Raw genomic sequence first — 50,403 nt, forward strand, 5'->3', positions numbered from 1 at the left:
TAGGGGGTACTCTTGCCGGTAACCCAGCGGGTGTAGTTATTTAGACGCTTACATAACTGCGATGCGCACCTTTATCCAATTGTTGTAACTGCCCTTAACAGCGGTATGAGAAATGGTGAGGTGCTATCTCTAAAATGGAAGAACATCGACTTGAAGCATGGATTCATCTTGTTAGATACCACAAAAAATGGCGAACGCAGAGAAATTCCTATTAATAGCACACTAATGTCTGTTTTTCAGAGGGTTCAGCGTAGGTTGGATGTTCCCTATGTATTCTTTGACAATGCCGGAAACCCCTACAAAGATGTTAGAAAGAGTTTTGATACAGCTTGTAGAAAGGCAGGGATAAAAGATTTCCATTTTCACGATCTAAGACACACGTTTGCTTCGCATTTGGTTATGGCTGGTGTGGACCTTGTTGCTGTCAAAGAACTTTTAGGACATAAGACGCTGACTATGACATTGCGGTATGCTCATTTAGCGCCAAGCCATAAAGTTAAGGCGGTTGATACGTTAGACAAATCCATGAACCCAGAATCAACTATACAAAAACTATACAATCGGGAGGAAAAGTAACTATGATAAAACCCCGTAACCCCTTGATTTTAAAGGAAGCCACCGAGAGGATTTGAACCCCCGACCAGCTGATTACAAATTATATCCAATTCAACGGGCTTACCTTTCATATCTTTATAAATCCTTGCCAGTTCTTACTTTACACCGCTTAAAAAGTAAATCCTAACATGCCTTTTGTCATATCTTTTCAAGTATGCACTGCATAGTTACTGCATAGTCTCTTATCTGCGGGATTTCTCAAATAATCCTCAGTAAATGCCAGCCCCAAAGACAGCCAACATGCCCCAAACGCTCTACAATAAACGTAGGCACTATTCCTCCGCAAAAGCAATACGTTCCTATGTCTTCACCAGAAAAAAGCAATTCTCGGCGATTCTACAAGGCCGGTTGCGATTGTGTGCCGTTAAACTGCCCGTATTTGCCGGTACTGGTGATGGTATAGGGGTATCGCCCGCCGTCTGTGATATATGCCATTTAAACCTCCCTCCCGTGAACTGTCGATTTTTGAAATACTGTCGGACCCTGCCCGTGCATAATCTTCAAATAGAAAATTCTTGTTTTGATTATTCCTGCAACACTTCATGTATAGTTGTTGCGTCTTTGAAGTTGACGCCCAATGTCTTAAAGTGCGCCTTCCCGCAGTCGAATTTCTTGTTCTCAGATTCCCGCCGCTTATCGCGGTCAAGCGTACTCTTTGTCTCGCGAACAAGGTAAAGTTTCGGGTCGGCTTCGACAACCACCGCCCAATCGGGGTTATAGTCTCCAAGTGGAGTTGCAACCTTAAACCAGCGCGGCAGTTTGCAGAAAAGCTTTACCTTGTCGTCAGTATCTAAAAGCTCTGCAACCTGTTTCTCTGTCTCTGATTCATAGGCGATGTAATCATAGGGGGTTCTGTCGTCTTTACTTGTAACTGTATATAGCCTGTCTAAATATTCTTCAACCTCAGCCTGCTCAAAAAGGCGCATTTCATAGCATTGTCCCTCTATTGGCTCGTATTTAATCCCGTCTATAATCAGCTCATGCAACGCCCTGTTTATGAGTTTAGCGGCTTCAGACATAAACATCATCGGATTTACAGTAAAATCTTTTAGCCGTCCAGATTGTCTGATGATTTCCACCAGCGTACCCCGCGTCAGTTCCGTTTCCCGTTGGAGAAACTCCAGAATGTCGGGCAGGGGCTGTTCATTGGTAACAGGATTTATGCAATTGCTGGTTATCCTGCCGCCTTCGATACCCGATTCTTTGATTTCAATGTCTCGTTTTGTAATCAAAATCTGCACTTCCTTTACTTCCGCCATTCTCTTGATTTTATCAACAGCACGTCTTATCAACTCTTCAGTCTTAAACTCCACGCAATAGCGGGTTTTTTGTTTGATTTTATCCCATAGAATCTTAAAATCAGGGTTAAGGTCAATCCGCTTGTTGTAAGAAACCTTTTGACGCTTGCGGGCGTCTTTGACAATATCTCGCGGCATGAATTTCTTCATTCGGCTAATTATTGCTTCGTCCATTCCCGCAAATTCAGCAGTAAGATTAAGAGAAAATCCGGTGCTGTCCGGCCTGAAATCAGGTGTGAAATCACCATTACTATCAATCAAACCCTGCCGTTGTATATGTTCCCATAGTGATTTTGACTCATCCTGTGAAAGTTTGTCTGTCCCCGCGGCGTTGAGCAGAGGGATAAAGGCAATCTGCGAAATACGTCCGAATTTGAAACCGCCGTTTGGGTCAATCGCAAGTTCAATATCAGATTGCAAGCCCCGCGCAAAGTTTTCAAATGACTCATTAGCGATAACCGTAAGCCTGTTCACCTGCTCGTCATATATTCTGTCGCCGTCCTGATTTACCGGCAGACGCAGCCCCCGGCCTATGGTCTGGCGGCGCTGTGTGTCTGTTCCCATTTCACGTAAAGTACAAATCTGAAATACGTTAGGATTGTCCCACCCTTCTCTGAGGGCGGAATGGCTGAAAATAAACCGCAGAGGCTCTTCAATGTTCAACAGGCGTTCCTTGTCTTTCATAATCAGCTCGTATGTTTCGTCGTCCTTTGCAGTGCCGCCCTTTGTGTCCAGCTCCTCAACAACCTTGCCTTTCTTTTTGTCCGCCGAAAAATAGCCGTCATGCACCGCGTCCGCGCAATTGGGTATCAATCCCTTATACATAGGCTTATCGCCGATTTGAGCATAGATTTCTTCGAACCATAGGGCAAGTTTACCTTTATGCCGGTTGCCCTCATCGTCATAATAGCGGTAGCTTTTTACATGGTCTATAAAAAAGAGCGAAAGGACTTTTATGCCCTTGCCCTTCAGTATTTTCTCTTTTTCAAAGTGCTGTTCTATCGTTTGGCGGAGCTGGCTTTTTAGCCGCTCGTCATTCATGCCGCCTAGCTCCTGAAAGAGTTCAACTACTTTGCCGTTCTGAAACTCGACGTATTTGTCGTTGCCCTGTTTGGCGTTGATATTGACGATTATATACCCTTCGTAATCCGGCCTGTTGGTCTGCTGCGCTAAATCTGTGCCGTGCTTTACTTTAATCTGCTTTTCACGCGGGCCGTTTGGCGTATCCTCAAATATGGTAACTTTTGCCTGTGGCGTCTTTGCCGTTTTCGGCCAGTAGCCTACCTCGTCCAGCCTCACCATTGTCTGATTAAAATCCTTCCCACCAGTGGCGTCCACCACCTCTATCTGTTTCACAATCCTCATATCATAGGCGCGAATCGGGTCAAGCTGATACAAGAGATTATACGGGTTTGTATGTGTGGCCGAATAACGCAGGGCAAATAGCGGGTTTAAGTTGCTGATTGCCTTTTGGGACTTGGGCGTGTTGTCAACGCTCTGCGGTTCGTCAATAATCAGTATCGGGTTTGTAGCCTGTATGAATTCAATGGGGCGGCGGCCAGACATCCTGTCCTGCTCCTGATGAATGACATTGCCGGTCTTCTCAGCATCTTTCTGAAAAGCCTGAATGTTGATAACCATAATCTGTACTTCGTTATTCACAGCGAACTGCCGGACTCGGCTTAAATCTTTTGACTTATAGACAAAATCATCAAACGCCACATTGTCATAAAGCCCCTTGAAATGCTCCTTCATCAGTTTTATAGAGCTGGTAACGCCCTCGCGCACTGCCACAGACGGCACAACGATAATGAATTTCTTAAAGCCGTAGAGCTTGTTCAGCTCAAATATAGTACGCAGATAGACATAGGTCTTTCCTGTGCCGGTTTCCATCTCTACTGAGAAGTTAGGGAATGTGTAATTCTCCGTTTCAAACAAGCTTCGTGATTTCGGCACATGATTGCCGGATTGAACGACATGCAGGTTTTTCAAAAGCTGTTCGTGAGAGAGAATCAGATTGTTGCCAATGCCCAGCTCGTTATATTCGGTATCAAGTATTTTTGTGCTCAATTGTATTGATAGCCCGCCCTGCTGCCGCGGCAGTCCTTCAAACAGGCCGGTTACGCTTTTTATAGCCTCAAGCTGGTATTCAAGGCCGGAATCAAATTTCAGTTTCAATCTTCCTTCCTGCCCTTTTTTCTGCCCTTCTTTGCTGTCTTTTCAATGTGTTTTACCTCTCGTATCGCATCGTTGAAATGCCTCTCTACAGGGGAAGGTTCATTTAAATGCGCTTGCCGGAACTTTTCATATTCGGTAATTGCCTTTGCGGCGGCGTCATCGCGGCTTATTTTCCCTGCATGAGTCAACAATGCCCTTCCACTGAGTTTAAGAAAGTCATCGAGTTTGGCTATCCAGTCTTTCATATACATGGGCTTCTGGTCTATCGCCTGAATCTCGGCAAATTCAAGATAGGCGGTAACAATACGATTGAGCAGATTCAACTCTTTTTCGTTTAGGTAGTTCTTGGCTATAACAACGTCGTCTTTTCTTGGTCTATCGCCATGCCATGAGGTAAGCCCCATGTTAGGCAGGGCCGCGTTGGCGCGATTTTCAATAACTTCCGCGGCAGTGTGGCCGTGTGCCGCCCAGTGCATTTTATTCTGAATGACCTTGAAAAACTCTTTTGATAATTCAGTGTTTGGCGAATAATCAATGCTGGTTGCGTAAATATCCATAACCTTGCGATAAAAAATCTTTTCTGATGAGCGAATGTCGCGGATACGGGCAAGCAGTTCGTCAAAATAGTTACCGCCGCCCGCCTGTTTCAGCCGCTCATCGTCCATAGTAAAGCCCTTTATGATATACTCGCGCAGCCGCTGTGTAGCCCAAATGCGAAATTGAGTACCGCGCAGGCTGTTGACACGGTATCCAACTGAAATAATCATATCGAGATTGTAATAATTTGTCGGCTTGGTAGATAATTCGGAAATTCCGAATTTTCTCATCGTCTGTTCTTCTGACAGTTCATTCTCAGCATAGATATTTTTAATATGTTCGTTGATGGTGGATTTTGACTTATCAAAGAGCTGTGCCATTTGCTCCTGTGTCAACCAAACTGTCTCATCCTGCATTTTCACTTCAATGCGGACTTTTCCTCCTTCCGTTACATACAAGAGAAAACTATTCGATGAAACAACTGGCAAGTTTTTATCTTTCATATTCGCCTCCTTACACTGTCCTGAATATTATCTGGTTATGTTCCTCTTTATCCATGTTGCGGGCATTGAAGGTCTGCACGGCGTTGGCCTTTAGCTGGTCATTGCCGCCAAAGGCTTTATCTAAACAGATAAACTGCTGAACGTGTTTGTCCTCTGCAACGGCGTTAATCAGTTCCTTTGTTACGGTATCAGCAAGGCAGATAAGCAGGCCGCCCTCAGCAATGGAGAACACCGGTATGTCTGCAAGCGTGATGGTTTGCACTTTTTCAGTAGGCATAAACCCTGCCTTGATGAGAATTTCAAAGAGTAAATCTTCCGGCGATGCCTTGTGTTCAATATTTTTGATATGGTCAAAAAGCTGTTTGTTTATTTGCTCAGGCGTGGCGTCCGGGGGGAGTGGTTGCCACTGCTTGAAATTGGATTTATCGAGTTTGAGGACTTTAAAACCGCGGTCTTGCGCCGACGCGCCGTCTAAATCGAGTTTGCCTTCTTGTTCTTCATTGAGTTTCTTTATTACCCGCCGAATACGTTCTTTGCCGATGTCGGCGATGGTTTTATATCCGGCCTTGAAGGCTTCGCTGTCTTCGGCGCAGGGTTCGGGAAGCTGCACCATGATAAACTTGCGGTTGCCGTTGTCTTGTTTATTCAGGTCAAGGACAGCGTGGGCGGCAGTGGCGGAGCCGGAGAAGAAATCGAGAATAATATCAGAATCTTTGGTGTCGGCAATTGTTAATACACGTGAAATCAGTTTTGTTGGCTTAGGTGTATCAAAGATGTTTTCTGGAAAAATATCTTTGATTTCATAACGTGCAGTTTTATTGTCCCCAGCTATTTCCCTGTCCCACCAGGTTTCAGGGGTAATCCCAGCTTTTACTTCACTTAGGAATTTTTTTTGCATCGGCCTTCCTTGACCATCAGCCCCAAATATAATCCTATTATCATTCAGTAGTTCAAAAAATCTTTTCTCATTAACAATCCATGACCGCGAAGGTGGTGGTAAAAATTCTTTCCCTGTTGGCCCTTTTATCATATAATAACCGCTTTCACTAAAAGTTCTTGCCGATAAGTCACTTGCTCTCCATTCTCCTCTTGAATCATTGTCTGGATTTTTAAATGCGGACAATTGTTCTTCGTTTCTTTCTAACAAACCAGGTTTCCAGCTTATTATATTCTTTCCATAGCACAGAATAAACTCATGTGTAGGGGACATTCCCTTAGCATCATTAGCGGGGCCATATTTTTTTTGCCAAACAGGACATCCAATAAAATTCTCCTCTCCAAAAATCTCATCACAAATTTTCTTTAAATTACTCACTTCATTATCATCAATACTGATAAAAATCACCCCATCATCGCGCAACAGATTCCTTGCCAGATACAATCTCGGATACATCATATTAAGCCACTTTGTATGAAATCGGCCTTCGTTAGCGGTGTTGGTGGAGAACTTCCTGCCCTCGCCGTCTATCAGCCCGGCGTATTCAAGATATGTCTCAAGCGATTCGCTGTAATTGTCAGGGTAGATGAATTCCTTGCCGGTGTTATATGGCGGGTCTATGTAAATCATCTTCACCTTGCCGTAGTAACTTTTCTGTAAGAGCTTTAGGACTTCAAGGTTATCGCCTTCGATAAACAGGTTTTCTGTGGCGTCGAAATTAACGGATTCCTCACGGCAGGGTTTGAGTGTGGCGGCGCTTGTGGTCTGTATAAGCCGCATAGCCTCTTTCTTGCCCGGCCAGTCCATGCCGTATCGTTCACGGCGGGATTCAAAGAGTTCGGTAAATGTGCCGAGTTCAGTCTTTAATTTTTCAAAGTCAACCGATTCCACCAGCTCGCCCTTGTCGTTTAATGTTTCGGTAAAGACCGTGGGAAACATCGCCTTTAGCCGGGCGCGGTTGTCGGCGGCTATGTCCAATGACGTGCCATCGATTTTCTCAGGGGCGTCGCTCATGTAAGCCTCCATTGTATTGTAAATATCGTTTTCTCTTCAATGGTATGTTTCAGCCGCTGTTCAACCGTGTCGAGAAGGCCGTCTTTTTGCTGTTCGATTAACTTAGCGGCTTCGTCGTAGTCTTTCCAGGCGGCGCCGCGTTTGGCGTCAATGTCCCGCATTTTCCTCTGTAACGCCATCTTTTCAGGCATGCTGGGCGCAAGGCGTGCCTCTCTTTTGAGATTTTTTATCTGATCGTTATAGTCTTTCAACTCCGCCTTCAGCCCGCGCCGTTTGTCTTCAGCCCAGTTATTGAGCTTGTAAATCTCATCATCAAACCAACGTGAGTGTTTTGCGGCAATATCGGAAATGGCTGCGTTCTTTCTTCGTCTGACCTCATCTTCTAAATTTTTCGTGTCTGTTATGTTTATTTTGGATGGGATTTCCTTACACGGCAGCTCAAACAGCCGCTTTGCCGCCTGATCAGGCACAAACACCCCGTCGTCTGTCATAGCACACAGAATCAAGTGGTCATGCGCGTCCGCTCCAGTGATTGCCAGATGAGATAAAGTCAACAAGCCTTTTTGGCCGACAAATACTTCAAGCGCGGCGGCCTTTAACTGCCATCCGGTGTAATCAAACTCCAGCATGGCTGCGGGAAGCGGCCTGCCCCTGGCGCTGGCAATCAGAGACTGCGCAAGCGGGTGACCTATGCGATAACGGTGGGCGCTGTCCACCTGACGGGCTAGAGTGTAAGTGCCTGACGGTATGTTTTTGCCAGGATTGGCGGTTGTTTTCAGGGTAAAGGACAAGGTCTCATCATCAAATTGCGCAGAGTCTTTCAGCTCGTTTCTGGTAAGCCGCCAAAGCATTGTGTCGTATTTATTGAGATATTCGCGGCTTTCGGCAAGAGTTAACCGCAGACGGTCGTGGACTTCGGCGTCAAAGTTCTCAATCAATTTCTTGCGGGTATCGGCCATAGTTGCGGTTATATTGGTCTCCATTTCAGACTGTAAACTCAGGAACTCGGCCTCTATCTCTTCGCTTGTGCGACAGTTCTGATAAATAGCGGCAACCCGTTTCTCAAAATCAATGCCGGAGTCAATCGCGCCAAGCACTTCGTCGCTTGCCCCGAACAAGCCCGAAAATAACTTGAACTTTTCGGCCAGTATTTTATATACCCGCTGGTCGGCGGCATTCTTGCGGTTGATAAAATTAATAACGACAACGTCATATTGTTGCCCGTATCGGTGGCAGCGGCCAATGCGCTGTTCAATCCGCTGGGGATTCCACGGCAGGTCGAAATTCACTACCATTGAGCAGAATTGCAGGTTTATACCCTCCGCGCCCGCCTCTGTGGCAATCATAATCTGGGCGTGGTCTTTAAAATAGTCAACCAGAGCCGCCCGCATATCTGCGCTTTTTGAGGCTGAGATTCGGTCAGTGTTCTTATTGGCAATCCGCCATTCTTTATATATTGTCCGCGACTGCTGGTCGTTGTTTGTTCCATTAAACAATACAATCTTACCGGCATAACCGTTTTCTGAAAGAAGCCGCACAAGATAGCTTTGCGTTCGTCTGGACTCCGTAAAGATTATAGTCTTCTCCGCCGCTCCAAGCTCTTTTGCCTTAATAAAACCGTGCGTCAAGGCATTCAAGAGGGCGTGGCCTTTGGCGTTTTCAGTAATGCTGACGGCAATATCTCTAAATGTTTCAAGCCCTTCTATCTCTTTTTCAATAGAGGCAATATCCGCGGGTGAAAGCCCTTCTTTCACTTGTCCCTCATCCCATTCCTCTGCGTCATTGGAGTATTCCTCATAGTCCTGCGCTATGTCATCTACTGCGGGTTCGACTTTTACGCCTTTCAATTCCCTTCTCAACCGTTGTGCCAACGAATCCAACGCCCCGGCTATTGCAAAAGTGGACGACGCCAGCAGCTTGCGCATTATAAGCGTAATAAGCTGACGCTGTGAATTCGGCAGGGCATGAATCAGGGGTTTTCGCAGATATTCAGATACCATTTCATACAGCGCCGTCTCATCATCAGAGGGGAAAAAGTCTTCTGTTATGGGGATGCGGTTCGTATAACGAATGTACTCAAGCACCTGTCGGCGCAGTGTCCTATGGCAGAGGGGAGCAAGCCTTGATTTCAGCTCATCAAATACGGCGTCGCCGATAAGGCGGGCATACATGGTCTTGTAACTCCTGAGGTCGCCAAAGGCATAATCGTCAATGACGCTGACCAGCCCGTACAGCTCCAAGAGTGTATTCTGTAAAGGTGTCGCGGTGAGTAATATTTTAGGGGTGTTGACAAGTGCGTTTTTTATGGCTTTGGCAATTTTATTGTCTGTTTTATAGACGTTACGCAGCCGGTGTGCCTCATCTATAACTGCCATATCCCACTGCATGGCAACAATAACATCCGCGTATTTTGCCGCAAACTGGTAGGAACATATAACGAGGGAGTCTTGTATAAAGGGGTTAGATATACCATCAAGTTTGATTTGCCGGTAGTTCTTAGCTTCCATAATGGCCGCAGGCAGATAAAATTTATCCGCCATTTCCTGTGCCCATTGTTTACGGAGGTTTGCAGGTGTGATAATAATAATCCGCCGCTTGCCCTCTGACCATTTCTGTGCGATTACAAGACCTGCCTCAATTGTTTTACCAAGCCCCACCTCATCGGCAAGGATAGAGCCTTTTGACAATGGCGACTTAAACGCAAAAAGAGCGGCGTCAAGCTGGTGTGGATTTAAATCAACCTGAGCGTCGGCAAGCACTGTGGCCAGCTTTTCAGAATCATTAACAGAGTGGCGTTTCGTTAATTCATATGCGAAATATGCTGAGTGAAAAGCCGTCATGCCTTAAATCATACTTTTGCCGGACTGGTTAAGTCAATATTGACTTTGATTATGAGCTTGATTAGATTCTTACTTCAGAAACGGCTCAGGATAAATTCAGGACGAAGGTTAAACAGCCAGCCTCAATTAATGCCGACACGCGGCCTTGCCTCATGGTTTCACCGGATATTTGCTTGGACACCGGCATGATGGTACAGGTGACGCCCCGTCTTGCCCGCCGATAAACTAAGCAAAGTTACCCCATTAAGCGGTCGATTTCCTGAAAAACCGGCCTATTCCCCTATATAACGCCCTATTTTATTTTGTATTTTCGCCTTGAGTAGTTTCAAAAACTCTTACCAGATAATAATAATGCCGATACAGCAAGTTACAGGTTAGTTATTATTAAAATCATGGTGTTTTTGGATTTTATCACGTTATGAAATCCTCGTATCTTGGTTCGCGTTTAGCCGTTTGATTCGTGTATTTTGCGTCTGGTTCTATCTTGTCAAGCAGGCAAAGCAAAATAGTAGACCGAATTCTTATATCCTCGGTTGTGCGAAGCAAATTAACTATTTCCTGTAAAACGTTAACACCCAAGTCGGCCAATACTCCGCGGACTACCGCTCTGCTAAGCATTCGCAATACAGTCTTGAGGACAGCTTTCAATTCCCTTTGCTTGTTCCCGGGGCGACTTTTTTTCTTAGGTTTTGGCAGCCGGTGATAACCGTCCGATTCTCTGACGGCAAGCAATTGTTTTTTTAATAGAGCCTTCATAGTTTAAGTATGCCATAAATCTAATAGTATTATCAAGATGGCCTATCGTTATGCTTTCATAATCAGATAGTAAAAATGTATAATATACAAGTATCGCGGGATAGCGTAACGACACGAACAACGGTTGAGAAGGAAGGTAAATGAAAATGGCAAAAGGAAAAGAGAAAGAGATACGCTTCGACCCTACTATATACGACTATCTTGACAAGGTTTCAACTGATGGTTGGATTTCAGCTTTCTTATCAAGGAATAGTGATTTTATACTTCTCTATGACAAGATAATGTCATTAAGAAAGTTAAATTCTGAAAAAAATGATTTTTTACTTGAAACCATGCGTAGATATACGACACCAGAGCGTGCCTCTTGGAGTTCTATTATATTTGATACAATTAATGCGGCAACGTCATTGACAGAAGGTCAAGCCATAGATAGTAAGGCAATTGAAAAACTTAAATCTAAAGGAAACGAAAAGTGGAGAGAGCGTATAAGTGATTTATATGACTTAGAAAATAAACTAAAAGATAATGATGAACAACAAAGTCAAATCGCAGCAGAATGTAAAAATGCACAAAATGAAATGTACAATAAATATGGCGTTATCATTACCAGTTCTTATTTTATTTTAGCTAATGGTATGCGAATAATAAATGTCCTAAGTCCTAACCGTATAAGCGCTTACCGTGTTATCAGTAATGATATAACTAATGACGAGTTACACAGTGCTTATGAAAAAGAAGGCGCAGCTCTAAGAGAGAAACCATACGCATATTTGAAACTTTTACACAACAGCGATAAGGACGGCAATATAAGGGACATTTCACCGTCAATAATTTTTAAATACCTTTTCCCTGAATTTTATTATGACATGCCAGGAGAGCAAATATTAAGCACCATAAGTGATATGAAAATAGGTGATTCAGAGCCGGTAAGGAATTTTCCACCACAAAAGGATTCTCTTGTAGTAAGAATTGACTTGAGACTTGGCAGGGATGAGATAATGAGGCAAATAGGTCAATATTTAGATATTCATGTCATTGGAAGAAAAACAAAAAACAGAGACGATAAATGGAAATACTATCTCATGGTCTATGATTTATATAGAGAAGGTCATATCTATGCCGAAATATGTGAAATATTAACACGTTCGATTAGATTGTCAAAAAAGGAACTCGGCAAGTTATTTGACGAAAGAAATATTGAAAACTATTATAAAAATGCTCTTGCATTAATAAATGGTGAATACAAGAAATATATTTAATGCTACTTTAAAAAGTATAGAAGCATATAATGTATTATTATCAGTTACTTATATCAATGTAAATAGCAATAAGCCCTAACAAAATAAGCCTTACCCTCTTTTTGTTTAAGCCACACCCTTATTCTTCGTTACATCCGATATGTATTCCGGTGATAATGGAGACAGCTTTTTAAAAGCGGCAAATTGACTGAGAAAAGGGGTTTGAATGGCAAAAGGCAAAGGAATTCAGAAAGTACCAATCAATGATGTTAACCTCTCAAGTTTTTTATCACTGAAAGGAATCGTGCCGGAATTATCCATTAGCGGCTCACACGTAGTTTTCTTGTTTCCCTCAGACGACGAAACTTACCGTCTTGCGCAGGAGTACAACAACAATGTCGAAATTCCTGTTCTGGATTTTGTCGCGGCACTCAGGCGGCTACGGGCGCAGATGATGGCACTCAGGGGTCAGAAATAATGACTTTAAACAAGCCAGACATTTTGGAGATTATCGAACGGCACGTCATTCTAAAACAGAAAGGGATTCGCCATTGGGGGCTGTGCCCGTTTCACGATGAGAAAACGCCTTCTATGATGGTTGATGTTCAAAGGCAAACGTTCACATGTTTTGGATGTTGGGCCGGAGGGGACGTCGTAACCTTCATTCAGAAGTTGCACGGTGTTGACTTCCGGGTGGCGCTGAAGCTCTTAGATATTCATGGAAAGCCTTACAGCCCGAACCCTGTCCTACAAAAGCAAAAAGAACTTGTCAAGAATTACCGGCAGCAGCTACGGGCATATGAGGATAGGCTTTGCGAATTCTTGAGGACATTAACCGAATGCAAACTACAAATACGAACAGAGGCCGACATAGATGCCATAGCGCCATTCTTCCATGATGAGGCTTACGTGGCGCACATGCTTGACCTCTTGCAGTTCGGTTCTGAGCAGGATAGGCTTGAAATCTATAAACAGGGAGGTATTTTTGAATAAAACATTACCGGATGCGGAGTTGGCCGAAAAGCTCGTTGAATTGAAAAAACAAAGGGAAGGATTGAAGACTGCGCCGATTGAAGCTCACGTTACAAATGAATCGTTGCGCGATAGAATCAATGCCTCAACGATTGAGACTATTCCTGAAATAATAAAGGAAATGGCCGCAATCAAGAGTGAGGCCGAGAGAGACCTATATATTAACCTCTTATCAAAAAAGCACGGCATGGGCAAGCGGGCAATTAGTAAGGATATTCAGGCTTTAAGAAAAGATAAACATGCTGAATCACAGCCGGTTGTCTATAGCATGAATTTTCCCGGACTGGTTGACGTTGTTTCAGATGATGGTAGTAACACCTATTTGTTGAAGGACGGAGATGACTTATCTATATCCAATACCTATGAAATAGACGGCACTGTATATTCACCGCCCACTAAAGACAATATTCCATTTGTAATGGCTCGATATGAAGACGTTGCGGAGTGGTACTATAAAGATGATTATTCAATCTTCAATGACCTCTTAATCTATCTGAAGCGGTTTTCATTCTTACAGGTTAAACAGTGGATAATCGTGGCGTGCTTTATTTTTTTGACATATATTCAAGACCATCCAGACATACGCTATATCCCTATGCTGCTTTTTTACGCCGTTGCGGAGAGGGGTAAATCACGGACTGGCAAAGCCATTGCCTACGTCTCGTATAGAGGGGTACATCTTGTCGATTTGCGTGAGGCCAATATATTCCGATTTTCTGAGAACTTTAAAGCGACATTGTTTTTTGACCTCATGGATTTATGGAAAAAGGCTGAAAGAGGCGGGTGCGAAGACATTTTACTGCTTCGTTTCGAAAAAGGGGCAAAGGCGGTGAGAGTCATTTATCCAGATAGGGGCGCATTTGAAGACACACGTTACTATGACATATTCGGCCCCACAATAATGGCTACGAATCAAAACATAAACAGCATACTTGACACCAGATGTCTTAATATCTCAATGACTAATAAGCTTGGTGAGTACGAAAACCCTACACCTGAAAAAGCACTATCACAAAAAGCACATTTAATCGCATGGCGAGCAAAGGTTATGGATAAACACCTGCCGCTGATAGAACATATACCTGAATTGACAGGGCGGATATGGGATATTTCTAAACCTCTTTTGCAGGTGTGTATGATGGTCTATCCTGAGGGGCTTGATGACCTGAAGGAAGCCTTAATTGAAATCTCGGGGCAGAGAATTGAAGATAAGAAGGGAGGCATACATGAGCAAATTGTTGCCGCGATTGAGGAGTTATCACCGGAGGACGTGCCTGAATGGAGAATAAAAACCGGCGATATAGCGAGTATAATCAACTCACATAGACCCGCAGACAAACCAGTTACAGAGAGATACATAGGAGGGCAGGTACGCGCTTTAGGGTTAAAAACTAAAATGATAAATGGACGCTCTCATATATTTTTATATAGAAGCGATTTTGACATCCTTTTGAGGCAATATAAAACTATTTCCTCTGATATATCGTCAGAACATCTACATACATCTACCAACGTCAAAGAACTAGATAATGCGCCACTTGCCGCCGGTAGATGTTCAAATATTGAGGAATCAACATCTACTCATCATCTACCTGATAAAAACCGCATGGACAGTGCATCTTTGACTTCGGTAGATGTTGGTAGATGTTTAGTCGAGCCTCAAGAGGATAATATTTTAACTTTAGAAACGGACTGTGAGGTCGAAATATGAGATATGTAGCATTGATGCCTCTAAAGATTAAGACTCCCAAAGGCGAAGTCTCAATAAATGCCGGTCAACCTTTTAAAGTAGCGAACAATGAGTTTTTGCTTGGGCTTATAAGTGCTGGCAAGGTTAAATTAGCCGACACACTACATCAACAGCCGGAGACCGCGCCGATAACGCCCACTACCGAGGCCATCGTTCCTGTACTGATAACTCGAGCAATGCGGGCGGAGCTTAGGAATAGAGGTTATGCAGATGATGATTTAGCAAAGATGACACCTCAAGCGGCTCACGATATATTATCTAAGCCAACGGCAACCAAACAATCGGATGCCGCCACGTCGCCCACGCCTGCTATCGAACCACGACCTGAGGCAGCAAAGCAAAGTGCCGTCAGTGTTTACGTCCTGCCAAAGGAACTAAATCAGCATGAGTTTCTGTTAAAGAAAAACTTGAATTACAGGCCGGACGCAGACGGCGGCGGGACGTTGGATTGCTATTTCTGTAAAGGCATGGCTGTTATCGACAAGGCGGGGAATATCTCTTGTGGCAATAGCCGGTGTACGGAAAAGAATTACCATGTGAATGGGCTGAGGTGGAGGCTGGGGAATGAATACAACAGGTAAATCAAATATCGTAACAAGTACGGCCATGAGGCCGGAAATCAATAGAGAGAGGTTGAAATGTCTGAAACGATGTTAAATAGACAGGAATCTATAAACGTTATGAAAATTGCAATTAAGGATATTGTGTTCAGAAAAGACTTGTATCCACGACTTGAACCGGATAATGAGTTGATTGAAAAATACACGCAATGTATTGACGAGTTGCCGCCTATTGAATTAAATCAAGACAATAAATTGATAGACGGGAATCATCTATGATTGGCACATATACGAGTGGGTAAGGAAGCAATAGCGTGTTTTGTTACTTATACCAACACTGATATAGAGCTTAAAATGATAGCTGCTGAAAGAAATGCCAAGCATGGCTATCAGATGAGCAACAAAGACAAAAAGAACCTTGCTATTGAAGTATGCGGCTCATACTCAAATGAGGAGATTGCAAAGATACTCTCCGTGTCTGTGCGTACTGTTAGTGATTGGACGCAGAATAAAAGGCAATCTGATGAGGAAAAACGTAACGAGGATATATTTAGTGAATACCTCAAAGGCTGGAATACTCAGGAGGCCATTGCTGAGAGGTACGGCATTACCAAGCAAGCGGTATCTAAGATAATTGAGAAATTGTCAACAAACAGCAATATTGCCAAAAGTTTACAAAACTTCAAACCAATCATTTACTCAATCTGGAATACGGAAAAAGGTGATGGCGTATCTCATTTCGGCGCGTTTCCTATCGTGTTTATGGAGAATCTGATTTACTATCACACAGAGCCAATGGACATAGTCTATGACCCGTTCGCTGGCAATGGCACGACTGTTGACGTGTGTAAGGCATGGCAACGCCGGTATTACTGCTCAGACAGGATAGTTAAGGCTGGACGTGAAGACGATATAAAGCTGTGGGACATAGCTAATGGCCTTCCTAATGATTTACAGAAGCCGGACTTTGTATTTCTTGACCCGCCTTATTGGAAACAGGCTGAGAAAATGTATTCAGAAGATAAGGAGTGTCTTGGAAATATGAGCCTCGATGATTTCTACGCAACACTTGAGAAGTTTCTCAAGGAGCTTATCGGACGAAAGGTAAAGCGTATCGCTATAGTCATCATGCCTACGCAATGGAAAAACGATAAGAAGTATGAAGACCATATCTTTAAATTAGCCAAAGTGTTTAATGGTAAATATGAGATAGAAATGAGGCGGATACTTCCATATTCGACACAGCAATATAACGCGCAGATGGTAGAGAAGGCCAAAGAAGAGAAGATATGCTTAGTAACTCATCGTGATTTAGTTGTGTGGAGGCTTTTGTAATACCAATGAAAAGCAATAGGAAGTCTATGTACGATACTGGTGTGCTGAACGTGAGCCTGGCGGGTGGTATTTCTCAATCTTGTTATACCATTGAGGTTAAGGTTTGAAAACATTGCTTGAACCGGATGATATACAGGCGATAGCAGACGCGGTTATGGAACGTCTGAAGCCCTCTATTGCCGGTAATGGCAAGCGTGAGCATGAAGACGTTATCTTCGACAAGAAATCCCTTGCCGCATATCTCAAAGTATCTGAAAGCACGATTAGCAAACTGGTAAGTAATAAGCAAATACCGCATTTCAAGATACAGGCTGGTCAATCCGGCGGTGTGCGTTTCAGACAACGGGATATAGATAAGTGGATTCAACGGCAGACAATACCAGAATCTAACACCTTCACCGGCAAATTTAGGTAAAGCGGTAACATGACTGTATATCAAACACGCTTAGTAAATTATCACGTAATATCGGCATGTTATAAACCACTATGCACTAAACTATGCAGTACAAAAATAACCCTTGACATAAACATAGTTTAAGTGTATCATATCTATATGAAAGAGTGGACACCGACAGAAATTAAGGCTTTCAGGCAGCGGCTTAACCTTTACCAGAAGGATTTTGCCGCAGTATTACGTGTAACGGAACAGTACATCTGCAATCTTGAAAAGGGGGTGAAGACACCGGGCGATACTTTGAGAGCATTACTTGATTGTCTTGAGCAAAAGGAAAACGAAAAAGGAAAGGAGGTTACAAAGAGACATGGCAAAACACAAAGGACTCTATAAACAAAAAGGTTCAGATTTTTACTGGCTACGATATGTCGGTCACGATGGTAAGGTTATTCGTGAATCTGCAAAGACCACGAACTTTAAAGAGGCACAGGCAAAACTCGAAAACCAGAGACGGGCTATCCGTGAGGGCAAAGCACCAGAGCCTATCAAGCGAATCTCGAATTTCACGTTCAGACAGCTTTCGGAGCAGTATTTAACCTGGGCTGAACGGCAACGCTCCTTTCGCAGTAAGAGAGGGTTTATCTTACAATTGGTAGATGTTTTTGGAAATCTACCATTGAGGAGCTTCAATACTATGCAAGTCGAGCAATTTCAAACACGCAGGATAGAAAAGGGTAATAAACCTGCAACGGTTAACCGCCTACTGGCAACTATGAAGCACATGTTCACAAAGGCCGTTCAGTGGGAAATGGCAGATGACAGCACGTTTAAAAAGATAAGGCAGGTAAGGTTACTTGAGGAAAATAACCGGCGTTTGAGGTATTTATCAAAAGAAGAGTGTAAGGAGCTTCTTAGAAACTGCAATGGCTACCTGAACGCTATCGTTACCTTTGCACTTAACACAGGGTGTCGTAGGGGTGAAGTTTTATCGGTAAAGTGGGATAATATAGACCTGACGCATGGTTTTATCAGGCTTGACCGCACAAAGAACGGGGAGTGTCGGGACATACCTATCAATGACGACTTGAAGGCCGTATTGCAAAGTATAACAAGGCGGCTTGATATTCCCTATGTATTTTTTGATGAGACCACGGGTAAGCCTTTCAATGATGTTAAGAGAAGTTTTCAAACAGCTTGCAGAAGGGCAGGAATAACGGACTTTCACTTCCACGACCTACGTCATACCTTCGCCAGTCATCTTGTAATGGGCGGCGTGGACATTACCACAGTATCAAAACTTTTGGGACATAAGAGCTTGACCATGACATTGAGGTATAGCCATTTATCACCGAACCACTTACAGAATGCCGTCAACGTGCTGGACATAACAGGGAATGCAGACGAAAAACGAACTGCATATTTACTGCATAGTCAGGCAGTGAACTAAGATTGAAAATGAAAGGTAACCCCTTGAAAAGAAAGGAAGCCACCGAGAGGATTTGAACCCCCGACCAGCTGATTACAAATCAGCTGCTCTACCAACTGAGCTACGGTGGCAATAGCCTTCTATGAAAAATAACATTTTTTAAAATTTTCTGTCAACTGCCTGACTTGCCAATAAATCAATGCCGCCACTGAAAACATTCCCTATCCAGTGCTTCCCCTCAAAGACATATAAGAGTGGCATGATATTTGCTTCCTAATAGTTTTATGATAATATGCCGATTAAATAACAGTGGGGATATACTAATGAAACTCAACGATGTCAGACAAAAGACCTTGGCAAGTATTACCAGACTGTGTCAAATTATTGACGAATCAATGACGTTTTTAGACAGTTGGATATTCTTAACGCCTCAGGCTATGAACGGCTTGCCCATGTCGAAAAAACAAAGGAGAAGAGGTATGAAAAGGTGTGATTCTTGCAACGCAAACCTCGTTTTGAAGGTTCAGTATGAAAGTGGAAACATGTTTACCTGCCCGAGCTGCGAATCAATATTTTTCTTCCCGGTCTACGAAGACCGCTATACCAGACAGTTCGCAGACGCCTTTGCAGAGGTTAAATAAGATAGTCTGTCAGGTAACGCCTATAGCCTTCTCGTAAGCTATAGGCACCGGAGCCGGGTGTTAATCACAGCGAGGCGCTTAATTACACCGGTGCACTGATTTACTTGCTGAACAGTAGCACGAAACTCTTGAATATGTCCGCCTGAAAGTGATTGAGCATTTGTTCTTTCATAAGACTGAGGGCTTCATACGGCGTTAGGGCCTGCTTGTACGAGCGTTCAGCGGTTAAGGCGTCAAATACATCCGAGATGCAGCCAATTTTCCCGTATGGGTGGATTTCATCTTTTTTCAACCTGCGTGGATAACCCGTTCCATCCTCTCTCTCATGGTGCTGCATTACGATTATCTTGCTCTCTTCGCTTAACGCCCCGGCCTTATCCAATATCTTGTACCCCTGATACGGGTGTGTGCGCATCTTAAACATCTCATCGTCGTTAAGGCGGCCAGGTTTGTTGATTATCTCCTGCGGGACTTTTGTCTTGCCCATGTCATGAAGAAAATATCCAGCCCCAAGTTCGTGCATGTCATGGGCGTCGGAATTGCCGAATATCTCCTTTGATACCATTATAGAGAGAATCCCCACGTTTACAGAGTGGGTATATGTATAGAAGTCGTGAGAGGTTATGTTTAACATATAGCCGGAGGTCTCTGGTTCCCTTAGAATCATATCCACTATAGAGGTTATGCCCTCTTTCGATACCTTGATATTCTCCACCGTCGGGCTTTCAAGTAATCTCCCCATCATCTGAAGAGACAATTTGTAGACCTCTTTTGCCTTGTCCTCTTTTGGCATCCTTGTGTCTTGTATTGCCTCTTTCAGGTCATCTGTCAGAAACTTTTCAGGGTTCCAATCCGCTGGCGGGTTTATGTCTTTATCGGAGTGGCTTATGTTTTCGACACTTTCTATTGATAACACCGACTTTTCGGTATCCACGGTAACAGTCTCAATGCCGTGGGCAAGCATCCGCTTAATCTGCCCGGCACCTGTTAATATGAACTCATTTCTCGCAAACGGGTGCCTCAGCCAGGAATCAGGAATTCTCACATACATCCCGACCTTAAGCTCCGTCGCGGTGATTGTCTTTATCATATTACTGGAGTTTTAATGGCCTTTTGCCGCCCCCTGAGTAACCTATGGCACCACTGACCTTGAACTGGCCGACGATGTGCTGCAACCCCGATGAAAGGTCTGAAAGCTCTGACGCCGAGCGTGCAATGTGGTCTGAACTTGCCGAGGTCTCCTGTGACACATTCGCTATGGATTCTATGTCGGTTGTGATTGTCTCTGATACAGTGGACATCTCCTCAGTTGCTGAGGCTATTTGCTCTACCATCACCTGAAGCGACTGAATGCTGGCTACTATTTTATGCAGCGATTCGCCCGCGCTGCTTACGTTTTCTACCCCAGCCTCAACCATCTTTGTGGCACCGTCCATTGAAGATACCGCCATGTCTGTCTCATCCTGAATCGAGATGATCATCGTGCTTATCTCTGATGTCGCCTTGGCCGTTCTCTCTGCCAGCTTTCTCACCTCGTCCGCAACCACCGCAAACCCGCGCCCCTGCTCCCCTGCACGCGCCGCCTCTATCGCGGCATTTAAGGCAAGCAGGTTTGTCTGGTCAGCTATGTCCTTGATTACCTTTACTATATCCCCAATCTGCTTTGAGCGCTCCCCTAATGACGATATCAACCCCGCTGATTCGCCTACCGTTTGCGCTATCCCCTTGACCTCATTTATGGATTTATTTACTATTGCCTCACCTTCTTTTGCCTCTCTTGCCGTGTCCACGGCGGAGGTCGCTATGCTTGAGGCATTTCTTGCTATATCAACGACCGTCTGTGACATCTCCGTAGCCGATGTGGCGATTTGCGAAGACTTGCTTGACTGCTCGTTTACCCCAAGGGACATCTGCTCCGAGCTGCTTTTTAACCCGTCGCTCGACGCCGCCACCATGTCGGCAGACTGCTTTATCTTCTCTATCATTTCATTTAAATTAGCCGCCATCTCCGCCATTGCGCTTAGGAGCTGCCCCGCTTCGTCCGTGTTAAACGACTGTATATCCACTGTCAGGTCACCCGATGCAATTCTGTGCATCGCCCCGACCCCTTCACTCAACGGTTTCGTTATGCTCTTGATTATCGTTATGGCCGCTGCTAATAAACAAATTACGCCGATTAAGATAAGCGCCACCAGCAGGGTCTTCGTAGAGGCGACATTCCTCTCCGATTTTTCATATTCGTTTTTCGCGCCAGTCAGTTGAAGTTGAATTAACTCATCATAGTCTTTCTCCATCGTCTTTGCAAGCGGTCTGAATTTACCGTCAAAGATGGCCTTTGCCTCATCATATTTGCCGCCTCTTACCGCGTTCATAACAGGCGTTAACCCTTCATTTATATAAGCAAGCCTATCTTGGTGAAGCGTATCTGAGATTCTTTTCTCATCATTGGATAACTTTAAAGATGAGTATTTCTTCCACCTCTCGTCATTCTCTGCGATTCCGCTTTCTATCATGGGGACCCTTTTGTCTATCTCCTCTTTGGTTTGAACCATCAGCATCTGAACGAGATTAATCCTGGCGCGCTCAAAGTTCCTGTAAATTATACCTATTTCCCCCGAAGCGACCATCTCATGTTCGTAGCTGTCTTTGAGTAAAGCGTGTGTGCTCAGCGTGCTGTTTAGTCCAAACAGACCTATCACTACAAGTAATACGCAACTAAACCCGGCAAGGATATAAAGCCTCGCGCCTATCTTAATGTTGTTTAACATTCAACCTCCGTATATATAGAGAATTAGACGGTTTAGAAAAACAGTCTTTTATCTTCGCCTTCTTACGCCCTTGCTTACCCCTGAGCCTTTCCTTATTGACCTGCTTTTATACGAACCGGTCCTTGGCTTGCGGTTATGGCCACTGACATATGTCCCTTTCTTGGTGAAATGGCCGTTTACATACTCGGCAAATACCGTTGTACCGCAAGACAGTAAAAAAGCCAACATAACTATTATTGAAGCCGCCTTTTTCATCTCATGCCCCCTTTCATCTCATGCCCCCTTTCATCTCATGCCATCTTACCCACACTTTATTACGTTTATCAATCTAAACGCCACGTATACTAACATATATATTCGTACTTCTCAAACGAAAACTTTAGAACAATCCCTCGCTGATTCAATAATTTGCCCTGCTACCACCGGATTACAGCAGATGCCCATGTAAGCCCCCCACCGAACGCCTCCAGAAGTACATAGTCGTTGTCCTTTATGCGCCCACCCGAAGCGGCCTCATCCAGGGCAATCGGTATGGAGGCGGCTGAGGTATTGCCGCACCTGTCGAGGTTTACCATCACCCTGTCCATGCCTATGCCAAGCCTTGAGGCAGTTGCCGATATTATCCTCAGGTTTGCCTGATGCGGCACCAACAGGGCTATGTCGGAGGCCTTGAGGCCATTTTTTTCAAGGGCGTCAAGGACGAGTTTCTCAAGCGTCCTTACCGCTATTTTAAACGTCTCATTGCCTTTCATTTTTATGTAGTATAAACGGTTTGCCGCCGCCTCCTCTGATGGGGCAGATGGAGGATATTTAGAGCCACCCCCCGGCATATTTAACAGTTCCCAGTAGTTGCCGTCTGAGTGTATGTCAACCGACATGACGCCGGATTGGCCATCTGATGCCTCCACAATTACAGCACCCGCACCATCACCAAAAAGGACACAGGTGTTTCTGTCCTCCCAGTCCGTAAATCTTGACAGGGCCTCTGCCCCCACTAACAGCACCCTCCTGTACATCCCGCTCTTTATGTAGGCGTTGGCGGCAGACAGGCCGAATAAAAAACCTGAACACGCCGCGTTTACGTCAAAGGCCGCCGCATTGTCCGCACCGAGGCGGCTCTGCAGAAAACACGCCGTTGCTGGTATCGGCATATCCCCTGTAACCGTCGCAACGATGATTAAATCCAGGGAATCGGCTGAAATCCCCGCTCGCAAAAGGGCAATCTTAGAGGCCTCATACGCCAAGTCTGACGTGTTTTCCCCTTCGGCCACAATCCTCCTCTCTTTGATCCCCGTCCTTTCCATTATCCATTTATCAGACGTGTCAACCATTCTCTCCAAATCGCCGTTGGTCAGCCTTTTTGACGGCACGTATGAGCCGGTTGAGATAATCTTAGCCCTCTGCAATCTGTTGCTCCTTCATTTGCTTATGCGACATGGCAATCTCCTCAGATATTATCTTATTAATATTCACCTTCGCCAACTGATTCGCCACCTTTAGGGCATTTTTTATCGCCTTTGACGTGGAGCGGCCATGACAGATTATGCACGTGCCGTTTATGCCCAACAACGGCGCCCCGCCGCTTTCGTCGTAGTCTGTCCTTCTTCTGAAACCCCTGATTGCCGGCTTCATAAGCAGATACCCAAGTTTACTTGAGAAACTCCCCGATATCTCCGCCTTCAGCATCTTCATCAGCGCGTCCGCCAGTCCCTCGCTCACCTTCAGTATAGTGTTCCCTATAAACCCGTCGCACACCACTACATCCGCAAGGCCGGTAAACACATCCTTGCCCTCTATGTTGCCGATGAAGTTTATATTCGCCGTCTTTAAGAGCTTAAAGACCTCTTTTGTCAGTTCATTTCCCTTGGTGTCTTCCTCACCTATGCTCATAAGGCCTACCTTTGGCTCGTTGACGCCATAGACCGCCTTATAGTAGGCGCTGCCCATAAGGGCAAACTGGAGCAGGTTGTCGGGTTTACAGTCAACATTTGCCCCGGCGTCAATCAACAAAAAACGCCCCTTTACCATGGGCATCAGGACGGCTATCGCCGGGCGGTCAACCCCCTGGGCCTTTTTGAGAATCGTCAGCGCCGTTGCCATTGCCACGCCCGAATGTCCGGCGCTTACTACGGCCTCCGCCTCGCCTTTTTTTACCATATCTACCGCTACCCTTATTGATGAGTCCTTCTTCTTTCTGAGGGCCTGCGACGTTGCCTCATCCATGCCAACCACCTCAGAGGCGTGTTTGACTGTTATCCTCTTGTTGTCATAGTTCTTTTCGGCCTTCAGACGTTTCCATAGCACATCTGAGTTGCCAATCAGCTCCACGCTTATGTCGTCATACTCCCCGACGGCCTGCAACGCCCCTTCAACAGTCACACCAGGGGCATTGTCGCCTCCCATCGCATCCAGTGCTATCTTCATTGACCGGTACCTACTCTTTCTCTACTACTGCCAGTACCTCTTTCCCGTCGTACTTGCCGCAACCTAAACATACGCGGTGGGGTGCCTTAAATTCGCCGCAGTCAGGGCATTTCATTACTGGTGGCAGCGCGCCTTTCCAGTTTGCCTTCCTCTTGTCTCTTCTTGATTTCGAGTGTCTTGATGTTGGATTTGCCATTTATGCTCCTTTAGATTTATTATTAGTGCCCTTCATAAAGTCTTTCAATACATGAAATCTCGCGTCAACCGGCCGCTTTGCGCACTCACAAGGCACGGTGTTGAGATTTGCCCCGCACGAAGGACAAAGTCCCCTGCACTGTGGGCTGCACACCGTCTGCATCGGTATATTTAAGATCACCTGCTCTTCCATCATACGACTTATGTCCAAAAGACCGTCTTCATAAAAATGTAAATCCAGCTCGTCGCCGGACAACTGTCTTGCGTCCACCTCCGCCTCCAGCTCGCTTACCGGGACACAGACCATGGATACATCTATCTTAAAGCCATTGTCAAACTCCTCAAGGCATCGGCTGCAAGTTGATCTGGCGTCAACGACGGCCTCAGCAGAGGCCATCACCTCACCGGCCACACCCGCCACCAGCCGCAGGTTGACAGTCCCCTTTAAGCGGCCTTCCATTGACGTTCGCCCCTTTGTCAGAGGTATCTCTACCGCCGCGTCCTGCCCTTCCTCCGGTATGTCCTTTACATGTATCCGCATACTCCCGCCGCCTGTCTGCATACTCCTGCCACCTTCATATTTTATAGTAGTAAGGGCGTTTTATCAAACACTACCCTAAATTATAATTTTTACAATTAAAACTTGTCAAGGAACGGCGAAAATATGATATAATCAAAATTGCCCGTGGAGTTAATATCGTTATTAAAAGACTGGATTCCTGCCTTCGCAGTAATGACAGATTTAGTGTGGGCGTGATAAGAAAGGTGAGGAATGACAAAAAAGGCAGGAATCCAGAGGGTTTTAATGGAGGAACATAAGTGCTAAGACAGAGATTACTGGTAACGTGGACATTATGGAAGAGATAAACGACCTGATTGAACAGAGAAAAAAGAAACTTGCGGAGCTGCGCTCTCTTGGCATAGACCCATACGACGAGGGTTTTACCGCGGCAGATTACGCCGCGGCGCTTATAGATAAATATGGCGGCTTAGACCATGACGCACTTGAGGCCGCCAACCTGCCGTGCTCTGTTGCCGGACGAATCCTTGCCATGAGGAATTTTGGAAAGCTGGCCTTCGTGCATATTGCCGACGCCTCGGACGAGAGGATTCAACTGTGTTTCGCCAGAGACATCCTTCAGGATAAATTTCCCATCACAAAGAAACTTGACGTCGGTGATATAATCGGCGTTTCAGGGAGATTATTTAAGACTAAAACGGGGGAACTGACCGTAGAAGTCCAAAGTTTTAAGATAGTATCTAAGTCCCTGCGCCCCCTGCCGGAGAAATGGCACGGCCTGACAGATGTAGAGACACGCTACAGGCAGCGCTATGTTGACCTCATCGTAAACCCTGCCGTTAAGAGGACCTTTGCTATGAGGAGTAAGATTCTAAAGTCTATCAGGGACTTCCTTGAGGAGCGCGGGTTTATCGAGGTGGAGACGCCGATGATGCACCCGATTGCAGGAGGGGCGGCGGCAAAGCCGTTTAAGACGTTTCATAACGCGCTGGAGCTGGATTTATATCTGCGTATCGCCCCGGAGCTGTATTTAAAACGCCTGCTTGTTGGTGGCTATGACAAAATTTTCGAGATAAATAAGAATTTCAGGAACGAGGGCATATCCACGAAACACAACCCCGAATTCACGATGATAGAGTTTTATATAGCCTATAAAAATTATGAATACCTGATGGACTTCACCGAGGAGCTGATCTGCGAGGCGGCCATGCGCTCTGTCGGCACGCTGAAATTCAAATACGGGCAACTTGACATAGACCTTACGCCGCCGTGGAAGCGGCTCACGTTTTTCGGGGCGCTTGAGGAAAAGGGACTGCCGGAGGAGGTAGCCCGTGACTCTGAAAAATCTGTCGAATGGGCACGGCGGCACGGCGTTGATATACCAAAGAATCTGCCTCAGGGGAAGTTAATATTTGACGAGATATTCTCGGAACTCGTCGAGCCGGAACTTATCCAGCCCACGTTTATTACCGACTATCCTGTTGAAATCTCTCCCTTGGCGAAGCGTAAGAAGGACAATCCCGCCCTCGTGGATAGATTTGAGCTGTTTGTTGTTGGCAGAGAGCTTGCAAACGCGTTTTCGGAGCTTAATGACCCTATTGACCAAAGGGGCAGGTTTCAGTCCCAGTCAGAGGCAAGGCTTCTGGGCGACGAAGAGGCGCACTCCATGGACGAGGATTTTCTCCGGGCGCTTGAGTACGGGATGCCACCGGCGGCGGGCGAGGGCATTGGCATTGACCGCCTGGTTATGCTCCTTACCGACTCACATTCAATCAGGGACGTTATCCTGTTTCCCCAACTAAAGCCAGAGCAGTGAGGTTAAGCTATCCTTTTTTTATAGCCCTGCGATATTCCAAATCAAGGAAAAAAAACAGGGGCGTTTCGTTTAACACCGTCATATCCATTGGCGGGGTAGCGCTTGGCGTAATGGCCCTCATCATTGTGCTGTCTGTGATGAGCGGTTTTCACGAGGATTTACAAAGGAAGATACTTGGCGTCAACACCCATATCATAGTGCTGAATTACGAGGGTAAGATGATTAATTACAGGGAACTTGCCGATACAATAAAGGCTATGCCGCATGTGACGGCTGTGTCGCCGTTTGTGCTGGGGCAGACGATGGCCTCACGCCAGAAGAAGGCGCAGGGGATTTACCTGCGCGGTGTGCTGCCCTCGTTGGAGCAGACCACAACGGACATCGGCAAGTACGTGAAGAAGGGTTCTGTCAACGCCCTCAATGACGTGGAAAACGGCATTGTGGTGGGCAAGGAGCTCGCCTCTAACCTGGAGCTGTCCCTCAATGACGATATAAATATCATCTCCCCGATGGGTGACATAGGCCCTCTGGGTATGCTGCCTAAGGCGAGGAAATTCAAGGTCGTGGCGATCTTTGAGGTCGGCATGTTTGAGTATGACGCCAATCTTGCGATGGTCTCAATGGAGTCGGCTCAGAAATTTTTTGACGTCGGTGACGCGGCAAGCGGCATAGAAGTAAAAATTGATGACATATACAAGGCCTCAGATGTACGGGCGTATATAAATAAATCGCTTGGCTATCCATACTACGCGCGTGACTGGATGCAGATGAACAGGAATCTGTTTTCGGCGCTGAGGCTGGAGAAATTCGCCATGTTTGTCATTCTGACCCTTATTGTGCTGGTTGCGGCGTTTAATATCATCTCCACGCTTATTATGAACGTAATGGAGAAACAGCGCGAGATAGCCATACTTAAGACTATGGGGGCGACAAACAGCGGCATAATGTGGATATTTATGATTCAGGGTCTGTTTATCGGGCTTGCCGGGACGGTTATCGGCCTTGCAGGAGGCTCAATAACATGCTTTCTGCTGGATTCATACGAGATAATAAAGCTGCCCGCCGATGTGTACTACCTGAGCCATCTGCCAGTGAAGGTGAAACTCCTGGATTTCATGCTTGTTGCCGCCTCGGCGTTGACGATAAGTTTCTTGTCAACCATATATCCGGCGTATCAGGCGGCGAGGCTCAATCCGATTGAACCGTTGAGGTACGAGTAACTTGTTTAGGTTAATTGGGCGGATTATTATGATAACGTTTCTGTCGGTGGTGTGTTTTCTGTTTTTGGCGTATCGTTACGGCGGGGATAATTTCAGATGGCTTGGCGATGAGATAGAGTATGCGGCTTCTGATGTGAAGTCCTTTATGAACAAAGTGGCCGATAAGGCCGATGACATAGGACAGCGTATGCACGCCGTCATGGGGCAATACAATAAGACAAAGGAAGCGGTTAAGACGATAAATAAGGCCGTCCATACCGCAGCACCCCGCCATTCTGATGAGGCCGAAGAGACCAAATCCGGGGACGTATCACCAAAAGATGATAAACATAACTAAACTCAAAAAGTCGTTCTCCACCGAGGCCGGCCCGCTGACCGTACTGGACGGTGTGGATATGGTAATAGAAAAAGGGAAGATAATCTCAATAATGGGAGCCTCAGGCGCGGGCAAAAGTACGCTCCTGCATGTCACGGGTACGCTTGACAGGCCGACCTCCGGTGAGGTTTCATATAATGGCGAGGATGTCTTTAAGCTTTCTGACAGGGAACTTGCCGCGTTCAGGAACAGGACTATCGGGTTTGTGTTTCAGTTTCACAACCTGCTGCCGGAGTTTAACGCACTTGAAAACACGATAATGCCCGGACTTATCGCCGGGACAGAAAAAGAAGAGCTGCTGCAGCGGGGTAGGGCGATACTCTCTGAGCTTGGCCTGAAGGACAGGCTTCTGCACAGGCCGGGGGAGCTGTCAGGCGGAGAGCAGCAGCGTGTGGCGGTTGCCCGCGCCCTTATCCTTGAGCCTTTAGTGGTGCTTGCTGATGAGCCGACGGGAAATCTGGATACAAAAACCGGCGAGATGCTGATAGAACTTCTCCTTGACATAAACAAGAAAAAGGGTACGACATTTATTATAGTAACGCACAACGAAGCCTTCGCCCGGAAAACCGACATCACTTATGTAATGGTTGACGGCGCTCTGAGGGCCTGATAGTAAGTTGCAGACAAATGAGTAATTTAAAAGTCTGTCATTCCTGCGAAAGCAGGAATCCAGTTTTTAAGAAAATGGCGTAAGGACTGGATTGCCGCTCGTAGGCGGGAATGACAAATTAGGGAAGGTCGTGATAAGCATATTTAACAAGGTGAAGTTTGTGTCGCTCAATACCAAGCTGATGGTGTTTGGTCTGTTTTGTCTGATAATGCTTGGCGTGAGTTTTCTATACGACTTCAGAAGTACGGTTGAGATAAACGACATATCTTTATGGCTGCATAAGGCCGGTGAGTTGAGATGGAGGCTGCCGGAGTATACCTGTGGTTTCCCCGGTACACTCAATGCCGTAACTGGTGATGCTAAAAACGGTAACTATGCGGCGAGGCTGCGCCCGTTGAGAGATTTAAAGGCGCGGCAGATGTCAGAGGAGCTGTTTAACAGATGGAATGCCCTGAAGTCCGCGCCGCCTGACGAAAAGGCGGTCAGGGAATTTGACGGGGCGCTGGATGCCTTTACCTCTTACATGCTGGCAGATTACGGGCAAAAACTTGCGGCCTTGTATCGCTTTAAACTCTATATGGCGGTATTTTTTTACCTGATGGTCATATTGGCCATAGTACAGGCAAGGGCGATGGTCACACGCCCGCTGTTGAAGATAATTGAAGCGGTAAGAAAGGTCTCCCGCGGGGATTTTCACACAAGGATAAACCTGAGGTGCAAGGACGAAATAGGCGAGCTATGCAGGTATTTCAACGTAATGACAGACGCGCTTGACAGCTCATTTAACGATATGGAAGTCCTTGCCTCGTTCCCGGAGAAAAACCCCTCGCCCATAACAGGACTTCAAATACACGAAGGGCGGCTCCTGATAACGTACATTAATCCAGCGGCACAGGCCCTGATTAACGCTGATAATTTAGACAGGGCAGACCTGATACCTCCACAGTTGAACGAGATCATTGAGACCCTCCTGTCAGAAGATAAGGACTCAACATTATGTGAAATCGCCATAAAAGATAAGATATTTATTCAATACGTCCATGTATTGAAAGACCGTAAGACTATAAGGATATTCTCATACGACATAACGCGGCGCAAACAGATGGAAGACAGACTAAAAGAATACGCGGACAACCTTGAGCAAAAAATCAAAGAGAGGACAAAGGAACTGGAAGACGCCAAGCTCATGGCCGAGGCGGCAAGCAGGACAAAGTCCGGCTTCCTCGCAAATATGAGCCATGAGCTGCGTACGCCGCTTAACTCGGTCATAGGTTTTTCACAAGTCCTTGTAGATAAACTCTACGGAGAGCTCAACGCACAGCAGGAGCAGTACGTAAACAATATACTAAACAGCGGAAACCACCTGCTTGCCCTGATAAACGATGTGCTGGATTTATCAAGAATTGAGGCTGGTAAAATAGAGCTTGAGACGTCCATCTTTAGTGTCGGGCAGCTTATCAACACCTCAGTTGCCATGTTTAGAGAGCGTGCGATGGCAAAGCGCGTAAGGTTGTCTGCTGAGATACAAGCGGAGGCGGCTATAAATGTGGATGGCGACGAGCGTCGGCTGAAACAAGTGCTGTACAATTTACTAAGCAATGCGATAAAATTCACTCTGGAGGGCGGTACGGTAAAAACGACCGCGATGGCCGTCGTGCACAGCGCGGCCCCAGGTCAACGGTTTATCGAAATAGCCGTCGAAGACACAGGTATCGGTATCAGGGAGGAGGACATAGAGAGATTATTTATGGAATTCACGCAGTTGGATTCGTCATATACGAAGAAATACGAGGGTGCGGGACTGGGCCTGGCGCTGTCGAAGAAATTGATAGAACTGCACGGCGGCACAATCGGCGTAACAAGTGTTTTTGGCAAAGGAAGCAGGTTTTATTTTACAATACCAATATGTGGGCAATGATATTAATACCAAGTTGCAATCATATGAGTAATTTTGTCATTCCTGCGAAAGCAGGAATCCAGTCTTTCAGGAGACGGTGTGAGGACTGGACTGCCGCTCGTAGGCTGGAATGACAGACTTGAAAAAAAATAGTTACTTTTATGAACACAATTTAGTATAGGGCAAAGGTTATGAGGGCAAAGATACTGATAGTCGAGGAAAACGAAAACAACAGGCTGCTGATGAGGGCGGTACTGAGCTACCACGGGTATGATATTATCGAGGCGGCAAATGGTGAAGAGGCTGTTCGCGCGGCCAGGGAGGCCCTGCCAGCGCTGATATTTATGGGTATACAACTGCCTGTAATGGATGGCCTGGCGGCCGTGAAAGCGCTGAAGCTTGACCCAGCCACGCAGGGTATCAAGACCGTTGCAGTTACGGCATATGCCATGAAAGGAGACAGGGAGAACATACTTGAGGCCGGCTTTGACGGTTACATATCCAAACCCATAGATACGAGGCGGCTTCCGGCAATCGTAGAGGATTATATATCACAGCCATGAAAGACAAGAGAAAGAAAATCCTCTGTGTTGACGATGAGCCAGTTAACCTCCAGCTCCTTGAGGCATTCCTAAGGCCGCAGGGTTATGAGATGCTCATGGTCGCAGGCGGCGTGGAGGCCCTGGACGTGATATGCTCCACCTGCGTGGATATTGTCCTGCTGGACGTGATGATGCCCGATATGGACGGGTTCGAGGTATGCAGGGCAATCAAAGGGAATGAAAGGCTGCGGCACATACCCGTAATAATGATGACGGCACTGACGGACAAGAAGGAACGCATAAAGGGAATAGAGGCGGGGGCGGAGGAGTTCCTAAGCAAACCGTTTAATTTTGCCGAGGTGCTGGCGCGCGTCAGGATGCTTATCTCGATGAAGGAGCTTAATGACCGGCTGAGTTTTGCCTACAACGACATGGTAACCCTGACGACCTACGGTGAGTCGCTGATGCACAGGTTTGACCCTGTGAGTTTCGATTTCCACACATCAATAGACGAGATAATGAAGCAGACGTTAAGAAAAAAGACGAAAGACGACGCCAGGCCGGAGGCGTTTATCGTAGGAATATGCAACGACAAGGACAAGGACTGGCAGTGGCGCGTATATAAATATAACGAAGGGATGACTGGCGGAATAATCGAGTCGCAGTTACTGCCGGGCGGCTATGAAGGCCTGCTTGCCATACCTGATAGGGGCAGCTCCGCCACATCGGTGTTAAACGCCGGCGACACGGACAGCCCTGAGCTTGCCGCGTTCTTAAATGAGATACGCCACACCGTGCTGCAGATAGACAATGTCGTCTCCTACGTCAGCGCCTCGCTGTGTATCTTTGCGATAAACTATGGCTACACGGTGTCTTCATACGACGCCTCGGTGCTGAATAATTTTGTGGTACAGAGCCTGTTTCTAAAGAATCTCTCGTCGCAGGTGCATGAGACAGAAGACGCCTTTGAGTATATGGTTTACAGCCTTGCGAGGGCGGCAGAGAGTAACGACGAGGACACGGGAAATCACATCCTGCGCGTTGGGCGTTATTCAGCAACGATAGCGGAGTATCTGGGCATGGACGCAAGGTTCATCCAGACCATTACCCTTCAGGCAACGCTTCACGATGTAGGGAAGATTCATATACCGGCGGAAATCCTGAAAAAACCCGGGCAGTTAACGACCGCACAATGGAGGGAGATGAAGCAGCATTCCTCATACGGCGCCAAGATAATAGGCAGCCACTACAGGCTGTCAATGGCGGCAAGCATAGCCCGGACGCACCATGAGAAATGGGACGGCAGCGGCTACCCCAATGGCCTGAAAGGGGAGGATATCCCGCTGGAGGGACGTATCGTGTCCCTTGCCGACATATTTGACGCCCTGATAAACCCGCGCGTCTATAAACCCGCCTTTGACGCGGCGACCACATATAAAATCCTGACAGAAGGAGACGGCCGCGTAATGCCCCACCACTTCGACCCGCAAGTCCTTGAGGCGTTCAAAAACACAGTTTCGAAATTTTTGGAGATATTTGAGGAGCTGAAGAATAACTGAAACAGCAATCTATTTAGAGATTTGTCTTGAAAATATAAACACTACTAGGTATACTAAATACGCATGAGGCAGTAATAAATGGAAAAGAGAGAAATTAAATTTGTAGTAGAGGCAGTATCGGGGAGGGCAATCAGAACAACATATCGTCATTGGGATTTGATTACAAAGACTAAGCATCCTGAGATAGAAAATAAAGAAGTAGAAGTAAGGGAATGTCTTTTAAACCCTATTGAGATACGAAGGAGTTCTGAAGACGACAACGTATGCCTTTATTACTTACCACTGGATAAGTATTTTATCTGTGTAGTTGTCCGGCATTTGAACGGCGATGGATTTATAATAACGGCATATATAACCGATAAGGTTAAAGAAGGAGAGAAAATATGGAAAAGATAACTATAACTTATGATAAAATTGGCAATACGTTAGACGTATGGTTCAGCGCGCCGAAACCATGTGTGAACGAGGAAATAGGCGGCGGCATTATAATAAAGAAAGACGCAAACGGTGATATAATAGGTTTTGAAAAGCTGAATTACCTAAAAAAAGATAACCCGCAAGAAGTACACTCAATACCGCTTGAGGTGGCAATAGTATGAACATCATGCAAAAAGGAAAACTATGCAGCGATTAATTATAAAGAATTTCGGGCCAATAGAAGAGGTTGATTTAAATATCAACGACATAATGCTCTTCATCGGCCCACAAGCAAGCGGCAAAAGCACAATCAGCAAGGCGGTATATTTCTTTAAATCGTTAAAATATGAGTTGTTTAGATATGTTTTATCACCAATCAAAAAAAAGAACTTTGAAGTATCAATAGATAATTTTGATAGAGCAGCAGATGTACAATTTGTGGCTATTTTCGGTCCGATACGGCATCTATCCAATACATATCTCAAGTATGAATATAAAGAAGGTGTGGATATAGAAATAACTATTGAAGAAGGAAATTGCGTTTACCATTTCAGCGAGGCATTTCGCCAGATCTTTACAGAAATTATTAATAAGGTAAAATCTTATGCGTCTAATTATCATGCAAAAGATCCCAAGTTTTTGTCTTCGAGTGAGCTTTATTCGATCGGATTTGAAGAAGCATTTTTTGAATCAGAAATTGAAGACTTAGCTAATGAATTATTTTCAGACAAGCGGGATGTAGTCTTTTTTCCTGCTGGAAGGAGTCTTCTCTCAATATTATCTGACCAAAGACAAAACATTGATTTTAGAGCACTTGATCTTACGATGGCTCAGTTTGTAGAGAGGATAAATATTTCAAAGACGATCTTCTCATTATTTCCGACTATTCGCGCGCATAAACAAACAAAACTGACACAAGCAGCACAAGACGTTATTTTGAAAATTCTAAAAGCAACATATCGCTTTGAAGATGATGAAGATAGACTTTATTTTAGTAACACAGGTCATACCAGACTATCCTTCGCCTCGTCTGGCCAGCAAGAGGCAATATGGATATTATTGTTTATACGTGAAATAATACAGGAAGACAAGGATTTCTTCTCAGTGTTTGAAGAACCGGAGGCACACCTTTACCCTGAGACTCAAAAAGACATTATTGATTTGATTTGTTTATTATCCAATTTAAATAACAATCAGATAATCATAACCACGCATAGCCCTTATATCCTGTCTTCGTTTAATAATTTACTCTACGCATACACCATTTATAAAAAAGGGGTGCCGGATGTCAACTCTATTGTCAGCAAAGAATTGTGGATTAATCCTGACAGATTAGATGCCTATTTTGTTGACAAGGGTCGGGTTAGGTCAATTATTGATGAAGAGTATAAGCTGATAAAAACAGAAGAGATTGACAGCGCCTCTCAAATTATTGACGAGGTGTATAGTAAACTCTTTGATATTGACCCATAGTGATGAGCTGCGACAATTTCAAAAACCATAAGTGCTCTAAATGCGACAATCGCAGGATAATTGTCGTCGAGCAAAAAAGATCTAAGTACACGCTTAATAATGCGCCGGAAAAATATATTTGTAAGATTGATGTTGATGGATGCCTTATTACCGATGGAATGCGGTGCGATTACCTGATAATTAATTGTGATGACAACGTGGCGTATTTTGTAGAACTCAAAGGAAAGAATCTCTCTCATGCTATAGAGCAGATAACTCAATCCTTAACGTTATTATCAGATAAAATAACTGGCTGCAAAATCAACGCAAGAATAGTATTAACAAAGGTAACTACCCCTACGACAAAAGACTATCACCAAAAATTGCGATTTGAAAAATTGTTAAGAGGATACAAGAATGGCAATCTCAAAAAAGGAACTATTCAGTTTGTGGAACCGGAGTAAAAAAGTGTACAGGCGGCTTATGCAGGCCCTTCGACTGGCAATCCTCCTTGTTGCCTTTTGCCTTATAATCGCCGCCCCCGCGGTTGCCGCCCCGGATGTTAAATTCAGCCTGCCCGCAGAGCTTTCGGACTCCGACAACGCGGTTTCACCCGAAGATAAGATAAAACTAACCCGCCGTATTAAAGACCTGCTCAGCGGTATTGACGCCGTCTCGGCGGCCGTATATCAGACAAAGCACCTTGCGATGCTGAAAAAGGCAATCGAATCAGAAGGCACCGTGATCATCAGGAAAACCCCACGCGGGCTCAGATGGGAGGCCGTAAGGCCCGAAAGGACAGTAACCATCATTGACGAAAAGACGATAACCATATATAAGCCAGTCGAAAAGGAGGCCGATATATACGACATAGAGGCCAATATCGCGGCCAAACAATCAATGGCTTTTTTCTCTTCCACTATGTGGGGGGATATTTCGGAGCTGGAGAAGAAATTCAGTACAGAGATTTATTTAAAAAATGGCCTCATTATCTACAGGCTTATCCCGATTTCTGAGATGGTTTTGAGATACCTCACATCAATAGTAATATATTTTAACGACTCCACGGGCATCCCCGCCGGGTTTGAGCTGACCACGCCAAAAGGCGACAAGTACATGACTTCGTTAAGGGATGTCAAAAAAAACCCGCCATTTGACATAGACACGTTTTATCTGAAACTTCCAAAGGAAGTCTGGGTGCGAGACCACACGAAGCCGGATGAAAAAAACAGGTAATATCGGTACTGTATTAAAAGCCGCCGTGATAGCCGCGCTTGTAGTATTTTGCATAATGTACTACGACAGGCTGAACCCTGCGGGGATAAGCGCCTTTGCGGCTGAATATGGCGGCACTGCGCCGGTGGTGTTTATAGCGGTTTGTGCGCTGCGCCCGCTGTTATTTTTCATACCGACGATGGGGCTTTCAATCGTGGCGGGGCTTTTGTTCGGGGCATTCAATGGCGCGTTATATGTGGCATTCGCGGGTGTGTTGTCGAGCATGACGGGGTACTGGTTTGCCAGATGGATTGGCAGGGATGCGATAGTGCGGCTGACGGGCGTGAGCGAAGCCCTTAGGAGGCTTGACCGTTGGGCGGCGGAAAATGCACGGCGGGCGGTGTTGTCTATGAGGCTGTTTCAGCTTCCATGGGATATTGTGAGCTATTGGGCGGGCATTTCCGGCGTGGGGTTTCGGGATTTTTTTATTGCCAGCATGATTCCGCTCCTTCCGGTGAGTTTTTTATATACCTACATGGGCAGTAAAATACTGACGCCGCTACACGGGGGGTTCATCGCGGCAGTTATGGCCATAGCAGGCCTGGGTGCCCTGCCCCATGTGATAAAAAAATTAAAAAACAGCAACAGAACGAAATCCTGACGGCAATTTCAAATATTTATCGCTTTATTGTACAATACAGAGCGCATTGGAGAAAAACTAAAGATGAGAAACGATCAGCAAGGCGATGAGTTTTTGATAGCCGACTCAGCCCCCGTATTCATATGGACATCGGACGTCCACGGCGAGCGCTGCTATTTCAACAGGGTATGGCTGGACTACACGGGCAGGACACTTGAGGAGGAACGCGGGGGCAGGTGGATGGAAGGCATACATCCGGATGACTACATGAGCTACTGCGAATCATTCAACGCCGCCCTTTCAGGGTGCACTCCCTTCAAGGCCGAGTACAGGCTCAGACGCAAGGACGATGTCTTCCGATGGGTACTGGACACCGGTACGCCACGCTATAATGGGGATGGTGCGTTCATCGGCTATATTGGCTCGTGCGTGGGCATCAGCGAACGAAAACAGATGGAGGCCGAACTCATACGAAGCAACTCCATGCTGAAATCCCAGCAGGAGGCGTCAATAGATGGAATCCTGTTTCTTGATGAGCACCACAACATATCAAGTTTCAATTCCCTGTTCTGCCAGATGTGGGACATACCGGCGGACCTGTTAGATAGCAAAGACGGTCGGCCGCTTCTGGATTTCTTAAAGACAAGGCTTGAAAACCCTGAGGATTTCATAACAGACGCCGATTGCGCGGCAGCCCCAGGACATAACACTAACAGTGCCGCCCTGTGCGTCAGAGATGGCCGGATATTTTCCCAGCATTCGGCCTATGTAACGTCACAAGACGGCGGCAACTATGGAAGAATATGGTTCTTTCGGGATATTACGTGGCGCACTAAGATGGAAAACGAACTCAGACAAAAAACGAAATCTCTGGAAGAGCTTGCGGCACATCTTGAACAACGGGTTGAGCAGGAGGTCGAACAGCGGGTAAAACAAGAGAAAATTCTCATACAGCAGGCAAAAATGGCCTCTATGGGCGAGATGATTGAGGCAATCACGCACCAGTGGCGACAGCCCCTGAATTCCCTGTGCCTGATTATTCAGGACCTCGCCGACACGTTCGACAATGATGAGTGCGACAAATCGTTCATGGCGGATGCCGTTACAGACTCAATGCAGCAGATTGACTACATGACCAAGACGATAGACGATTTCCGAAATTATTTCAAACCGGCAAAGACGAAAGAGGTCTTTGATGCGGTACAAGGCGTGAAAGAAGTGCTTTCGATAGCATGGGGACAGCTAAAAATACACTCCATTTCAGCGCTGATAAACGGCTCTTCCTATGACCCAAACCAACCAGCCGATTTAGCACAGATTTTCGTGTCAACGTACAAAAATGAATTCAAACAAGTAATCCTTAATATCGTCAATAACGCAAGAGACGCGTTAAAAACAGCCCCAAAGCCAAGAGAAATATCGTTTGGGATGTTAGCCGACAACGCCACACTGATAACAACCATCAGCGACACAGGCGGGGGAATACCTGAAAATATATTGAATAAAATATTCACGCCTTACTTTACGACTAAAGAACACGACAAGGGAACCGGCATCGGCCTATACCTGTCAAAAATGATCGTGGAAAACAACCTTTCGGGAAAGATATACGCATCTAACGCAAAGGCCGGGGCATGTTTTACGATAGAGCTTCCCATAGGCGATTAGATCAATAGATAAAACGTGTGCGAGATACGGGTGAAGGGGGGTTACCCCCCTTCGTCTTTAATCCTTTTGCTTAGTCTCCTTGTCTTGCTTAGTCTCCTCGTCGTCGAAGAGGTCTTTTTTCACAGTGCCGCCGCACAATTTTATCAAGTGCTTAAGTGCCTTAGCGGCCTGTTTTGCCTTAGTTTCGCTCTCACATTGAAAATAACCATAGTTTTGCATCAATTCGTTGTGATATCTGTCCTTCGACCCATCAACAATATACTTAATGAGGGGGGCCTCATCCGAAGTAGTGTAGCTGATACTGTTGGCGATTAGACCGTATTTTACGCCGTTGGTTGAAGGCCACACTCCGGGGGTAGGACTTTCGGGGTTTAACTTGTCCAACGGGGCATAGCGTCTGTGCATATAGGAGGTGTTGTCATATGACCTGGTCTCGGAAATAAACATACACCCTTCAAGAAATACATTATCCTTCGTCTCGGCATTATCATTATCAATCGTGCATCTCTCTTTTATATACGCGAATGTCTCCTCTTTAGATATTTCCTTTTCTTTTCCTTTTCCCGCACCTTTCTTTGATTCGCTAAAACAAGGAGACGACAAACTTACCGTCAGGACAGCCGCGGTAAGTAAAAGCAACAACCAGCTTACTGTCTTTCCACCCTTTGTTTCTCCCTTCGTGTAGTTCAATGGCTTATCCTCCTGTTAACTGTTAAACTTACGATACGGCCAGATTCCTGTTTATACCACCCTGTTTATGCCACCCTGCTTATACCACCCGGCCAATATCAATCGGGTGTTTTAGGCCTTCAATGAAGGCTCACCCGACGTGTATATTATACAGTAAACTATGGCCGATAGTCAAAAGTGGGTTTGCGCCGCTGTCAAGCCGCGGGAATAGTTATTTGCCAATACAAAAATCACTGAATATCCTGTTGAGAATGTCGCCGGTTGTTATGGTTCCTGTGATTTGCCCTAAGGCGTTGAGTGCGTTTCGCAGTTCAATGGCGGTTATTTCATAGGGGGCATCAGCGCTCAGGCATTTTTGGGCGGCCATCAGGGCAGAGGCCGCCTCATCGAGCGCGCCTTTGTGTCTTTGGTTTGTTACTATTGCGCCTTCGCCGGCCTCCGGTGTGCTGCCTCCCATTACGTGGCTATACAGGGTTTCTTTTAAAGTATCCAGTCCATCGCCGCTGAGTGCGGAGATGTTTACAATCTTTACCTCAGTGTCCTGATTTGTTGCGCGTCTGTATTTATCCACAATATAACCGTTGTTATAGACCATCTGTTTGTCGGCCTTGTTGATGGCGATGATTATGTCCTTACCCGCTGTTGCCCTTAATATCTCATCGTCTTCGGTGGTAAACGCGGTACTTCCGTCAAAGACCGTGATGACCAGCGCCGCGGCCTCTATTGCGGCAATTGAGCGGCTTATACCTTCCGCCTCGGCAAGTTCGTGGCCCTCTCTGATTCCCGCCGTGTCCACCATCCTCACGGGCAGGCCGTTGATGTTTATGGCCTCTTCTATCGTATCCCTTGTTGTACCCGGCAGAGGGGTCACTATAGCCCGGTCTCTCTTTAGTAAGGCGTTTAACAGAGAGGACTTTCCAACGTTGGGTTTGCCGACGATGGCCGTTGACAGGCCCTCCCGATAGAACCTCCCGAACGAGTAAGACTCCGAAAGTGTCATCAGGGCCGTCACCATCGAATTAATCTTATCCATCAGCATGGATTTATCTGACGACGGGATGTCGTCCTCGGGAAAGTCTATCTGTGCCTCCACCTCAGCGCACATTGAGATAAGTTCGTCAATGATTGGCGATATGTTCGATGACAGTCCGCCGGAGAGCTGCTCAAGGGCAAGCTGGCCGCTTTTGTGTGTGGCCGCGTTGATAATGTCCAATACGGCCTCGGCCTGTGCGAGGTCAATCCTGCCGTTTAGAAATGCGCGCATGGTGAATTCACCGGGTGCCGCAAGCCGCGCCCCCGCCTTTATAGCCAGTTGCAGCGTCTTACTCACAGTGAACAGGCCGCCGTGGCAGTTTATCTCTACGACATCCTCTGCTGTGTAGCTCTTTGGGGCGCGCATCACGCTTAACAGCGCCTCGTCAATTTTTTCTCGTTTTTCGGGGTCTATTATGAATCCATAGGCCATGGTAAACGAGGGCATTGACGCAATTTCCTTGCCCTTTGGTGAGGAAAATATCCTCTCTGCGACATTTACGGCATCCCAGCCGCTTATCCTGACAATCCCGATGCCGCCAACTCCGGGTGGGGTTGAGATGCCCGCTATGGTATCATCTGAAAGGTTTATATCTGACATCGGACGGCAGTGCCTCCGCCTCCGCAATTATGGCCTGAACCAGTGCGTCAATGGTTGCCGCCTCCGGCATGATGCTGACAGTCAGACCAGCCTTTTCGACGGCCTTTTTGGTTACAGGGCCGATGACGGCGATGGTAACTTCTCTGAGCAGCCCGGTGGTTTCAGCTCCAAGGAATTCCTGTAAATTGTTAAATGATGAGGCGCTTGTAAATGTGGCCATGGTTATCTTGCCTTCTCTGAGGAACCGCTCAAGCCTCTTACCGTGTGCCCGCGGTTTTATTGTCTTGTACGCGGCGGGTGTGTCTATATGCCCACCTAACTCTCTCACGGCGTCGGGGAATGCCTCCCGCGCCTTTTCAGCCCGCGGCAGGAGAAACCTCTTCCCTCTTATTGCCTCTGCCCCGTCAGCCGTAAATGTTGCTATTAATCCTTCGGCGTTGAACTCCTCCGGCACGACCGCGGTCATCAGTCCGTAGCCCCTCAGTGTCTCATTGGTTTTTTCGCCTATGGCGCAGAGTTTTATCCCCTTTAAATCCCTGATGTCCTTATTCTTTGCAGTGAGGCGGCCAAAGAAATATTTAAAACCGTTTGAGGAGGTAAAAATTATCCAGTCATACATCTCTATATTATCTATCGCCGCGTCAAGCGTCTCAAAAGAATCCGGGGGGACGGTCTTTATTGTCGGGAATTCGAATATCTCAGCCCCAAGGTCCTCTAATGGCTCGTAGTCGTCGGTGTATTGTCTGGTTATGAGGATGCGCTGCCCGAACAGGGGTTTCTTCTCATACCATGTTAAGACATCTCTCAGGCCGACGGTTTGTCCTACGACCATGACGGCGGGCGGCCTGATTTTTTGACCCTTTGCGGTCTCTGAAATATCCCGCAGCGTAGTGGTTAAAGTAACCTGCTCAGGGCGGCTGCCCCATCTTATTATGGCCGCGGGCGTGAGCGGGTCTCTCCCATGTTTTATCAGATTTGACGTTATGTAGTCTATGTTTTTTACACCCATTAAGAAAACCAGAGTATCAAAACCCTGTGCAATAGCAGGCCAGTTGAGTTTACTGTCTTTTTTTGTCTCATCTTCGTTGCCCGTTATTACCGCGAAGGACGATGAGTACTTGCGGTGCGTAAGGGGAATCCCCGCATAGGCCGGAACGCTGATTGCGGAGGTTACGCCGGGGATTATCTCGTAATCAACGCCGTGTGAGACTAAGAACTCGGCCTCCTCGCCACCGCGTCCGAAGACGAACGGGTCGCCTCCTTTTAACCGGCATACGTTGTTTCCTTCAAGGGCCTTTGCTAACAGGGACGCGTTTATGTCGTCTTGTGTCATTTCGTGGCGCCCGCCGCGTTTTCCAGCGTATATCAGCTCCGCCCCCTCTCTGGCAAGATTAAGGAGGCGGTTGTTTACATGAAAGTCATAGAGAATGGTGTCCGCCTTTTTGATACACCTCTGTGCCTTAATTGTAAGAAGCCCGATGTCGCCCGGGCCGGCCCCGACAAGAAAGACCTTACCCTTTGTTGTTTTCATAGACCTCTCGCAGTATATCACCAGCGCCGCGCCTGATGAGGTCATCAGCAAGGGCAACCCCGATGGACTCAGAATCACCCTCCATAAACCCGCGAATCATCACCTTGCCGTCAACGCTTCCCACCAGACCGGCAATATGGAGTTTCCCGCCGGGGTCGAGTGTGGCATAGGCCGCTATGGGCACCTGGCAGCCGCCCTCAAGCCGTTTTAAGAACGCTCGCTCAGCACGCACGCAGACCGCCGTTGCCTTGTGATTTAACCGCGCGGCGAGGCTGTTTATTAGTTTATCTTTAGATTGCGAAGCATTATCAGACCGGCATTCTATGCCGACGGCACCCTGGCCTATTGCCGGCAGGCTTATATCTACGGGAAGGATTTCGGTTATCCTGGCCTGTACGCCAAGCCTCTTCATTCCGGCTGCGGCTAAGATAATAGCGTCGCACAACCCCTCGTCGAGTTTTCGCAGCCGGGTATCAAGGTTTCCCCTGAGTTGCATTATCTTTAGATTTGGTTTCAGGTTGAGAAGTTGGCAGGAGCGCCTGAGGCTGCTTGTCCCCAGCACCGCGCCATCGGGCATGGCGTCAAAACTACCAATGCCCTGTCTGCCTACGAAGGCGTCACGCGGGTCTTCCCTTTGGCATATCGCCACAAGGTGAAGTCCATCGGGGAAATCTGTCGGCACATCCTTCATGCTATGGACTGCTATGTCGGACTCTCCCCTCAGCAGCGACTCCTCTATCTCCTTTACGAAAAGCCCCTTGCCGCCGACCTTCGAAAGCGGCACGTCGAGAATCTTATCTCCTGTGGTCTTTATAATTCTGAGATTTACGGCAATCCCCTGCGCAATCTGCTCAAGCTGCCCTTTGACCCATTGCGCCTGCCACAGTGCCAGCTTGCTGCCGCGGGTTCCTATTGTGATTTCCATTGAATTATAGAATCCTCTACCTTTGATTATTTGATGACGTCAACACCCATGTAGGCCCTGAGGACTTCAGGTATTACGATAGAGCCGTCTTGTTGCTGGAAATTTTCTATAATAGCGGCCACAGTCCTTCCTATGGCAAGCCCTGAGCCGTTTAGTGTGTGCACGAATTCGGTACCTTTTTTATCGCCCCGCTTGAAGCGTATTTTAGCGCGCCGCGCCTGAAAATCCTCGAAATTTGAGCACGAGGATATCTCTCTGTATTGCGTCTGCCCGGGCATCCAGACCTCTATGTCATATGTCTTTGCCGCGGAAAACCCTATGTCTCCCGTGCATAGCAGCATTACCCTGTGTGGGAGGCCAAGCTGCCGGAGGATGTCTTCGGCGTCTTCTGTCAGGGACTCATGCTCGTCGTAGGAGTGCTCTGGTTTGACGAATTTGACAAGCTCAACCTTGTTAAACTGGTGCTGCCTGATAAGGCCCCTTGTGTCTTTGCCGTAGGAGCCGGCCTCACGCCTGAAACACGGCGTATATGCGGTATAGTAAATCGGCAGCTCCTCTTCTTTGAGGATTTCCCCTGCGTGGATATTTGTAACGGGCACCTCGGCGGTGGGTACGAGATAAAACTCCGGGTCAACTATGCGAAACAACTCCTCGGCAAACTTGGGCAGTTGCCCCGTGCCGGTCATGCTCTGCCGGTTGACCAATATGGGAGGAAATATCTCCTTGTAGCCGCGCACGCCGTTATGGTCAAGCATGAAGTTCATAAGGGCACGCTCAAGCCGCGCCCCGTAGCCTTTCATAATAGCAAACCGCGCCCCTGAAATCTTAGCCGCCCTGTCGAAGTCTATAATATCAAGCGACCTGGCGATGTCCCAGTGGTTAAGCGGCTGGAAGTCAAACTGGCGAGGCTCGCCCCATTTTCTGATTTCCACGTTGGCAGTCTCGTCCTTGCCGATGGGGACGGTGGCGTGGGGGATGTTAGGTATAATCATGGTGACAGAGGCAATTGCCTCCTCTTTTGATTTTAGCTTTTCTTCAAGTGATTTTAGTAAATCTGAGACTTCCTTCACCTCGGCGGTCTTATCCTTGGCCATGTCGAGGCTGTGGTCAGACTTAAGCTGGAGTTTCCTCATCATGCCGATTTCCTCGGAGATGATATTGCGCTTGTTTCTGAGTTCGTCAATTGCTTGTTGAAGCTCCCTGCGATTGTCTTCCAGTTGGAGGAGTTCGCCGATGTTGATAGCGCAGTTTCTGCTGTGAAGCGCCTCTTTGACAAGGTCAGGATTTTCACGTATAAACCTAATATCAAGCATCGTCCATTATACTATAAAACCGGGGCCGCGTGGTAGTTAAATTTATCTCATGGCAAAATACACATGCCTCAGCATAATTTCTACCCATGCCATCTATGTCACTATGCTTGATCTATAAATGTCTGGAATTAGATTGATTTGCCCTGTGGCCGCTTCGTTTTTTAGGTCAGAATAAATCCCATCGTGAATTAATGCTTTACTTTAGATAATGTTTTTTTGAATAATAGAACTATGCCTGAAAGGAAGTTCAGAGAGCTGTTTGAGGACATGACGGCAAACAAGCTGAAGCTGCCGCCAATGTTCAAGGTGTATCTGCTCAATGACGACTACACAACGATGGATTTCGTTGTGACGGTGCTGGAGACGATATTTCACAAGACCGCGGCCGAGGCGACACAGATAATGCTGCATGTACATAAGCAAGGCAGCGGACTTTGCGGCGTTTACACACGGGATATTGCCGAGACAAAGGTGGCGCGCGTGCGTGAGCTGGCCGAAACAAACGATTTTCCTCTGATGTGCATGATGGAAGAGGAATAACTTAAAAGCTAAGCGGGACAAAGCATGATAAATAAAGAACTTGAAATCAGCCTTGAGGCAACAATCAGGGAGGCCAAGGGCAGGCACCACGAGTACTTGTCAATAGAGCATATACTGTTTGCGGTGTTGCACGATGAAAAGGGTATAGAGATAATCACAAGCTGCGGCGGCAGTGTAGATAAATTGAAGCTCATGCTGAGGGATTTTTTCGGTGAGAAGATACCGAAAATATCATCAGAGAAGGACGAGTTTCCACAGCCGACGGTAGGCTTTCACAGGGTTTTGCAGCGCGCGCTGGCGCACATACAGTCCTCCGGCAAGGTGGAGGTGGACGCAGGGGACCTGCTCGCGTCTATTTTTATTGAGACCGACTCCTATGCGGTCTATTTTCTGAAAAAAGAAAACATCACCAAACTGGACGTCCTCAACTACATATCACACGGGATATCAAAGGAAGGCCCGTCAACAGATGACCCTGGGCACCCGGAAAACGAGGACGCCGACCCTGCCGTGAAGACTTCACACCAGCCGATAAAGCAATTTACAGTAAACCTGATAGACAAGGCCGCAAAAGGCGATATAGACCCAATAGTGGGCAGAGACTCCGAGCTTCAGCGAATGATACAAATCCTCAGCCGGCGCAAGAAAAACAACCCCGTATTCGTAGGCGAGCCGGGCGTGGGCAAGACGGCCATTGTCGAGGGCCTTGCGCTCAGGATACATCAGCAGGAGGTGGCGCAACCGCTGAAAAACGCAAAACTATTTCTACTGGATATGGGCGGGCTGATAGCGGGGACTAAGTTTCGCGGGGAGTTTGAGGCACGCCTCAAGGCGACGATTGAATCGCTGAAAAAGATGAAAAACGCAATACTGTTCATAGACGAAATCCACACGGTTATCGGGGCGGGGGCCACAAGCGGTGGCTCGCTGGATGCCTCAAATATCCTGAAACCGGCCCTTAACTCAGGCAAACTGCGCTGCATCGGGGCAACCACATATGAAGAGTACAAGAATTATTTCGATAAGGACAGGGCGCTCTCAAGGCGGTTTCAGAAGATTGAACTTGGCGAACCCACAATTGACGAGACATATAAGATATTAAACGGGCTGAAATCCCGTTACGAGAAATTCCATAACGTAAAATATACGTCAAAGGCGCTAAGGGTTGCCTCAGAGCTGTCGGCGAAGTATATTAATGACAAATTCCTGCCCGACAAGGCCATAGACGTAATTGACGAGGCTGGGGCATATCTGAAACTCAACTCCCCTGACCATCACACAGTTGGACCGCTTGAAATAGAGCGAGTTGTCTCAAAGATCGCTAAAATCCCCGTCAGGAGCGTAACCACGACTGAGGCCGATAAGTTAAAGGCACTTGATACGCGGTTAAAAAGCAAGGTCTTCGGACAGGACGGCGCAATAAACTCGCTTGTTACCGCGATAAAGCGCTCGCGCGCCGGGCTTGGCACCGTTGACAAACCAACAGGCTCATTTCTCTTTACCGGCCCTACGGGTGTGGGCAAAACAGAGATTGCCAAACAGATGGCCGAGGCGCTGGGAATCAGTTTTATCCGGTTCGATATGAGCGAATACATGGAAAAACACACCGTTGCGAGGCTTATCGGGGCGCCCCCCGGCTATGTGGGATTTGAACAGGGCGGGCTTCTTACCGACGCCATCAGAAAGACCCCCTACTGTGTCGTCTTGTTTGACGAGATAGAAAAGGCGCACCCCGATGTGTTTAACATCCTGCTTCAGATAATGGACTACGCCACCCTCACAGACAACAACGGGAAAAAGGCCGATTTTCGCAACGTCATAGTTATCATGACCTCAAACGCCGGTTCGCAGGAGATGGACAGAAACACAATCGGCTTTGGCGACAGGACTAAAGACACGGCCTCAAAGGGAAAAGACGCCCTGAACAAGTTATTCAGCCCGGAGTTCAGAAACCGCCTTGACGACACGATACATTTTAACCCGTTAAATCACGAGATCATGCTTCTGGTGGTGGATAAGTTCATCGGGGAACTCATCGGGCAGCTCCACAAAAAGAGGGTATCAATAGAGGTCTCAGACGAGGCAAGGCAGCGTCTTGCTGAAAAGGGTTACGACAGACGCTACGGGGCGCGCCCCCTTGGCAGGGTAATCCAGACGGAGATAAAAACGGCCCTCTCTGAGGAGATACTCTTTGGCAGGCTTCAAAAGGGCGGCAAGGTCTGTGTTGATATAATAGACGGCAAGATTGACTTCACGTACGAGACGCAAGACAGGTAAGTGCCGGTCTTTGCGCTTTCAGAAGATTTGTTGTTTCCGCCTCCTGAGCTGGCCGAAGACGACGGCCTTCTGGCCATAGGAGGGGACCTCAGCCGTGAGCGCATTCTTAAGGCGTACACAATGGGGATATTCCCCTGGTACATGGAGGAACACCCGATCCTGTGGTGGTCTCCCGACCCAAGGCTGGTGTTGTTTCCTGATGAGTTTATAATATCGAGGAGTATGCGCCAGACGATAAACAGAAACATATTCGACATAACCCTTGACCGCGCGTTTGTTGACGTAATGAAAAACTGCGCCAACGCAAAAAGGAAGGACGGCAATGGGACGTGGATAAACGACGACATGCTTGAGGCCTATACGGGGCTTTACGAGGCGGGCTATGCGCATTCGGTTGAGAGCTGGTCAAATGGCCAACTCGTTGGGGGATTATATGGTGTGGCGCTTGGGGGGGCGTTTTTTGGAGAGTCCATGTTCGCGCTGAGACCCAACGCCTCAAAGGCCGCGCTTGCCGCGCTGGTCAAGATGCTCATTGAGTGGGGGTTTATGTTTATTGATTGCCAGGTTGTCACGCAGCACCTAAAGAGCCTTGGGGCAAGGGAAATCTCCCGCAGAGACTTTAAAGTCTTATTAGAGCGTGCGCTGAAACTTCCCGTTCAACCCGGCAAATGGCCCTAAATCTATTAACTAACCAAGGAGGAATACCCATATTTAGGACAATATTTTCAATCGTATCAATCGTTTTACTGGCAATTTCAACCGCATATTCTGACACCGGCGCGGTTACAAGCTCCGCGGTAGAGTACAAAGACGGCGATGTCGTCCTTGATGGCTATATCAGCCATAACAAGGCAACGCAGGGGAAAAGCCCGGCTGTGATTATAGTGCATGACTGGATGGGCGTGGGGGATTTCACTAAGGAACAGTCGCGCCGCATAGCGGAACTTGGGTATGTCGCCTTTGCGGCAGACATATACGGCAAAGGGGTGAGGCCAAAAAACGCCGATGAGGCAGGCAAATTGGCGGGCAAGTACAAGGGCGACCGCAAACTTATGCGTGAGCGGATTAAGGCCGCGCTGGATTACGTGCGGACATTGGACTATGTGGATACGGGGCGCATAGCGGTGATAGGGTATTGTTTTGGCGGGATGGTGGCCCTGGAGCTTGCGAGGGATGGGGCGGATATTGCCGGAGTTGCCAGCATCCACGGCGGGCTTGACACGCCGGACAGCAAATCCAGCAAAATCAAAGCAAAGGTGCTTGTCCTACGCGGCGCTGATGACCCATTCGTGCCAAAAGAGGATGTGGAGGCGCTTCAGAAGGAGCTACGCGCTTCTGGTGTTGACTGGTATATGACGGCCTATGGAAACGCGGTACACGCGTATACAAATCCAAAGGCAGGGACAGACAACTCAAAGGGCGCGGCGTATAACGAAAAAGCCGACAAAAGGTCATGGGTGGCGTTAAAGGAGTTCTTCAAAGAGATATTCTCCAAATAAACATGCGGGTTGTTGAAATATCAGGGGATACGGTATAATGAAGACATGGTAACGTCAGTTGATACATTGAGAATATTCGAGCGCTTAAGGGGTGCGGAACTCAGCGACAGGGCTGCCAAAGAGATAGCCGAGGTCTTCAGGGAAATCGTTGAAGACCGGCTGACCACGAAAACAGACCTTGAAATGGCTAAGTCTGAGCTAAAAAAAGACATTGAGATTGTTAAGTCTGAGCTAAAAAAAGACCTTGAAATGGCTAAGTCTGAACTAAAAGCAGAGATAGAGACGTCTAAATCTGAACTGCAATTCAAAATAGAGAAATCCAAATCAGAGACATTAAAGTGGATATTTCTCTTCTGGGCCGGGCAGTTATTTGCAATGTTCGCCATGTTTAAGGCTTTTTTTAAGTAATATAAGCTGCAATAGCCGCAACAGAATCGCCAGCTTTGGCGGCCTTGTAGCATGGATGTGCATCACGCTCTTCTACAGTCGTATGGATTATAACATCAGGAAAATCCATCGGCCACAGAGTCCTGTGTATTTCTTTTTGTTGCGGTGTATTCATTGTTTGTGCCGCTTCATGGTATAAAGGCAAATTGTGAAGCGTGATTTTTTGCGCATAATTATTACTTTACCATATAGGCAACTAAGGAACATAGACGAAAAGAATTCTTTTGTCTGATGTTTGGGCAAAGCACTCGTTTATCTGTAACTTTTGCCGCAGACATCGCACATGGGGTCGTGCATTATCCTGAGTTTTTTGAACTCCATGTCAAAGAGATTAAACATCAGCATTTGGCCAAGCAGCGGCCTGCCAAAGCCGGTCAGTATTTTTAGTGCCTCAATTGCCATCAAACAGCCCAGCACCCCTGATACCGCCCCCAGCACGGGAAACCCCACCTCCTGATTGTCAGGAATTAAATCCCGCCATCTGCTGTCTCATTGCTGGACCTTATTTTACCTTTGCCTTTTGTAATACTGGCGAGTGTTTTGGTGTTGTTCAACAGCTTTTTGTCTGAGCCTTTCACCCTCCGTTTCAGCTTATTAATATCTTCTTCAGGGGGAAGGTTTTCAGGTCTTATACCGCTCTTTCCTAATAATGTCCTGACGTCCTGATTGTTCTTTACGTGTTCAGTGGTAATCTGCGGTTCTCCTTGTAAGTTGTCTTTTCTGACATTAAAGTTGGTAATTTCAGTTGCCAGGTCTTTTGCCTTTATAGTGATAGTCGGCAAAAAATCCGCTAATGGCCTGTTTTCAGAAATACCCAATTTCTTTTTCATATGTAACGTAGTATGCCCGCCAAACAACGCAGCGTCCCCTTTGCTCCTTATTCTTCCGAATCCCTGAGTATCAACGCCCCTTTCATAAATTATCTTTGAAAGCTCTGTTTCTGTGGCAACCAGTTTTTCTCTGGCGCTCTGGCGCTCAATGAGATTTATTCGCTCTTCCAGAAGCTCCTGTTTACGCGTTTGAATGGCGAAATAACTTTGCGCGAAGGCTATCTGTTCTTTTCGCGGGTCACCGTTTTGTGCGATAAGATAACAGGCGTAGCGGTCAAGCATGATGTCGTCTATTTGTAAGCGTCAAGAAAACCCCATCTTTACAGTGGGGGTAGCAGATGTCAT

The 50,403-nt window shown here is 46.7% G+C and carries 48 protein-coding genes, 1 tRNA gene and 1 pseudogene; 30 read left to right on the forward strand and 20 right to left on the reverse strand.

The window, feature by feature from the left end; translation table 11 throughout:
- The first annotated feature begins 78 nt into the window (after positions 1–78).
- A complete protein-coding gene (locus AB7D94_RS02210) occupies positions 79–576 on the forward strand; it encodes a site-specific integrase (RefSeq protein ID WP_420264122.1) in 498 nt (165 codons plus the stop codon).
- Between the two features lie 563 nt (positions 577–1,139).
- On the opposite strand, the gene AB7D94_RS02215 is transcribed toward AB7D94_RS02210, so the two are convergent.
- The 5 genes from AB7D94_RS02215 to AB7D94_RS02235 all read right to left on the reverse strand — a co-directional run bounded on the left by AB7D94_RS02215 (position 1,140) and on the right by AB7D94_RS02235 (position 10,678).
- Positions 1,140–4,091, reverse strand: a complete 2,952-nt coding sequence (locus AB7D94_RS02215) for a restriction endonuclease (protein ID WP_420264065.1) — start codon at positions 4,089–4,091, stop codon at positions 1,140–1,142.
- On the reverse strand, positions 4,088–5,131 hold the full coding sequence (rhuM, locus tag AB7D94_RS02220) for a virulence RhuM family protein (protein WP_420264066.1): 1,044 nt from the start codon (positions 5,129–5,131) through the stop codon (positions 4,088–4,090). Before rhuM ends, AB7D94_RS02215 begins: the two co-directional genes overlap by 4 nt.
- Positions 5,132–5,141: 10 nt before the next feature.
- Complete coding sequence (locus tag AB7D94_RS02225) at positions 5,142–7,082, reverse strand: site-specific DNA-methyltransferase (RefSeq protein ID WP_420264068.1); 1,941 nt, start codon at positions 7,080–7,082, stop codon at positions 5,142–5,144.
- Positions 7,079–9,922: an SNF2-related protein gene (locus AB7D94_RS02230; RefSeq protein ID WP_420264069.1), complete on the reverse strand. Its 2,844-nt coding sequence runs from the start codon at positions 9,920–9,922 to the stop codon at positions 7,079–7,081. Before AB7D94_RS02230 ends, AB7D94_RS02225 begins: the two co-directional genes overlap by 4 nt.
- A gap of 411 nt (positions 9,923–10,333) precedes the next feature.
- Positions 10,334–10,678: a hypothetical protein gene (locus tag AB7D94_RS02235; protein ID WP_420264070.1), complete on the reverse strand. Its 345-nt coding sequence runs from the start codon at positions 10,676–10,678 to the stop codon at positions 10,334–10,336.
- 140 nt (positions 10,679–10,818) lie between these two features.
- Here AB7D94_RS02235 and AB7D94_RS02240 point away from each other — a divergent pair, with 140 nt between their 5' ends.
- The 9 genes from AB7D94_RS02240 (at position 10,819) to AB7D94_RS02280 (ending at position 18,434) form a co-directional block, all read left to right on the forward strand.
- On the forward strand, positions 10,819–11,937 hold the full coding sequence (locus AB7D94_RS02240; protein WP_420264071.1) for a hypothetical protein: 1,119 nt from the start codon (positions 10,819–10,821) through the stop codon (positions 11,935–11,937).
- A 205-nt stretch (positions 11,938–12,142) separates the two neighbouring features.
- Positions 12,143–12,394 carry a DUF5659 domain-containing protein gene (locus AB7D94_RS02245; RefSeq protein WP_420264072.1) on the forward strand — a complete coding sequence of 84 codons (252 nt, stop codon included), beginning with the start codon at positions 12,143–12,145 and terminating at the stop codon, positions 12,392–12,394.
- Positions 12,394–12,909, forward strand: coding sequence for a CHC2 zinc finger domain-containing protein (locus tag AB7D94_RS02250; RefSeq protein WP_420264073.1), 516 nt, complete (start codon positions 12,394–12,396; stop codon positions 12,907–12,909). Before AB7D94_RS02245 ends, AB7D94_RS02250 begins: the two co-directional genes overlap by 1 nt.
- Complete coding sequence (locus AB7D94_RS02255) at positions 12,902–14,659, forward strand: hypothetical protein (protein WP_420264074.1); 1,758 nt, start codon at positions 12,902–12,904, stop codon at positions 14,657–14,659. Before AB7D94_RS02250 ends, AB7D94_RS02255 begins: the two co-directional genes overlap by 8 nt.
- Complete coding sequence (locus tag AB7D94_RS02260) at positions 14,656–15,279, forward strand: hypothetical protein (RefSeq protein ID WP_420264075.1); 624 nt, start codon at positions 14,656–14,658, stop codon at positions 15,277–15,279. The genes AB7D94_RS02255 and AB7D94_RS02260 overlap by 4 nt, the downstream gene beginning before the upstream one ends.
- Positions 15,280–15,552: 273 nt before the next feature.
- On the forward strand, positions 15,553–16,593 hold the full coding sequence (locus AB7D94_RS02265; protein ID WP_420264077.1) for a DNA methyltransferase: 1,041 nt from the start codon (positions 15,553–15,555) through the stop codon (positions 16,591–16,593).
- A gap of 103 nt (positions 16,594–16,696) precedes the next feature.
- Positions 16,697–17,008, forward strand: a complete 312-nt coding sequence (locus AB7D94_RS02270; protein ID WP_420264078.1) for a helix-turn-helix domain-containing protein — start codon at positions 16,697–16,699, stop codon at positions 17,006–17,008.
- 138 nt (positions 17,009–17,146) lie between these two features.
- Entirely contained in the window at positions 17,147–17,380 is a 234-nt protein-coding gene (locus tag AB7D94_RS02275) for a helix-turn-helix domain-containing protein (protein WP_420264079.1), read from the forward strand.
- Positions 17,355–18,434: a tyrosine-type recombinase/integrase gene (locus AB7D94_RS02280; protein ID WP_420264080.1), complete on the forward strand. Its 1,080-nt coding sequence runs from the start codon at positions 17,355–17,357 to the stop codon at positions 18,432–18,434. The genes AB7D94_RS02275 and AB7D94_RS02280 overlap by 26 nt, the downstream gene beginning before the upstream one ends.
- A 37-nt stretch (positions 18,435–18,471) precedes the next feature.
- On the opposite strand, the gene AB7D94_RS02285 is transcribed toward AB7D94_RS02280, so the two are convergent.
- Positions 18,472–18,544 (reverse strand) — tRNA-Thr (locus AB7D94_RS02285).
- Positions 18,545–18,736: 192 nt separating this feature from the next.
- Here AB7D94_RS02285 and AB7D94_RS02290 point away from each other — a divergent pair.
- Positions 18,737–19,054, forward strand: coding sequence for a hypothetical protein (locus AB7D94_RS02290; protein ID WP_420264081.1), 318 nt, complete (start codon positions 18,737–18,739; stop codon positions 19,052–19,054).
- A gap of 100 nt (positions 19,055–19,154) precedes the next feature.
- On the opposite strand, the gene AB7D94_RS02295 is transcribed toward AB7D94_RS02290, so the two are convergent.
- The 7 genes from AB7D94_RS02295 to AB7D94_RS02325 all read right to left on the reverse strand — a co-directional run bounded on the left by AB7D94_RS02295 (position 19,155) and on the right by AB7D94_RS02325 (position 24,982).
- The gene (locus AB7D94_RS02295; protein WP_420264082.1) at positions 19,155–20,144 is read right to left on the reverse strand and encodes a cyclic di-GMP phosphodiesterase; all 990 of its coding nucleotides are present in this window, start codon (positions 20,142–20,144) and stop codon (positions 19,155–19,157) included.
- Between the two features lies 1 nt (position 20,145).
- Positions 20,146–21,822: a methyl-accepting chemotaxis protein gene (locus tag AB7D94_RS02300; protein WP_420264083.1), complete on the reverse strand. Its 1,677-nt coding sequence runs from the start codon at positions 21,820–21,822 to the stop codon at positions 20,146–20,148.
- A 48-nt stretch (positions 21,823–21,870) separates the two neighbouring features.
- Positions 21,871–22,077, reverse strand: coding sequence for a hypothetical protein (locus AB7D94_RS02305; RefSeq protein WP_420264084.1), 207 nt, complete (start codon positions 22,075–22,077; stop codon positions 21,871–21,873).
- A 161-nt stretch (positions 22,078–22,238) separates the two neighbouring features.
- The gene (locus AB7D94_RS02310; RefSeq protein WP_420264085.1) at positions 22,239–23,228 is read right to left on the reverse strand and encodes a beta-ketoacyl-ACP synthase III; all 990 of its coding nucleotides are present in this window, start codon (positions 23,226–23,228) and stop codon (positions 22,239–22,241) included.
- On the reverse strand, positions 23,215–24,246 hold the full coding sequence (gene plsX / locus AB7D94_RS02315) for a phosphate acyltransferase PlsX (RefSeq protein WP_420264086.1): 1,032 nt from the start codon (positions 24,244–24,246) through the stop codon (positions 23,215–23,217). The genes AB7D94_RS02310 and plsX overlap by 14 nt, the downstream gene beginning before the upstream one ends.
- Before the next feature lie 10 nt (positions 24,247–24,256).
- Positions 24,257–24,442, reverse strand: coding sequence for a 50S ribosomal protein L32 (gene rpmF, locus AB7D94_RS02320; RefSeq protein ID WP_420264087.1), 186 nt, complete (start codon positions 24,440–24,442; stop codon positions 24,257–24,259).
- A complete protein-coding gene (locus tag AB7D94_RS02325) occupies positions 24,443–24,982 on the reverse strand; it encodes a YceD family protein (protein WP_420264088.1) in 540 nt (179 codons plus the stop codon).
- Positions 24,983–25,295: 313 nt separating this feature from the next.
- On the opposite strand from AB7D94_RS02325, the gene lysS reads away from it, so the two are divergent.
- The 14 genes from lysS to AB7D94_RS02395 all read left to right on the forward strand — a co-directional run bounded on the left by lysS (position 25,296) and on the right by AB7D94_RS02395 (position 38,373).
- Positions 25,296–26,777 (forward strand): lysine--tRNA ligase, encoded by a 1,482-nt coding sequence (gene lysS / locus AB7D94_RS02330; RefSeq protein WP_420264089.1) that lies wholly within the window; start codon positions 25,296–25,298, stop codon positions 26,775–26,777.
- Positions 26,774–27,997: a lipoprotein-releasing ABC transporter permease subunit gene (locus AB7D94_RS02335; protein ID WP_420264090.1), complete on the forward strand. Its 1,224-nt coding sequence runs from the start codon at positions 26,774–26,776 to the stop codon at positions 27,995–27,997. Before lysS ends, AB7D94_RS02335 begins: the two co-directional genes overlap by 4 nt.
- Before the next feature lie 28 nt (positions 27,998–28,025).
- Positions 28,026–28,334, forward strand: coding sequence for a hypothetical protein (locus tag AB7D94_RS02340; protein ID WP_420264091.1), 309 nt, complete (start codon positions 28,026–28,028; stop codon positions 28,332–28,334).
- Positions 28,318–28,983, forward strand: a complete 666-nt coding sequence (locus AB7D94_RS02345) for an ABC transporter ATP-binding protein (protein WP_420264092.1) — start codon at positions 28,318–28,320, stop codon at positions 28,981–28,983. The genes AB7D94_RS02340 and AB7D94_RS02345 overlap by 17 nt, the downstream gene beginning before the upstream one ends.
- A gap of 130 nt (positions 28,984–29,113) precedes the next feature.
- Positions 29,114–30,901 carry a sensor histidine kinase gene (locus tag AB7D94_RS02350; RefSeq protein ID WP_420264093.1) on the forward strand — a complete coding sequence of 596 codons (1,788 nt, stop codon included), beginning with the start codon at positions 29,114–29,116 and terminating at the stop codon, positions 30,899–30,901.
- A gap of 170 nt (positions 30,902–31,071) precedes the next feature.
- Positions 31,072–31,443: a response regulator gene (locus tag AB7D94_RS02355; RefSeq protein WP_420264094.1), complete on the forward strand. Its 372-nt coding sequence runs from the start codon at positions 31,072–31,074 to the stop codon at positions 31,441–31,443.
- The gene (locus AB7D94_RS02360) at positions 31,440–32,981 is read left to right on the forward strand and encodes an HD domain-containing phosphohydrolase (RefSeq protein ID WP_420264095.1); all 1,542 of its coding nucleotides are present in this window, start codon (positions 31,440–31,442) and stop codon (positions 32,979–32,981) included. Before AB7D94_RS02355 ends, AB7D94_RS02360 begins: the two co-directional genes overlap by 4 nt.
- A gap of 78 nt (positions 32,982–33,059) precedes the next feature.
- Positions 33,060–33,377, forward strand: a complete 318-nt coding sequence (locus AB7D94_RS02365; RefSeq protein ID WP_420264096.1) for a DUF4258 domain-containing protein — start codon at positions 33,060–33,062, stop codon at positions 33,375–33,377.
- On the forward strand, positions 33,365–33,580 hold the full coding sequence (locus tag AB7D94_RS02370; protein WP_420264098.1) for a DUF2283 domain-containing protein: 216 nt from the start codon (positions 33,365–33,367) through the stop codon (positions 33,578–33,580). The genes AB7D94_RS02365 and AB7D94_RS02370 overlap by 13 nt, the downstream gene beginning before the upstream one ends.
- A 22-nt stretch (positions 33,581–33,602) precedes the next feature.
- The gene (locus tag AB7D94_RS02375) at positions 33,603–34,871 is read left to right on the forward strand and encodes an AAA family ATPase (RefSeq protein WP_420264100.1); all 1,269 of its coding nucleotides are present in this window, start codon (positions 33,603–33,605) and stop codon (positions 34,869–34,871) included.
- Entirely contained in the window at positions 34,871–35,314 is a 444-nt protein-coding gene (locus AB7D94_RS02380; RefSeq protein WP_420264101.1) for a hypothetical protein, read from the forward strand. Before AB7D94_RS02375 ends, AB7D94_RS02380 begins: the two co-directional genes overlap by 1 nt.
- Positions 35,268–36,086: an outer membrane lipoprotein carrier protein LolA gene (locus AB7D94_RS02385; protein WP_420264103.1), complete on the forward strand. Its 819-nt coding sequence runs from the start codon at positions 35,268–35,270 to the stop codon at positions 36,084–36,086. Before AB7D94_RS02380 ends, AB7D94_RS02385 begins: the two co-directional genes overlap by 47 nt.
- Positions 36,070–36,726 carry a TVP38/TMEM64 family protein gene (locus tag AB7D94_RS02390; RefSeq protein ID WP_420264104.1) on the forward strand — a complete coding sequence of 219 codons (657 nt, stop codon included), beginning with the start codon at positions 36,070–36,072 and terminating at the stop codon, positions 36,724–36,726. Before AB7D94_RS02385 ends, AB7D94_RS02390 begins: the two co-directional genes overlap by 17 nt.
- A gap of 63 nt (positions 36,727–36,789) precedes the next feature.
- On the forward strand, positions 36,790–38,373 hold the full coding sequence (locus tag AB7D94_RS02395) for a PAS domain-containing sensor histidine kinase (RefSeq protein WP_420264105.1): 1,584 nt from the start codon (positions 36,790–36,792) through the stop codon (positions 38,371–38,373).
- 57 nt (positions 38,374–38,430) lie between these two features.
- Here AB7D94_RS02395 and AB7D94_RS02400 read toward each other — a convergent pair whose 3' ends face one another.
- From AB7D94_RS02400 to serS, 5 genes are all read right to left on the reverse strand, one after another.
- Complete coding sequence (locus tag AB7D94_RS02400; RefSeq protein ID WP_420264106.1) at positions 38,431–39,063, reverse strand: hypothetical protein; 633 nt, start codon at positions 39,061–39,063, stop codon at positions 38,431–38,433.
- A 211-nt stretch (positions 39,064–39,274) separates the two neighbouring features.
- Positions 39,275–40,696, reverse strand: a complete 1,422-nt coding sequence (gene mnmE / locus AB7D94_RS02405) for a tRNA uridine-5-carboxymethylaminomethyl(34) synthesis GTPase MnmE (protein ID WP_420264108.1) — start codon at positions 40,694–40,696, stop codon at positions 39,275–39,277.
- The gene (cobA, locus tag AB7D94_RS02410) at positions 40,671–42,227 is read right to left on the reverse strand and encodes a uroporphyrinogen-III C-methyltransferase (protein WP_420264110.1); all 1,557 of its coding nucleotides are present in this window, start codon (positions 42,225–42,227) and stop codon (positions 40,671–40,673) included. Before cobA ends, mnmE begins: the two co-directional genes overlap by 26 nt.
- Entirely contained in the window at positions 42,208–43,152 is a 945-nt protein-coding gene (gene hemC / locus AB7D94_RS02415) for a hydroxymethylbilane synthase (RefSeq protein ID WP_420264112.1), read from the reverse strand. Before hemC ends, cobA begins: the two co-directional genes overlap by 20 nt.
- 26 nt (positions 43,153–43,178) lie before the next feature.
- Complete coding sequence (gene serS / locus AB7D94_RS02420) at positions 43,179–44,465, reverse strand: serine--tRNA ligase (protein WP_420264113.1); 1,287 nt, start codon at positions 44,463–44,465, stop codon at positions 43,179–43,181.
- 231 nt (positions 44,466–44,696) lie between these two features.
- On the opposite strand from serS, the gene clpS reads away from it, so the two are divergent.
- Genes clpS through AB7D94_RS02445 form a run of 5 tightly spaced genes read left to right on the forward strand, consistent with a single transcriptional unit; the run spans position 44,697 to position 49,189 of the window.
- Positions 44,697–45,005, forward strand: a complete 309-nt coding sequence (clpS, locus tag AB7D94_RS02425; protein ID WP_420264114.1) for an ATP-dependent Clp protease adapter ClpS — start codon at positions 44,697–44,699, stop codon at positions 45,003–45,005.
- 24 nt (positions 45,006–45,029) lie between these two features.
- Complete coding sequence (gene clpA / locus AB7D94_RS02430; RefSeq protein WP_420264115.1) at positions 45,030–47,282, forward strand: ATP-dependent Clp protease ATP-binding subunit ClpA; 2,253 nt, start codon at positions 45,030–45,032, stop codon at positions 47,280–47,282.
- Complete coding sequence (aat, locus tag AB7D94_RS02435) at positions 47,283–47,960, forward strand: leucyl/phenylalanyl-tRNA--protein transferase (RefSeq protein ID WP_420264117.1); 678 nt, start codon at positions 47,283–47,285, stop codon at positions 47,958–47,960.
- A complete protein-coding gene (locus tag AB7D94_RS02440; protein WP_420264118.1) occupies positions 47,951–48,781 on the forward strand; it encodes a dienelactone hydrolase family protein in 831 nt (276 codons plus the stop codon). Before aat ends, AB7D94_RS02440 begins: the two co-directional genes overlap by 10 nt.
- Positions 48,782–48,793: 12 nt before the next feature.
- Positions 48,794–49,189: a CCDC90 family protein gene (locus AB7D94_RS02445; RefSeq protein WP_420264120.1), complete on the forward strand. Its 396-nt coding sequence runs from the start codon at positions 48,794–48,796 to the stop codon at positions 49,187–49,189.
- A gap of 291 nt (positions 49,190–49,480) precedes the next feature.
- Here AB7D94_RS02445 and AB7D94_RS02450 read toward each other — a convergent pair whose 3' ends face one another.
- Together AB7D94_RS02450 and dinD are read right to left on the reverse strand one after the other, a co-directional pair.
- On the reverse strand, positions 49,481–49,666 hold the full coding sequence (locus tag AB7D94_RS02450; protein WP_420264121.1) for a HesA/MoeB/ThiF family protein: 186 nt from the start codon (positions 49,664–49,666) through the stop codon (positions 49,481–49,483).
- A 29-nt stretch (positions 49,667–49,695) separates the two neighbouring features.
- Positions 49,696–50,355 (reverse strand): annotated as a pseudogene (gene dinD / locus AB7D94_RS02455) (DNA damage-inducible protein D); the annotation flags it as partial.
- Positions 50,356–50,403 lie beyond the last annotated feature (48 nt).

The sequence above is a fragment of the Candidatus Magnetominusculus dajiuhuensis genome (assembly GCF_046044395.1).
Lineage (GTDB): Bacteria > Nitrospirota > Thermodesulfovibrionia > Thermodesulfovibrionales > Magnetobacteriaceae > Magnetominusculus > Magnetominusculus dajiuhuensis.

Excerpts from the sequence above, each read along its gene's own strand:
- rhuM (WP_420264066.1), bottom strand. The coding sequence starts at position 5,131 with ATGAAAGATAAAAACTTGCCAGTTGTTTCATCGAATAGTTTTCTCTTG.
- AB7D94_RS02225 (WP_420264068.1), bottom strand. The coding sequence starts at position 7,082 with ATGAGCGACGCCCCTGAGAAAATCGATGGCACGTCATTGGACATAGCC.
- AB7D94_RS02230 (WP_420264069.1), bottom strand. The coding sequence starts at position 9,922 with ATGACGGCTTTTCACTCAGCATATTTCGCATATGAATTAACGAAACGC.
- AB7D94_RS02235 (WP_420264070.1), bottom strand. The coding sequence starts at position 10,678 with ATGAAGGCTCTATTAAAAAAACAATTGCTTGCCGTCAGAGAATCGGAC.
- AB7D94_RS02240 (WP_420264071.1), top strand. The coding sequence starts at position 10,819 with ATGAAAATGGCAAAAGGAAAAGAGAAAGAGATACGCTTCGACCCTACT.
- AB7D94_RS02245 (WP_420264072.1), top strand. The coding sequence starts at position 12,143 with ATGGCAAAAGGCAAAGGAATTCAGAAAGTACCAATCAATGATGTTAAC.
- AB7D94_RS02250 (WP_420264073.1), top strand. The coding sequence starts at position 12,394 with ATGACTTTAAACAAGCCAGACATTTTGGAGATTATCGAACGGCACGTC.
- AB7D94_RS02260 (WP_420264075.1), top strand. The coding sequence starts at position 14,656 with ATGAGATATGTAGCATTGATGCCTCTAAAGATTAAGACTCCCAAAGGC.
- AB7D94_RS02275 (WP_420264079.1), top strand. The coding sequence starts at position 17,147 with ATGAAAGAGTGGACACCGACAGAAATTAAGGCTTTCAGGCAGCGGCTT.
- AB7D94_RS02280 (WP_420264080.1), top strand. The coding sequence starts at position 17,355 with ATGGCAAAACACAAAGGACTCTATAAACAAAAAGGTTCAGATTTTTAC.
- AB7D94_RS02290 (WP_420264081.1), top strand. The coding sequence starts at position 18,737 with ATGAAACTCAACGATGTCAGACAAAAGACCTTGGCAAGTATTACCAGA.
- AB7D94_RS02295 (WP_420264082.1), bottom strand. The coding sequence starts at position 20,144 with ATGATAAAGACAATCACCGCGACGGAGCTTAAGGTCGGGATGTATGTG.
- AB7D94_RS02300 (WP_420264083.1), bottom strand. The coding sequence starts at position 21,822 with ATGTTAAACAACATTAAGATAGGCGCGAGGCTTTATATCCTTGCCGGG.
- AB7D94_RS02305 (WP_420264084.1), bottom strand. The coding sequence starts at position 22,077 with ATGAAAAAGGCGGCTTCAATAATAGTTATGTTGGCTTTTTTACTGTCT.
- plsX (WP_420264086.1), bottom strand. The coding sequence starts at position 24,246 with ATGAAGATAGCACTGGATGCGATGGGAGGCGACAATGCCCCTGGTGTG.
- rpmF (WP_420264087.1), bottom strand. The coding sequence starts at position 24,442 with ATGGCAAATCCAACATCAAGACACTCGAAATCAAGAAGAGACAAGAGG.
- AB7D94_RS02325 (WP_420264088.1), bottom strand. The coding sequence starts at position 24,982 with ATGCGGATACATGTAAAGGACATACCGGAGGAAGGGCAGGACGCGGCG.
- lysS (WP_420264089.1), top strand. The coding sequence starts at position 25,296 with ATGGAAGAGATAAACGACCTGATTGAACAGAGAAAAAAGAAACTTGCG.
- AB7D94_RS02340 (WP_420264091.1), top strand. The coding sequence starts at position 28,026 with ATGATAACGTTTCTGTCGGTGGTGTGTTTTCTGTTTTTGGCGTATCGT.
- AB7D94_RS02345 (WP_420264092.1), top strand. The coding sequence starts at position 28,318 with ATGATAAACATAACTAAACTCAAAAAGTCGTTCTCCACCGAGGCCGGC.
- AB7D94_RS02355 (WP_420264094.1), top strand. The coding sequence starts at position 31,072 with ATGAGGGCAAAGATACTGATAGTCGAGGAAAACGAAAACAACAGGCTG.
- AB7D94_RS02360 (WP_420264095.1), top strand. The coding sequence starts at position 31,440 with ATGAAAGACAAGAGAAAGAAAATCCTCTGTGTTGACGATGAGCCAGTT.
- AB7D94_RS02365 (WP_420264096.1), top strand. The coding sequence starts at position 33,060 with ATGGAAAAGAGAGAAATTAAATTTGTAGTAGAGGCAGTATCGGGGAGG.
- AB7D94_RS02370 (WP_420264098.1), top strand. The coding sequence starts at position 33,365 with ATGGAAAAGATAACTATAACTTATGATAAAATTGGCAATACGTTAGAC.
- AB7D94_RS02375 (WP_420264100.1), top strand. The coding sequence starts at position 33,603 with ATGCAGCGATTAATTATAAAGAATTTCGGGCCAATAGAAGAGGTTGAT.
- AB7D94_RS02385 (WP_420264103.1), top strand. The coding sequence starts at position 35,268 with ATGGCAATCTCAAAAAAGGAACTATTCAGTTTGTGGAACCGGAGTAAA.
- AB7D94_RS02390 (WP_420264104.1), top strand. The coding sequence starts at position 36,070 with ATGAAAAAAACAGGTAATATCGGTACTGTATTAAAAGCCGCCGTGATA.
- AB7D94_RS02395 (WP_420264105.1), top strand. The coding sequence starts at position 36,790 with ATGAGAAACGATCAGCAAGGCGATGAGTTTTTGATAGCCGACTCAGCC.
- mnmE (WP_420264108.1), bottom strand. The coding sequence starts at position 40,696 with ATGTCAGATATAAACCTTTCAGATGATACCATAGCGGGCATCTCAACC.
- cobA (WP_420264110.1), bottom strand. The coding sequence starts at position 42,227 with ATGAAAACAACAAAGGGTAAGGTCTTTCTTGTCGGGGCCGGCCCGGGC.
- hemC (WP_420264112.1), bottom strand. The coding sequence starts at position 43,152 with ATGGAAATCACAATAGGAACCCGCGGCAGCAAGCTGGCACTGTGGCAG.
- serS (WP_420264113.1), bottom strand. The coding sequence starts at position 44,465 with ATGCTTGATATTAGGTTTATACGTGAAAATCCTGACCTTGTCAAAGAG.
- clpS (WP_420264114.1), top strand. The coding sequence starts at position 44,697 with ATGCCTGAAAGGAAGTTCAGAGAGCTGTTTGAGGACATGACGGCAAAC.
- clpA (WP_420264115.1), top strand. The coding sequence starts at position 45,030 with ATGATAAATAAAGAACTTGAAATCAGCCTTGAGGCAACAATCAGGGAG.
- AB7D94_RS02440 (WP_420264118.1), top strand. The coding sequence starts at position 47,951 with ATGGCCCTAAATCTATTAACTAACCAAGGAGGAATACCCATATTTAGG.